Source organism: Shouchella shacheensis, from assembly GCF_001484965.1.
GTDB lineage: Bacteria > Bacillota > Bacilli > Bacillales > Bacillaceae_D > Shouchella > Shouchella shacheensis.
The window spans coordinates 1-57671 of sequence record NZ_LLYY01000018.1 but is presented as its reverse complement, the minus strand read 5'-3'; the positions used below and the strand labels follow the sequence as shown (position 1 = coordinate 57671).

Annotated in this window: 52 protein-coding genes; 1 reads left to right on the top strand and 51 read right to left on the bottom strand. The window is 48.1% G+C overall.

Features of this window, described 5'->3' with window-relative positions; genetic code table 11:
• Positions 1 to 41 precede the first annotated feature (41 nt).
• Positions 42 to 851, top strand: coding sequence for a protein-glutamine gamma-glutamyltransferase (locus AVZ68_RS14280; protein ID WP_059105239.1), 810 nt, complete (start codon positions 42 to 44; stop codon positions 849 to 851).
• A 61-nt stretch (positions 852 to 912) separates the two neighbouring features.
• On the opposite strand, the gene AVZ68_RS14275 is transcribed toward AVZ68_RS14280, so the two are convergent.
• The 51 genes from AVZ68_RS14275 to rpsB form a co-directional block, all read right to left on the bottom strand.
• A complete protein-coding gene (locus AVZ68_RS14275) occupies positions 913 to 1173 on the bottom strand; it encodes a stage V sporulation protein S (protein ID WP_059105238.1) in 261 nt (86 codons plus the stop codon).
• Between the two features lie 186 nt (positions 1174 to 1359).
• Positions 1360 to 2157, bottom strand: coding sequence for a TIGR00282 family metallophosphoesterase (locus AVZ68_RS14270; protein WP_059105237.1), 798 nt, complete (start codon positions 2155 to 2157; stop codon positions 1360 to 1362).
• A 233-nt stretch (positions 2158 to 2390) separates the two neighbouring features.
• The gene (gene rny, locus AVZ68_RS14265; protein WP_059105236.1) at positions 2391 to 3965 is read right to left on the bottom strand and encodes a ribonuclease Y; all 1575 of its coding nucleotides are present in this window, start codon (positions 3963 to 3965) and stop codon (positions 2391 to 2393) included.
• Between the two features lie 148 nt (positions 3966 to 4113).
• On the bottom strand, positions 4114 to 4782 hold the full coding sequence (locus AVZ68_RS14260; RefSeq protein ID WP_059105235.1) for an ATP-binding protein: 669 nt from the start codon (positions 4780 to 4782) through the stop codon (positions 4114 to 4116).
• Complete coding sequence (locus AVZ68_RS14255; RefSeq protein ID WP_059105234.1) at positions 4769 to 5026, bottom strand: hypothetical protein; 258 nt, start codon at positions 5024 to 5026, stop codon at positions 4769 to 4771. The genes AVZ68_RS14260 and AVZ68_RS14255 overlap by 14 nt, the downstream gene beginning before the upstream one ends.
• A gap of 16 nt (positions 5027 to 5042) precedes the next feature.
• Complete coding sequence (locus AVZ68_RS14250) at positions 5043 to 6455, bottom strand: AAA family ATPase (protein ID WP_059105233.1); 1413 nt, start codon at positions 6453 to 6455, stop codon at positions 5043 to 5045.
• Positions 6448 to 7440 (bottom strand): metallophosphoesterase family protein, encoded by a 993-nt coding sequence (locus AVZ68_RS14245; protein WP_059105232.1) that lies wholly within the window; start codon positions 7438 to 7440, stop codon positions 6448 to 6450. Before AVZ68_RS14245 ends, AVZ68_RS14250 begins: the two co-directional genes overlap by 8 nt.
• Positions 7441 to 7713: 273 nt before the next feature.
• Positions 7714 to 8769, bottom strand: coding sequence for a recombinase RecA (gene recA / locus AVZ68_RS14240; protein WP_059105231.1), 1056 nt, complete (start codon positions 8767 to 8769; stop codon positions 7714 to 7716).
• Between the two features lie 378 nt (positions 8770 to 9147).
• A complete protein-coding gene (locus AVZ68_RS14235) occupies positions 9148 to 10755 on the bottom strand; it encodes a DEAD/DEAH box helicase (protein ID WP_059105230.1) in 1608 nt (535 codons plus the stop codon).
• A 9-nt stretch (positions 10756 to 10764) separates the two neighbouring features.
• Positions 10765 to 12006: a competence/damage-inducible protein A gene (locus tag AVZ68_RS14230; RefSeq protein WP_059105229.1), complete on the bottom strand. Its 1242-nt coding sequence runs from the start codon at positions 12004 to 12006 to the stop codon at positions 10765 to 10767.
• 15 nt (positions 12007 to 12021) lie between these two features.
• A complete protein-coding gene (pgsA, locus tag AVZ68_RS14225) occupies positions 12022 to 12606 on the bottom strand; it encodes a CDP-diacylglycerol--glycerol-3-phosphate 3-phosphatidyltransferase (RefSeq protein ID WP_059105263.1) in 585 nt (194 codons plus the stop codon).
• Between the two features lie 288 nt (positions 12607 to 12894).
• Entirely contained in the window at positions 12895 to 13836 is a 942-nt protein-coding gene (locus tag AVZ68_RS14220) for a helix-turn-helix domain-containing protein (protein ID WP_059105228.1), read from the bottom strand.
• 20 nt (positions 13837 to 13856) lie between these two features.
• Positions 13857 to 14624, bottom strand: coding sequence for a DUF3388 domain-containing protein (locus tag AVZ68_RS14215; protein ID WP_059105227.1), 768 nt, complete (start codon positions 14622 to 14624; stop codon positions 13857 to 13859).
• A 178-nt stretch (positions 14625 to 14802) separates the two neighbouring features.
• Positions 14803 to 15051 carry a DUF3243 domain-containing protein gene (locus AVZ68_RS14210; RefSeq protein ID WP_059105226.1) on the bottom strand — a complete coding sequence of 83 codons (249 nt, stop codon included), beginning with the start codon at positions 15049 to 15051 and terminating at the stop codon, positions 14803 to 14805.
• A 73-nt stretch (positions 15052 to 15124) separates the two neighbouring features.
• Complete coding sequence (ymfI, locus tag AVZ68_RS14205) at positions 15125 to 15844, bottom strand: elongation factor P 5-aminopentanone reductase (RefSeq protein ID WP_059105225.1); 720 nt, start codon at positions 15842 to 15844, stop codon at positions 15125 to 15127.
• Positions 15845 to 17131, bottom strand: coding sequence for an EF-P 5-aminopentanol modification-associated protein YfmH (gene yfmH, locus AVZ68_RS14200; RefSeq protein ID WP_059105224.1), 1287 nt, complete (start codon positions 17129 to 17131; stop codon positions 15845 to 15847).
• Positions 17128 to 18411, bottom strand: coding sequence for an EF-P 5-aminopentanol modification-associated protein YfmF (yfmF, locus tag AVZ68_RS14195; protein ID WP_059105223.1), 1284 nt, complete (start codon positions 18409 to 18411; stop codon positions 17128 to 17130). Before yfmF ends, yfmH begins: the two co-directional genes overlap by 4 nt.
• 100 nt (positions 18412 to 18511) lie before the next feature.
• Positions 18512 to 19228, bottom strand: coding sequence for a GntR family transcriptional regulator (locus AVZ68_RS14190; RefSeq protein ID WP_157404674.1), 717 nt, complete (start codon positions 19226 to 19228; stop codon positions 18512 to 18514).
• Between the two features lie 127 nt (positions 19229 to 19355).
• A complete protein-coding gene (locus tag AVZ68_RS14185; RefSeq protein ID WP_059105221.1) occupies positions 19356 to 21704 on the bottom strand; it encodes an FtsK/SpoIIIE family DNA translocase in 2349 nt (782 codons plus the stop codon).
• A gap of 127 nt (positions 21705 to 21831) precedes the next feature.
• Positions 21832 to 22056 (bottom strand): YlzJ-like family protein, encoded by a 225-nt coding sequence (locus AVZ68_RS14180; RefSeq protein ID WP_059105220.1) that lies wholly within the window; start codon positions 22054 to 22056, stop codon positions 21832 to 21834.
• The gene (locus AVZ68_RS14175) at positions 22053 to 22832 is read right to left on the bottom strand and encodes a ClpP family protease (RefSeq protein ID WP_245628148.1); all 780 of its coding nucleotides are present in this window, start codon (positions 22830 to 22832) and stop codon (positions 22053 to 22055) included. Before AVZ68_RS14175 ends, AVZ68_RS14180 begins: the two co-directional genes overlap by 4 nt.
• A gap of 217 nt (positions 22833 to 23049) precedes the next feature.
• Entirely contained in the window at positions 23050 to 24717 is a 1668-nt protein-coding gene (locus AVZ68_RS14170; protein ID WP_059105219.1) for a ribonuclease J, read from the bottom strand.
• Positions 24718 to 25400: 683 nt separating this feature from the next.
• The gene (dapA, locus tag AVZ68_RS14165; RefSeq protein WP_059105218.1) at positions 25401 to 26315 is read right to left on the bottom strand and encodes a 4-hydroxy-tetrahydrodipicolinate synthase; all 915 of its coding nucleotides are present in this window, start codon (positions 26313 to 26315) and stop codon (positions 25401 to 25403) included.
• A 45-nt stretch (positions 26316 to 26360) separates the two neighbouring features.
• Positions 26361 to 27566: an aspartate kinase gene (dapG, locus tag AVZ68_RS14160; protein ID WP_059105261.1), complete on the bottom strand. Its 1206-nt coding sequence runs from the start codon at positions 27564 to 27566 to the stop codon at positions 26361 to 26363.
• Between the two features lie 10 nt (positions 27567 to 27576).
• Positions 27577 to 28626: an aspartate-semialdehyde dehydrogenase gene (gene asd / locus AVZ68_RS14155; RefSeq protein ID WP_180316711.1), complete on the bottom strand. Its 1050-nt coding sequence runs from the start codon at positions 28624 to 28626 to the stop codon at positions 27577 to 27579.
• Between the two features lie 96 nt (positions 28627 to 28722).
• Complete coding sequence (gene dpaB / locus AVZ68_RS14150; protein ID WP_059105217.1) at positions 28723 to 29316, bottom strand: dipicolinate synthase subunit B; 594 nt, start codon at positions 29314 to 29316, stop codon at positions 28723 to 28725.
• A 9-nt stretch (positions 29317 to 29325) separates the two neighbouring features.
• Positions 29326 to 30210: a dipicolinic acid synthetase subunit A gene (dpaA, locus tag AVZ68_RS14145; RefSeq protein ID WP_059105216.1), complete on the bottom strand. Its 885-nt coding sequence runs from the start codon at positions 30208 to 30210 to the stop codon at positions 29326 to 29328.
• Between the two features lie 194 nt (positions 30211 to 30404).
• Positions 30405 to 30650: a YlmC/YmxH family sporulation protein gene (locus tag AVZ68_RS14140; RefSeq protein WP_059105215.1), complete on the bottom strand. Its 246-nt coding sequence runs from the start codon at positions 30648 to 30650 to the stop codon at positions 30405 to 30407.
• Positions 30651 to 30975: 325 nt separating this feature from the next.
• Positions 30976 to 32217, bottom strand: a complete 1242-nt coding sequence (locus AVZ68_RS14130) for a M16 family metallopeptidase (protein ID WP_059105213.1) — start codon at positions 32215 to 32217, stop codon at positions 30976 to 30978.
• Positions 32210 to 33211 (bottom strand): polysaccharide deacetylase family protein, encoded by a 1002-nt coding sequence (locus tag AVZ68_RS14125; RefSeq protein WP_059105212.1) that lies wholly within the window; start codon positions 33209 to 33211, stop codon positions 32210 to 32212. The genes AVZ68_RS14130 and AVZ68_RS14125 overlap by 8 nt, the downstream gene beginning before the upstream one ends.
• Positions 33212 to 33509: 298 nt before the next feature.
• Positions 33510 to 35627 (bottom strand): polyribonucleotide nucleotidyltransferase, encoded by a 2118-nt coding sequence (pnp, locus tag AVZ68_RS14120; RefSeq protein ID WP_059105211.1) that lies wholly within the window; start codon positions 35625 to 35627, stop codon positions 33510 to 33512.
• A gap of 487 nt (positions 35628 to 36114) precedes the next feature.
• Positions 36115 to 36384, bottom strand: a complete 270-nt coding sequence (gene rpsO, locus AVZ68_RS14115; protein WP_059105210.1) for a 30S ribosomal protein S15 — start codon at positions 36382 to 36384, stop codon at positions 36115 to 36117.
• Between the two features lie 154 nt (positions 36385 to 36538).
• Positions 36539 to 37483, bottom strand: a complete 945-nt coding sequence (gene ribF, locus AVZ68_RS14110; protein ID WP_059105209.1) for a riboflavin biosynthesis protein RibF — start codon at positions 37481 to 37483, stop codon at positions 36539 to 36541.
• Positions 37480 to 38415: a tRNA pseudouridine(55) synthase TruB gene (gene truB / locus AVZ68_RS14105; protein WP_082676632.1), complete on the bottom strand. Its 936-nt coding sequence runs from the start codon at positions 38413 to 38415 to the stop codon at positions 37480 to 37482. The genes ribF and truB overlap by 4 nt, the downstream gene beginning before the upstream one ends.
• Positions 38416 to 38482: 67 nt before the next feature.
• Positions 38483 to 38839: a 30S ribosome-binding factor RbfA gene (gene rbfA, locus AVZ68_RS14100; protein WP_059105208.1), complete on the bottom strand. Its 357-nt coding sequence runs from the start codon at positions 38837 to 38839 to the stop codon at positions 38483 to 38485.
• Positions 38840 to 38864: 25 nt separating this feature from the next.
• The gene (locus AVZ68_RS14095; protein WP_059105207.1) at positions 38865 to 39146 is read right to left on the bottom strand and encodes a DUF503 domain-containing protein; all 282 of its coding nucleotides are present in this window, start codon (positions 39144 to 39146) and stop codon (positions 38865 to 38867) included.
• Positions 39143 to 41425, bottom strand: coding sequence for a translation initiation factor IF-2 (gene infB, locus AVZ68_RS14090; RefSeq protein WP_059105206.1), 2283 nt, complete (start codon positions 41423 to 41425; stop codon positions 39143 to 39145). The genes AVZ68_RS14095 and infB overlap by 4 nt, the downstream gene beginning before the upstream one ends.
• A gap of 16 nt (positions 41426 to 41441) precedes the next feature.
• On the bottom strand, positions 41442 to 41753 hold the full coding sequence (locus AVZ68_RS14085; RefSeq protein ID WP_059105205.1) for a YlxQ family RNA-binding protein: 312 nt from the start codon (positions 41751 to 41753) through the stop codon (positions 41442 to 41444).
• On the bottom strand, positions 41750 to 42025 hold the full coding sequence (gene rnpM, locus AVZ68_RS14080) for an RNase P modulator RnpM (RefSeq protein WP_302466625.1): 276 nt from the start codon (positions 42023 to 42025) through the stop codon (positions 41750 to 41752). Before rnpM ends, AVZ68_RS14085 begins: the two co-directional genes overlap by 4 nt.
• A 30-nt stretch (positions 42026 to 42055) precedes the next feature.
• Positions 42056 to 43186 (bottom strand): transcription termination factor NusA, encoded by a 1131-nt coding sequence (gene nusA, locus AVZ68_RS14075; RefSeq protein ID WP_059105203.1) that lies wholly within the window; start codon positions 43184 to 43186, stop codon positions 42056 to 42058.
• A gap of 37 nt (positions 43187 to 43223) precedes the next feature.
• Positions 43224 to 43694, bottom strand: coding sequence for a ribosome maturation factor RimP (rimP, locus tag AVZ68_RS14070; RefSeq protein ID WP_059105202.1), 471 nt, complete (start codon positions 43692 to 43694; stop codon positions 43224 to 43226).
• Between the two features lie 269 nt (positions 43695 to 43963).
• A complete protein-coding gene (locus tag AVZ68_RS14065; protein WP_059105201.1) occupies positions 43964 to 48262 on the bottom strand; it encodes a PolC-type DNA polymerase III in 4299 nt (1432 codons plus the stop codon).
• Positions 48263 to 48322: 60 nt separating this feature from the next.
• Positions 48323 to 50023 carry a proline--tRNA ligase gene (locus AVZ68_RS14060; protein ID WP_059105200.1) on the bottom strand — a complete coding sequence of 567 codons (1701 nt, stop codon included), beginning with the start codon at positions 50021 to 50023 and terminating at the stop codon, positions 48323 to 48325.
• A gap of 25 nt (positions 50024 to 50048) precedes the next feature.
• Positions 50049 to 51302, bottom strand: coding sequence for an RIP metalloprotease RseP (gene rseP, locus AVZ68_RS14055; RefSeq protein ID WP_059105199.1), 1254 nt, complete (start codon positions 51300 to 51302; stop codon positions 50049 to 50051).
• 95 nt (positions 51303 to 51397) lie between these two features.
• Positions 51398 to 52540 carry a 1-deoxy-D-xylulose-5-phosphate reductoisomerase gene (locus AVZ68_RS14050; protein ID WP_059105258.1) on the bottom strand — a complete coding sequence of 381 codons (1143 nt, stop codon included), beginning with the start codon at positions 52538 to 52540 and terminating at the stop codon, positions 51398 to 51400.
• A 68-nt stretch (positions 52541 to 52608) separates the two neighbouring features.
• On the bottom strand, positions 52609 to 53406 hold the full coding sequence (locus AVZ68_RS14045) for a phosphatidate cytidylyltransferase (RefSeq protein ID WP_059105198.1): 798 nt from the start codon (positions 53404 to 53406) through the stop codon (positions 52609 to 52611).
• Positions 53407 to 53421: 15 nt separating this feature from the next.
• A complete protein-coding gene (gene uppS, locus AVZ68_RS14040) occupies positions 53422 to 54198 on the bottom strand; it encodes an undecaprenyl pyrophosphate synthase (RefSeq protein ID WP_059105197.1) in 777 nt (258 codons plus the stop codon).
• 110 nt (positions 54199 to 54308) lie between these two features.
• On the bottom strand, positions 54309 to 54866 hold the full coding sequence (frr, locus tag AVZ68_RS14035) for a ribosome recycling factor (RefSeq protein WP_059105196.1): 558 nt from the start codon (positions 54864 to 54866) through the stop codon (positions 54309 to 54311).
• A gap of 18 nt (positions 54867 to 54884) precedes the next feature.
• The gene (pyrH, locus tag AVZ68_RS14030; protein WP_059105195.1) at positions 54885 to 55601 is read right to left on the bottom strand and encodes a UMP kinase; all 717 of its coding nucleotides are present in this window, start codon (positions 55599 to 55601) and stop codon (positions 54885 to 54887) included.
• 147 nt (positions 55602 to 55748) lie between these two features.
• Positions 55749 to 56633: a translation elongation factor Ts gene (gene tsf, locus AVZ68_RS14025; RefSeq protein ID WP_059105194.1), complete on the bottom strand. Its 885-nt coding sequence runs from the start codon at positions 56631 to 56633 to the stop codon at positions 55749 to 55751.
• Between the two features lie 101 nt (positions 56634 to 56734).
• Positions 56735 to 57460: a 30S ribosomal protein S2 gene (gene rpsB, locus AVZ68_RS14020; protein WP_059105193.1), complete on the bottom strand. Its 726-nt coding sequence runs from the start codon at positions 57458 to 57460 to the stop codon at positions 56735 to 56737.
• Between the last annotated feature and the right edge of the window lie 211 nt (positions 57461 to 57671).

Below are 57671 nucleotides of genomic sequence, written 5' to 3'. Positions count from 1 at the left end.
TACGTTTGAGCATAGGATAAAATGAAAGTAGGTGAGCAGAAATGATTGAAATTGACCAAAAACCGCTGAATGTCTCGCAAATCTCTGACGAACAGTTTTCCCCTGCAGAACTGAAGATTCTCTATGACATTGCCGGGTCCAATACGCTCTATTCCTATCAATCGTACGCGCAGTTAACCTATGAGCTATCCATTCGCCTCAACGTTACGCGCGCTTCTGTTGCTTTGCTTCGAAGCGGCGCTAGTTTCGAAACCTTTGCCAGATCCAGGTGCAACCCTCGTTTTTGGAGACGGGCACCAAACGGAGCGTTCTATATTAACCCCGGAGTCTCTCCATCAATGGCGATTAATGATATTTTTTCAAACGGCCGAGCTTACGGGTTTGAATGCGCAACGGCCATCATCATTGTCTTCTACAAAGCCGTTCTTGATTCCATTGATACAGCTTCCTTTAACCAACTTTTTCAGGGTCTCTACCTATATTCGTGGGAGCACGACTCTGATCTTCATTTAAAAACCTATGAGGGCCATGATTTTCTCATTGGAGACTGCGTTTATTTTAACAACCCTGATGTTGATGCCCGCCGCCACCCTGCCTGGATAGGGGAAAATGCGATCATCCTAGATGATGATATGTACTTTGGCCATGGCATTGGCATTGCCTCCAGTCAACAAATCATTCAAACACTCAACTTTAAAAGAAAGCCTTATTCGAACCGTTCCGCATACTTGGAAAATCAAATCACGCGTCTAGATTTCCGTTTTGTCCGCACCTTCTCCCGTCAAACGCCCGTCTCTTCTTTATCTCGAGCGATCCGTGTAGACACTGACAACCGTCTTTCCCTTTATTAACGGCATAGCAAAGACCCCCAAGCGTTGCTACTGACGCTTGGGGGTCTAATGGTATCGTTGATTACCTGGGTTCAATAATAAGCTTAATTGCCGTGCGCTCTTCGCCCTCTATTTGAATATCGGTAAACGCAGGAATACAGATAAGGTCAATGCCACTCGGTGCAACGAACCCCCGCGCAATCGCAACCGCTTTAATGGACTGGTTCAACGCCCCTGCTCCAATGGCTTGAATTTCTGCTGCGCCGCGCTCTCGTATCACTCCTGCTAATGCTCCTGCGACAGAATTTGGTGTAGACTTTGCTGAAACTTTTAATACTTCCATTCCTATACCTCCTCTGAAGTGAGTTAAGCCGTCTAAACCTTAGAATTAAAGCTGAAGAGCCCTTCTTGAGTTTAAAACACTCATTAAGAGAGCCTCACTACTTTTGGCTCATCCACTAGGCAAACGCCTTATCCCATTGTATTTCAAGTCGGTAACGGATATTCCTGCAATGTTGAGCGATGGAGCCTACGTTTCGAGGAATGGGGTTTCATCCGATATCTGAATGCGCTCCATTCTTGTGGCACGGCCGGTTTTACGATCGACATCAATGACGACTCCATTTAATTGTTCCCGTCCGTTCGCTACTTCAAACCTGACTGGAAGGCTTGTGAGAAATTTATGCAAAACAGCTTCTCGCTCCATCCCTAAGATCCCGTCATAGGGGCCGGTCATACCGACATCCGATAAATAGCCGGTTCCTTTTGGGAGAATACGTTCATCGGCGGTTTGCACATGTGTATGTGTCCCAACAACGGCGGTCACACGCCCGTCCAAATACCAGCCCATCGCCTGCTTCTCACTCGTTGTTTCGGCATGAAAGTCGACAAAAATATATGGTGTCCGTTTCTGCACAACTTCTAGGATTCGATCCATTTTGCGAAAGGGACAATCCACCTGCGACATAAAGGTGCGGCCGATAATATTTACCACTGCAATTTCTAACTCATTCACTTTCATAATATTGAAACCGTGTCCAGGAGTCCCTTCGGGGAAGTTCGCGGGACGAACCAACCACTTGGCTTCCTCAATAAACGTGAACACGTCTCGATTGTCCCAGGCATGGTTCCCAAGTGTCACCATTTGCGCCCCTGCATCTAAAAAGCCTTTATAAATTTTTTTCGTAATGCCTTTCCCATGAGCGGCATTCTCTCCGTTAATAATTGTAAGCGAAGGTTTGTACCGCTGCTTCAGCGACTTTAAGTGCGTCTCGATCATGTGACGACCTGGCGCACCCACCACATCTCCAATAAAAAGTAATCTCAAACGAAGTCCTCTTTCTATTATAAAATATGCATCCGTAGCTATAGGCTTCTGACCAACTCGCCTCCACCTTTCTTGATCTAGTTTCGACGGGTAAAAGCTCGAGATTTTTCAGCCCTAACAACGAAATCCAAGGTCGGGATTTCTTTTGTTAGGCCTTCCAAAATTCTCGCTTCTGACCAACCCGCCTCCACCTTTCTATTTACTCAAAACAAAATAAAGTGGCTTGCGCCACTTTATTTTGCATACTCGACCGCTCGTGTTTCTCGTATGACGGTGACTCGTATATGCCCTGGATAATCGAGTTCTGACTCGATTTTCTTTGTAATATCACGGGCTAGCTTATGCGCGAGTGTATCATCGACAACATCCGGCCGAACCATGATGCGAACCTCACGTCCTGCTTGAATGGCAAAGGTTTTCTCAACCCCATCAAACGATTCGGAGATTTCCTCAAGCTTTTCTAACCTGCGAATGTACGTTTCCAGTGTCTCGCGTCTCGCTCCCGGGCGGGCGGCCGACAGTGCATCCGCCGCAGCGACGAGCGTCGATATAATGGACGTTGCCTCTGTATCCCCGTGGTGAGAGGCAATCGCGTTCAATACAACCGAGTGTTCTTTGTATTTCGTCGCAAGCTCTACACCAATCTCAACGTGGCTTCCTTCTACTTCGTGGTCAATAGCTTTGCCGATGTCATGCAAGAGCCCTGCACGTTTGGCTAGCTTCACATCTTCACCGAGTTCCGCTGCCATAAGACCCGTAAGATGAGCGACTTCCATGGAATGCTTCAGCACGTTTTGCCCATAGCTTGTACGGAATTTCAAACGTCCGAGAATCTTGATTAAGTCTGGATGTAAGCCGTGAACACCGACCTCAAAGGTTGTCTGCTCTCCGTATTCGCGAATCGCTTCATCCACTTCACGGCGAGATTTATCCACCATTTCCTCAATTCGCGCTGGGTGAATGCGTCCGTCTTGAACGAGCTTTTCAAGAGCCGAACGAGCGATTTCCCGCCGGATCGGATCAAATCCCGAAAGAATGACAGCTTCTGGGGTATCATCAATAATGAGGTCAATTCCCGTCAGCGTCTCTAGGGCACGAATATTTCGTCCCTCTCGTCCAATGATTCGCCCTTTCATTTCATCATTTGGCAACGTCACAACCGAAACCGTTGTTTCTGCGACGTGATCCGCAGAACAACGCTGTATTGCAAGTGCTAAAATTTCTTTCGAGCGCTTATCCGCTTCTTCTTTTGCCTCGGCAACGCGTTCTTTCACATACAACGCGGACTCATGTGCCAGTTCCTGCTCAACCTCCGCTCGAATCACCGTTCCCGCTTCTTCGCGTGTTAAGCCAGAAATTCGCTCTAGCTCATGCTTTTGCTCAAGTAAAAGTTCATCCATTTTACTTTCCATCTCTTCAACTTGTCGTTGTTTTTTGGCGAGAGATTCCTCCCGTTGCTCTAACGACTCTTCTTTTTTGTCGAGAGTTTCGCTTTTTCGGTCGAGAACCTCTTCTTTTTGGACCAAACGATGCTCTTGTTTCTGAATCTCATTTCTTCGCTCTCGAACTTCACGTTCTGCCTCACTTCGAAGCTTGTGGACTTCGTCCTTGGCTTCCAAAACCGCTTCTTTCTTACTAGCTTCAGCATCACGTTTTGCGTCTTCAATAATTTGCACCGCGTCAGTTCTTGCGTTCTTCACTTTCGCTTCAGCGAGGAATTTTCGAACAAGATATCCAACAAATGCACTGATTGCAGAGACAACAAGTAAAATAGAGATGAAGATAATGGGATTTACAAGATAGTCCATCGTTTCACCTCCCTTGCTATCCAATTGTTGGGTTAAATCATAAATCGTTCAAACAGTTCATTTGTTCACTGGGAAAAACAAGTAGCGGTATAAAAACGTGTAAAATTACCGCTCTATCTATTTATTGTACGGGGAGGCCGGATTGATGTCAAGCGTCAGTAAGTTCGAAGAGTTCGCTTACACCTTCTCGAATGTCGACAGCAAACGCTTTGTCGCCCGATTCCGTTAAATGTGTATTATGTGTAATCATGAGAATTTGTCGACCGAACATTGTCGAAAGTGATTTAAGAAATTCATATAGGTAATAGGTATATTCGCCTGAGACATGCTTCCCCGGTTCATCAAGCAAAAGGGGGCCTTGAACACGAGGCTGAACGGTTTCCATTAAGGCAACGCGGAGCGCAAGTGTGACAATATCAACAACGCCTCCACCCCGTGCATCCTGAGGCTTTGTTTTTACGCGGGTTCCCTCATAATCAGAAACAACGTACATTTCTGCAACCGCCTTGCTCCCGTGCTCTTCAAGCTCAATCTGAAAGGAAATCAGCGGTCCGAACACATACTGAAGCGCATTAGTAACCAGTGTCTCCATTTGCTGCTTAGCCTGACGCCTTGCATACTCTGCTGATTGTTGCAAGAGCACTCTCGCTTTTTCATACGTGTCGCTTGTTTCTCTGTATGCTTCTAGCTCAGCATTGGCCGCGTCAAAACGTTCCTTAAGCAATCTGCGTTTTTCGTCAAGGCGTGTCCACTGGTCGCGGGCAGTACGAAGAGCAACTTCGAGCTCTGCCATCTCCTCGGCTCTACTGCTGCTCATGACCGTGAAGCTCCTTCGGAATGAGCGACCATGCCTCTTGCATCGAGCGCTCAATCTCGGACTCAAGCTGCTCAATTTCTGTATCAATCATCTCTGGTTTGACGCCCAGCTCTTCTAGTTCGCCAAGCAATCGCTTTTTTTGATTTTCCAGTTCTTCAAGCTTTGCCTCGGCTCGATAGCGTACATCCCGTGCTTTATCAAGGGACTGCTTCATTCTCTCAAGATCTTGCTCGACTTGTTTCATTTTTCTCCTCCTCGCCTTAGGCGTGAATGGCTTGCCCACATGTTGGACAGATGCTCATCTTCTTTAACTGCTCTTCCTGTTGATTTTTTAACGTCTCCTCTTGCTCCTCTTGCTTTTCAACAAAGGCCTTTCCTTCACGCAACCGCTTTTGCATCTCTTCTAGTTTCTGTCCCATGTCTTGAAGTGTACGCAGCCGTTCCTTAGAATGAATCGCGCTCTCCATATACGCCTTTGCCTTCTCAGCACGTGTACCTACCGTCACATCGGTTTCTATGCGCTTACGCTCACGCTTGATCGCTAAAAACCGCTCTTTTGCTTGCATAAGCTGCTGCTTTCGTTGTTGTTGTTCTTTAATCTTCGCCAACTGCTCACCTGAAAGAACGGTGACAAAGTTCGTTTGCGACAGTGCTTGTTCGACTTTTTTCTCCATCTCCGCTTGTCTGTTTGCCTCTTGTTGCAGCCTTGCTAAACGCTTCAGACGCTCTGAGATCCGACTCACATGATGAAAACCCTCTCCTGCTTCATGAATGGTTTTCGTCTTTTCCATCCAGCTCTGACAAGTGTGCAGGTCCTTTTCATAGCTTGCTAGCTGCTTTTTGGCGTGGTTTAGCTTTTGGTGATGAAGGAGGTCCTGACTTGTCTTCTCATAGAGTTCTTGCCAAATGGAAAGACCCTCGATTAGTTGGAGCTGGTTTTGCGTCTGTGCTCTCTCAGCTTCCAGCGCACGGTATCTTTGTGCTGCTCTCTTTAATCGATCGAGTTTCGCTTGCTTTTCTCTTGCTTTTTCTAAGGCAGACACTCCTCGGTCGATCTTTTTTTTCGCCTCATGCAGATGACGAAAAGGTTTTAATGCCTCTGAAACTTCATTTGCTTCTTGTTCTTTATGTTTCATTCGCTGGTGAACACTGAGCAAATCCCGTGACGTATCCCGAATCGCCATATCAAGATAGTGCGCGCCGCTCATCCTTCCAATCGTTTTCGCACGCAAGGAAGCTGTTTGCTCAAGGAGAAAAGGGCCATCAAGCTGTTGAGCTACTTGCAAATGCCATTCATTGTCTCCATCAATACGAAAGCCTCGCATACCATGAGCATCCAGGACTTCTTCCGGCACATGAATCCCGAAGCCTTCAAGAACCAGGTCCTCTTGGTCAAGCTTTTTCACGATATAGCGATTTTTCGAGCTTGTCCTTTCTCTAACAATCGCGACACCGCTGGCAAATGTCACGGTGACGCGAACAAAATCTGCTCCCACGCGGATAAAGTCCGTCCCTCGCGGCTGGTTAAACAGCACCCAGCGAACGCCGCGTAAGACCGCCGTCTTGCCACTATCCGATTGACCAATAAGGACATTCAAGCCGTCATCAAGCGTGAGTGTCGTATCAAAATGCGATTGAAAGTTCTCTAGCCTTACCGTCCGTATATTACTCACCTTCGCCCCCTTCCCAGCGCTCTTCCACCGCTGTCATTCTTCGTAAGGCTTCCTGCTTGACTTTCTCTTCCACATTCGAGAGCGTCGCCAGTTCTTGAATGATGTCACTCATTTGCAGTGTTTGAAAACTCGATTGTTCGCGAACCTGCTGGACAAACTCATGAAGCTTCTCTTCTTGATGTCCCGCTTTCTCAATATAAGTACGGTCAAGCACCTCACTGCCTTTTTTAGCAACGGTCAGTGTTTCTTCTCTTAAAGAGATCCCGTCTTTATGAGTGATCGTGCCTATAATCACTTTCGGAAGGCGTTCCATCTCGGTCCAGTGGTTATTGATGCGTGAGATTGCACCTGGATTGCAGATAAACTTGCCATCTCGCTCTTTAATGCCGAAGCCGCTGTGAAAGTGCCCGGTAAGAATCACATCAGCGGGGGTGGTCCAAATATGGTCCACGAGGGTATGAGGAATCCCTTCCGGTAACGCTTTTTCAACGAGCATACTGTGGGCAAGATGAATCAAGACATCGGCCTTTGTATCATTGAGCGGATAATAGTCGAGCTTCGGGTCACGCTGGTCCAAATCGTAGTGATACGGCTGGCCAGAAATTTGAACACGCACGCCTTCTCCCTCAATCACAACCGGTTCTCCCGGATGAATCAACTTCATGATGCCAAAAGCATCGAGAAGTCCTAGCATCGTCCTTGAGACGGTGTCCGGGTTATGCCCGAATGTATCGTGGTTGCCTGAAATTGTGTAAATTGGTGCGTCTACGTCGCGAAAAAGTTGCGCAAATTGGCCAACGACACTTGGTGACAAATCAGGGCGGTCAAAGACATCTCCGCCGTGGAGAAGCACATCCACTTCTTCACGTTTCGCAATCTGGAGCACTTCTGTAATTTTCCCCTTCAGCGTTTCAGGGAACGCATCCAAGCGGTTTTTTGGAGCCGTACCACGAATATGCGTGTCGGTAAAATACAGAAACTTCATTGCCCACCTCCTCCATTCATCCTTAGCGTTTTTTAATTCAGCATGATCTCGCCAGATTCTCTTCCCATCATGCGCTTTACCTAGGAGAGTTGTCCAGTATAAAAGTTGCTACGGTCTTCCTCTCCTTAGAAAGACTGTGCTGGATGGAGCGTGTGGCACTCCCTTTCAAGAACAGGGATCGAGGCGCTGGGATTTACTGCTTTGATAGCTCCCACTCCTTATTCGTTAAAGAAAAGGCCGCCCCAAACGGGACAGCCTGTGCTGTTTGCTCGCTTATTTCAAGTCGAGTGGGACATCTTCAAGCGTTTTATCATCTTCTTCCCCTTCGACTTTTCCTTCACCGTTTAACCCGTGGTGATCACGAACGAGACGCTCAATTTCAGCGGTCATTTCCGGGTTTTCTTTTAAGAATAGCTTCGAGTTCTCCCGTCCTTGCCCAAGCCGCTCTCCTTGAAACGAATACCAGGCTCCACTTTTTTCCACAATGTCCACATCCGCAGCAATGTCAAGAATTGACCCTTCGCGGGAAATTCCTTCCCCGTACATAATGTCCACTTCAGCGAGCTTGAATGGAGGCGCGACTTTGTTCTTCACGATCTTAATCTTGGTGCGATTGCCAACAATTTCATTTCCTTGCTTCAACGCCTCCGCTCGGCGAACTTCTAAACGAACGGACGAGTAGAACTTCAGGGCACGCCCCCCAGGTGTGGTTTCCGGATTTCCAAACATCACGCCGATTTTCTCACGGATTTGGTTGATGAAAATCGCAATCGTCTTCGATTTGTTTGTCGCCCCGGAAAGCTTACGAAGCGCCTGAGACATGAGACGAGCCTGCAAGCCAACGTGGCTGTCGCCCATTTCCCCTTCAATCTCAGCCTTTGGCACAAGAGCCGCGACACTATCAACAACAACGATATCCACCGCCCCGCTGCGGACAAGTGCTTCCGCAATTTCCAGAGCCTGCTCCCCTGTGTCCGGCTGTGAAAGAAGCAGCTCATCAATATCAACACCAAGCTTCTGCGCGTACACAGGATCAAGTGCGTGCTCTGCATCAATAAATGCGGCCTGCCCACCGTTTCGCTGTACTTCAGCGATGGCGTGCAGAGAGACCGTCGTCTTCCCGGACGATTCCGGCCCGTAGACTTCGATTACACGACCTCTTGGGTACCCACCAACACCAAGAGCAATGTCCACCGCAAGGGCTCCACTTGAAATCGTGGAGACACGATTTTCCGCTTGTTCCCCTAGCTTCATGATCGATCCTTTTCCAAACTGCTTCTCAATTTGACGTAGCGCTACATCTAGCGCCTGTTTTCGCTCATTGCTCATCAAATCTCTCCTTATCAATCGCTATTTTATCACCACGTGGATCTATTAGACGGTTGCATGTTTCATAGGTTTAGCGAACATGTATCTATCATAACGGATTTTTTGGGTTTTGCCAATAGGTTTCCCGAACATTTATTCGCTTGTTTTCAGAAAGGAAATTGGAAGGTACGAAAGGCGGAGGCGGGCCGAACAGAAAGGAAAAATTTTGGTCGCCCAAAGCGCTACGACTTGTGGCATAGACGACACTCGCACGTCTTGTGCGTTGGAAAGACCGCCCAGAAAATCCTACACTTGCATTTCGGTGTAGGACTTAAAATCTTAGGCTTTTACCCGCCGCAGCTGGAAATCCGGGAGGCCAGAAGCTCTCCCGGTTCAAAGTTATGAACGACGTGCTGGCGTGCGACGGTCGCGTTTCGGTCGAGGTTTTGCAGGTTCCAAATTAACACGTGCTCCGTTAATTCGTGAATAACGTAAGCCTTCGTACACAAATGGTGCCGCTTCCTCTGGCACATCAACAAATGAAAAGTTGTCGAATATATCAATACGTCCGATCGTTTTCACCGGAATACCGACTAAACGGCTGATTTCATCGCCAAGAATTTTCGGTGTTAAATTCACGTTGCGGCCAACATTGATAAAGAACCGCACCATGCCTTTCGCTCCGCCCGTTTCGCCAAAGCTGTACCCGGCTTCTTCGGTTTTCGACTCCGTTGAGAAATTCAGCTTGAGCAGTGCGGCGATCACTCGTTTGGAGTCTTGCTCCGCTAAGATATCATCAACAAGCGGTGTAAAAAGTTCCATGTCGTCGCCGCCATTCTCAATCGTATCAGCCACGAGCTTTTTCCAGGAGCTTCGCTGCTTCTCCACCACTTCTTCGATCGAAGGAACTTGTTGAGAGGGAATCGACATTTTGATTTCCTTTTCAATGGCACGTAAATGCTTCATTTCACGCGGCGTTACAAGCGTTAACGCAATTCCTTTGCGTCCTGCACGGCCCGTACGTCCAATTCTGTGCACATAACTTTCTGGATCTTGCGGAATATCATAGTTAATCACGTGGCTGACATTTTCTACATCAATCCCTCGTGCGGCGACATCTGTCGCAATCAAAAACCCAATTGCAGAATCACGAAATTTTTTCATGACCACATCACGCTGAGATTGAGTCAGATCCCCGTGTAGCCCGTCCGCTAAATACCCGCGCGCTTGCAAAGCTTCGGTTAGTTCGGCCACGCCTTTTTTCGTTCGACAAAACAGAATCCCAAGCTCGACCTCATCGCTATCAATAATGCGGCAAAGAGAATCCACTTTGTTGCGCTCAAGCACTTTGTAATACATTTGCTCAATCAACGGAGCGGTAACTTCGCCTTTATTAATCGTCACAGTGGCCGGGTTTTGCATGTATTTGCGAGAAAGCTTACGAATCGCTGGAGGCATCGTCGCTGAAAAAAGCAGTGTTTGTCTGGTCTCGTTCACTTTCTTTAAGATCGATTCAATGTCATCGACAAAGCCCATATCAAGCATTTCGTCTGCTTCATCGAGCACTACCGTGTGCACCTGATCGAGCTGAAGCGTCCCTCGACGCAAGTGATCAAGCATCCGTCCTGGCGTGCCAATTACCACTTGAGCGCCTTGTTTTAGTGCCTTGATTTGATAACCAATAGATTGCCCGCCGTAAATAGGAAGCGTTCGCACTCGCTTATGCGCAGAGAGCTTTTGCAACTCACCAGACACTTGAATCGCGAGCTCGCGAGTGGGCGTAATGATCAACGCTTGCACGCGGCGCTCCTCGGTTACTTTATCGACGATCGGGATGCCGAACGCAGCCGTTTTCCCCGTACCCGTCTGGGCCTGGCCAATCACATCGCCTCCTTCTAAAATCGCCGGAATTGCTTTTTCCTGAATCGGAGAAGGTTCTTCAAACCCCATATCCGCAACAGCGCGTTTTACTTGATCCGAAATCTTGAAGTCTACAAAATATGTCATCTGGTTCCATTACTCCTTTTTCAATTCATTAAGCAAATAAAAACATCCATACATTACGGCGCGCTTGCGTATGGCGTTACGCGTACCAGAAAGGGCGAGCTCATAAGTCGCTTTACGATCCGCAAACTGGATGCCAATATACACCGTGCCAGGCTTCCTCCCCTCCTGCTCATCGGGTCCGGCAACTCCTGTAAAGGAAATAGCGATATCGCTTTTCATTGTTTCCTTCACTCCACGGGCCATCGCAACCGCACACGCTGCGCTCACAACGCCGTTTGATTCAATCGTTTCCTCACTCACACCAAGCATCTCTCTTTTTACTCTTTCCTGGTAGGCAATGACGCTCCCGACTAAGAATTGTGAAGCCCCCGGCGCTGCAGCAAGTTCGCTTGAGAACAGGCCGCCTGTCAGACTCTCCGCGCTAGCAACGGTTAACCCAAGTGCCACCAAACGGTTCGTTAGCTCTGCCACGAGGGACGTTTCCCCGTAACCATACATATAATCACCGACACGTGCGTTAATCGCAGCCTCGGTTTCATCAAGCAGGCGCAGCGCTTCCTTTGGGTCCTCGTGTTTGACCGTCAAACGAAGCTTCACTTCTCCTCCCCCTGCAAGAGGTGCAATCGTCGGGTTTGTCTGAGCGTCAATTAGGTCTTCAAGATCTGTTTCTAATTGAGACTCCCCGATGCCAAAATAGCGAAGCACGCGAGAAGTAATCGCTGCGCGTCCCTCCTCGCCCCCGATAAGAAGCGGCTTAAGTTCAAGTTCAAACATGGGCTTCATTTCATTCGGCGGTCCCGGCAATAGCGCAATGCGCGCCCCATTCTTTAAAGCAGTAAGCATCCCAGGAGCCATTCCGTGGCGATTGGCAAGCACCATCGAATCTTCAATCACCAGCGCCTGCTTGCGATTATTCGGCGTCATCTTCCGATTATGACGAGCGAAAAAAGCTTCAATGTGACCCATCGCTTCCTCGTCGTAGACCAACTTTTTCCCACACAACGAAGCAACAGTCTCTTTGGTTAAGTCGTCTTTCGTTGGCCCTAATCCGCCCGTCAGGATAACAAGGTCGCTACGGGCACTCGCTGCCTCGATCGCCTCGTTTAAGCGGCCTTCATTATCGCCTACCACGGTATGAACATAAACGTCGACACCAATTTCGGCTAGCTGCTTGGAAATAAACTGCCCGTTCGTGTTGGCAATTTGACCGAGCAAAAGCTCTGAGCCCACGGCGATGATTTCTGCGTTCAACGAGAAGTCCTCCCTTTATTTTGATTTCATCAATACATGCTTGTTCTTTGTAAAATAATCGATGCCAGACCAAATCGTTAGGACCACCGCCACCCATAGCGCAATGCTGGCAAATGGTAGGCCAATCGCTTGAAAAGGAAAATTATGTAGCAGGCAGGCAATAATCGCCACCATTTGACTAACCGTTTTCCATTTTCCAAGTTGGCTTGCTGCAATCACATCGCCGTCCCCTGCAGCGACGAGACGAATCCCAGTGACCGCAAACTCACGGCTAAGAATGATAATCACGATCCAGGCAGGAACAAGCTCTGGACTAATTTGCACAAGTCCTACCAACGCCGCGGTGACAAGCAATTTATCAGCAAGTGGATCTAAGAATTTGCCAAAACTTGTAACCAACTGCAGTTTTCGGGCATAGTAGCCGTCAAGCCAATCGGTTGCAGCCGCAACGATAAAAATAATCGCCGCAACGAAAACGGAAACAGGTAAATCAACGCCACCTAAATTCAAGTTCCCCATCGGCACGTCCACAAGCAGGAAAAACATAAACACGGGGATAAGTGCTATACGTGCAAGTGTTATTTTGTTAGGTACATTCACCGTTATTGACCCCTTCTTTCCTTCCAAAGCGTCTGTGTTGTCTATGCTCTCCATACACATTGTAACACAACCACTTCACAGGTGAAAAAACGAAGCGCTCACGTAGGAAGTTTCTTTATAGAAAAGCGGAGGCGGGTTGAACAGAAGCTTGGATTTCGGAAGGCCTGCTACGCGCAAGCCCGGTATTAAATTTCCGGGTAGGACTGAAAAATTCCGAGCTTCTATCCGCCAGCACTAGACACTGAAAGAACCGTTCCACTTACACCAGGAACGGTTTTTCAACGATTGCTATTCTTCCTCTTCTTCAAGCTGCACGACAATAAACTGACGATTGCCATCATACTCTGGCAAATCAACTTCTTCGCCGTTCAACACAAGCGAAACACTTTCTAAATATCCGATATTAAAGATGGCCTCATTTAAACCGTCAAGGGCAGGCTCATACGTCTCACCGTTGGACGGAGTGGAAGAGTCAAAATCGCCTCCAGTAGCTTCCTCTCGCACCCCTATATAGGACTCTGAACCGGAAACGGAAAACTCTGCCTCAATTTCATCCACGCCGGTGAGAATGTAGGTCGTCGTGTCTCCTTCTGTCCCCTCAAGTGTCACTTCCGGCCCAGCAGGCTCTTCCTCTTCTTCTTCCTCCTCAGTGCCTTCCTCCTCTTCGCTGCCTTCGTCCTCACTGTTTCCTTCTTCATTGACATCCGCATTTTCTTCTGGTTCCCCGTTTTCATCGCCCTCGATGTCAGAGTCGCCTGCAGAATTATAATCGTTTTCTGGCTGTTCCTCTGGAGCGGTTCCAGCGTCTGTATCGCCATTATCCCCACGCACATTCAACGCCCATATCAAGGCCACAACGGCAATAACTGCCGCAATGATGACAAGCGGGACCACAAGAGAGGTTCTTGCTTTTTTTCGCTGCTGATTCCCGGGGCCCGTCGAAATCGGTTTTGTTCGCTCCGATCGGGAAGGGAGATCGACGATTTCCTTTTGCGGATTCGGAAGCTCGCTTTTGTATGTCTCCATCAACTCATCCGCATTAATGCCAACTGCCTCCGCGTAAGTTTTCACAAAGGCGCGAGCATAGAACAAACCCGGAAGCGCATCAAAGCGTCCTTCTTCAATCGCCAGCAAGTAACGCTTTTGAATCTTCGTCGTGCGCTGCAAGTCATCAAGGGAAATTTGCTTCTCTTCACGCACTTCTTTTAAATGATTTCCTAATTCTGACACGGTACCACCTACCTACAACTTTAGCTAATATCAAACGAGGAGAAGCCCGGCTCTACAACGTCATACGTAATTTCCTCACCATCGTCATTGCGCAGTTCAATAATGCAGTCGAAATCTTCAATTTCATACTCGGTTTCGCGCACAAAGATGTCTGGATGCTCCACGACTTTAACAGCAGGGACACGCATGATATCATGCACAAGCGTACGGTGCTTTTCCGTGGCACGCATCGTCGAGACGATCCCGTCGATGATAAAAATATTGTCGCCATCCATTTCATCGTCTGCCAGCTGACTGCGAACCGTTTGTCTGAGAAGCGTAGACGAGATAAAGGACCAGCGTTTGTTGGCACAGACGCTCGCCGCAACTACCGACTCTGTCTTTCCAACTCTTGGCATCCCGCGAATCCCAATGAGGTAATGCTCGTCTCTTTTCATCATTTCCGCCATAAAATCAACAAGCAAACCCAGTTCTCTGCGAATGAACCGGAACGTCTTTCGCTCTGTCGCGTTTCGCTCGATGTAACGTCCATGACGGATCGCCAGTCGGTCACGGACCCGCGGTTCTCTGAATTTAGTGACGGTGACATTCCCGATTGTATGTAAAATCGCTTTAAATCGTTTCACGTTATCATCATGCTCACTACGAAGCAACATCCCACGCCTTGTATCATCAATGCCGTTTATCGTTACAATATTAATGGACAGCATCCCAAGAAGCGAAGAAATGTCCCCAAGAATCCCCGGCCGGTTCTCATGAAGCTGATACTCAAAATACCACTCTTTCACCGTGCCACGCCCTTTCTCCAAATAAAAATGACAAAATCAGCTAATCTATATGGTTTTATGATAATGGATTTCATCCTTAAATGAAAGGATTTTTATGTGCGAAGAAGAATAAAATTATCTAAGATTTCATTTACTCATGCAAAAAACGCCGCAAAGGTCTTTGCGGCGTTCGTTGCACTTACTTGTGATCGACAAGCTTAACCATCATCGTAGCAATGGCATGCTGCTCTTTTTCATCAGCCACGCGCCACAATTCAGCCAACACTCTTTCTTGCTCGTTCTTAGGCTCGACTTGTTCAGCTAAGTATTCCCCAACTTGATAAGCCACGTCGGATACAAGACCATCGTTCATGCCTTCGTTCTTCGCTTGATCAAGACGATCTCCTAAAAATTCTTTCCAATGATCCCAATTGTCGAGTACTGACATCTGAATCCCTCCTCGTAGTTTAAAAAAGATTCAGGCTTAGTATGTGCCGCACTCTTCCTTTTATGCATCTTTTTTAGCAGTGCCAAGCCCCGTTGACGGACAGTACTTGACCATTGACGTAGGACGCTTGCGCACTGGCGAGAAAGTAAACCGCTTCGGCCACTTCGCCTGGCACGCCAAGACGACCTGCCGGAATGTCGTCGGCCATCTCCTGTATCTCAGCGGTGTCGTATGTCTCCATCATCGCACCAGCAATCGCACCAGGGGCTACAGCATTGGCACGGATGCCACTCGGCGCGCACTCCTTCGCCACACTTTTCATAAACGCATTGACGCCGCCCTTTGCCGAGGCATAGATGCTCTCACACGAGGCGCCCGCCAGCCCCCATATCGAGGAGACGAACACGATCGAACCCGCTTTTTTGTAAATCATCTCTGGCAGCAAGGAACGAGTGATGCGAATGGGGTTGAGAAGATGGATCGTCATCAGCCGTTGTAGCTGTTCATCGGAGACGTCCTGAAGCAAATGCACCGCTTGAACACCCGCGTTGTGAATGATCACATCCACCGGTGTTGTTAAGCCCTCCAGCAACTTATCCGCCCCGGCAAACGTTGTTAAGTCCGCCTGGATGAGCGTCACCTGACTACCCGCTTCCTCACACGAGACCCCCAGACTCCTCGCCTTTGCTTCATTTTTCCCATAATGCAGAGAAAGCTTGGTCGCTGCCCCTGCCAATTTTTCAACAATCGCCACGCCGATGCTGCCTGAAGCTCCTGTAACTAGGACATGCACTTAGCTTTTGTCCTTTACAAGGCAGATGGTTTTGTGATCATCAGTGAAATGAGTCCCTAACACATCCTCTAAATCCCCCGCCTTCAGCGTTTCAAGCACAGGCACAACATCAAACAAATTCATGCCGTTAAAGCGGTAGCGTGTGAATTCGTTGGCGATGAATTCAGGAGAATTAAGTGACCGCAGGAAACTACCGATTTTCTTCTTCACGACCCGCTCCGTGTCTTTCTCAGACAGCTTCTGGCTCTTAAACGTTTCAATGGTCTTGCCTATGGCCTTTGCCAATTCATCTGGGTGATTGCAGTCGCCACCGATTACGCTAAAACCAAATCCTTCTTCTGCGGAGTAATCAAAGGAAAACGAGTCATCAATATAACCGGCTTCGTAAAGCTCTTCATAGGCTTTTGAGCTCTGTCCGAACATCAACTCCAAAAGAACGTTCACAGACAGCTCATGCCTAAGAAGCTCATCCCCCTGCCGTGTGGGGTCTTTTTCCTTAAAGCCAACAAAGCATTTCGGTGTTTGTACGGGCATTTGAAGGACTTTACGCTTCGTGGCAACACCACTTCCCTCTGCTTCCACGCGACGATCAATCGTTTCCGGCTCTGCAAATGTTTTGGCCGCTTGATTGTCACGCACGAGCTTCATCACCGCTTCTTGATCAACCGCTCCAACGATAAAGAGAAGCATGTTGTTTGGATGGTAGAACGTTTCATAACACGTGTATAGGTCTTCTTTTGTAATTTCGGTAATGGATGGGATCGTGCCCGCAATATCGACTTTTACCGGGTGCTCGTTATACATATTGTCAATCGTCCCAAAGTAGGCGCGCCAGTCAGGGTTATCATCGTACATTGTGATCTCTTGACTGATGATTCCTTTTTCTTTTTCTACTGTCTCATCCGTAAAATACGGGTGCTGCACAAAATCAAGCAGCGTTTCTACATTTTGATCAACATTGGTGGTCGCAGAAAACAAGTAGGCGGTCCGGGTGAAGCTTGTAAACGCATTGGCCGACGCTCCTTGCTTGCCAAATGTATGAAACACATCACCCTCTTCACTTTCAAACATCTTGTGTTCAAGAAAATGAGCCACGCCATCAGGAATTTGGACAGCCTCACTTTCTTTCAACGGTACAAAATGATTATCGACCGAGCCGAATTTTGTTGTAAACGTGGCGAATGTCTTATGGAATCCTTTCTTCGGTAAAATATAAACGTCAAGCCCGTTATCCATCTGCTCGTAATAAAGCGTCTCTTCCAGCTGCTCAAAGTGTAATGGTTTCATGCCTCTTCCCCTTCCCCTGTTAAGAAATAAATCGTGTCAAGCTCCCAATTGTTTGCTGCACGGATCACATCGTCTTTTGTGACCGCCTGTATGCTTTCTATTCGATCTCCGATGCTGTGTAGACGGTCCGCGACAATTTCGTGGTAGGAAAGCTCGGCAAACCCGCGGGGTGTGTCCACGGATTCTAGCAGTTGATTGGTCAGCATCGCTTTGGTTTGCTCAAGCTGCTCCTCGGTAAAGTCTCCCGTCTGCACCGCTTTAACCTGCTCTTTAATAATTTCTACAGCGCGGTCGTATTTTTCAAATTCGATGCCTGACATGACCATCATAATGCCCTTATGGCTTTCGAGGCGTGACGCTGCATAATAGGCAAGGCTCTCTTTTTCCCGTACGTTCATAAACAGTTTTGAAGAAGGGAACCCGCCAAAAATCCCGTTGGCGACTTGCAGCGCTTCATAATCCGCATCATTAAACGCTGTATGGGTGCGAAAGCCCATATGCAGCTTGCCCTGCTTTACCTCCTGCACATCTTGAACGAAACGCACCTCGTTCACTGACGGACTTTTTGCCACTGCCGGTTCGTCATGACGGGGCTTACGCGACTCGGTAAAAAGTTCTTCGATATAAGCTTGCGCCTGCTCTTCTTCAAACGAACCGATAATGTACAAGTCAAAACGATCATGCTCGAGCATGTCTTTGTAGGTTCGGTATAGCGTGCCCCCGTTCATCGTGTCAAGGTCCTCTTTCTTCCCATACGCTGGAAGGCGATACGCTTCCTCTTTGAACATTTCTTCGGTAATGCGTACATTCGCATAGCGCATTTTATCATCATAGACGGACTGAATTCGCTGACCGTGCGAGCGCTTCTCCTGATCGACAATGGCTCTCACAAATGCCTCTCCTTCAAGCTTTGGAGACGTGACGACGTTATGTAGAAGTGCTAACCCCTCTTTAAACAATGGCGTTCGATCCTTTAAAAACCGTTCGGCAGGAACATCGACGCGGAACGTAAGGACGTGCTGTTCTCCTTTTTTTTGTACATCCGCCGTCAGCAGCGCTCCATACATGTCATCAAGCTTCTGACGCAGCGCCTTTCGGTTCGGATAGGCTTTTGTCCCTCCTTGCAAAATATGCGGAAGCAGCGCTCGCTCTGTTACCGTCTCTTCGCTCAGTGGCGCCTTTGCCATCAGCAAGCACGTAATGGTCTTAAACTTATCGGTCTTCCACATATGCACATTCACACCGTTTAGCTCCATTGTCTTCGCTTTCATTTCAGCCATTTGCCCACATCCTTCGTCATGATTTGTTTATTGTACCATTTTGAGGCAGTCCTCATGCTTACTTCGCTAAAAAACCGCCCTTTTTTGGACGGCATTTTTGCTACATATCTCTTCGTCTAACAACGTGAAACTTAAATTTATCTGCACGAAAATAGTTCAGTGAGTAAAGAACGGGTTCATCGTTAACATCGTAGTGCGTTTGTTTTAAAAGCAGCAAGGAGGTTTCTGCATTGCACTCTAACAACTCTGAAATATGCTCATGGTAGCCGATTGGTTCGATATACGTGATCGCATAGTCGATCCATTTGCCCGCTTCCTGTAAAAAGCGAAAAATCGATTTGGTTTCATGAATAGAATGATTGCCAAGGAGTTCTTTTGGGATAATATCCATACAGTAGACAACGGGCATGCCATCCGCCGTGCGCACACGCTCGATGTTCATGACAGCGTCCATGTACGGCCGGTTAAATCGGGACCGATCCTCTTCGCTCGCCTCATGCAAAGAGGAAGAAAGAAAAATCGTCCCTGGTTTCATATGAGCGTTCGCGATCATGTCCGTCACGCTATGCAGTTCCTCAATGCCCGCAGAAAAGAGCGGCTTTGAGTGAACAAACGTTCCGACACCGTGACGCCGGACTACCAGTCCGTCTTCTTCAAGCAAACGGAGTGCCTCCCTCAATGTCGCTCTGCTTACACCAAGCTGCTTGGACAGCTCAAATTCTGATGGCAGCTTCTGACCTTCCTCAAACGACTCAATATCCGCTTTGAGTTTGTCGATGACTTGCAAATAGAGCGGTCGATGATCAGCCTTTATCACAGTCTCCATCCCTTCTTAGTCTCTTTCATTCTTTTTCTCTCTTTTTGTGGGACGCCGGGTAAACCCGTCCTTTCCCGAGTTACTCTCACGCTAGCAGGCAAACAGGAAGGGCGCTCGCATCTCGGACCTAGGAGGAAGATGCTTCTTCTTCAACGTTCTTCGTCACTAACACCTCGCGGGGCTTACTTCCTTCATAAGGTCCGACAATCCCTCTTACTTCCATTTCGTCAATCAATCGTGCTGCTCGGGTGTAGCCCACTCGAAAACGACGTTGGATCATCGAGACCGAAGCAGTTCCCATATCAACAACGAGATCCACCGCCTCCTGATAAAGCTCATCAGCCGCCTTTTCATGCGAGGTTTGCTCAGCCGTAGGCGTCATCTCTTCGGCGTATTGAGCCTTTTGCTGAGAGACGACGAACTGAACCACTCGTTCGACCTCATTGTCAGACAGAAAGGCTCCTTGCACACGCGTTGGCTTTGTAGCCCCCATCGGCAAGTAGAGCATGTCCCCGCGGCCGAGAAGTTTCTCTGCTCCTCCAGAATCAAGAATGGTTCTGGAATCCGTCTGCGAAGACACCCCGAACGCAATCCGCGACGGAATATTGGCCTTAATGACCCCCGTGATCACGTCTACGGACGGACGCTGAGTTGCAATAATCATATGAATCCCCGCGGCACGCGCCATTTGGGCGAGACGAGCAATCGAATCTTCAACGTCTCCAGAAGCGACCATCATCAAGTCCGCAAGCTCATCCACGATAACAACAATGTAAGGCAGGGTCGGTTGCTTTTCTTCTTCCTCCTCGTTTCGGCGCTTAATCAACTCATTGTACCCTTCGATGTTACGCGTACCCGTGTGCGAAAATAAATCGTAGCGCCGTTCCATTTCAGCAACTACTTTTTTCAACGCCTGAGAAGCCTTTTTAGGTTCTGTAACAACGGGGGTCAACAAGTGAGGCACACCATTGTAGACATTCAGTTCAACCATTTTTGGGTCAATCATCATCAGCTTAACTTCATGAGGCTTCGCTTTCATTAAGATGCTTGTTATAATTCCGTTGATACAGACACTTTTCCCACTTCCCGTTGCTCCGGCTACGAGGAGGTGGGGCATTTTATTAAGCGGTGCAAGCACTGGTTCACCGGAAATATCGCGGCCGAGACTAACCGCAAGCACTTCTTCTCCCCTTGTTGTTGATGCTTCCAAGACCTCTCTCAGTGACACAATGGCTACTTCTTGATTCGGCACTTCAATGCCCACAGCGGATTTCCCGGGGATCGGCGCCTCAATTCGAATGTCCTTGGCCGCAAGTGCAAGCGCTAAGTCATCAGCCAAATTAACAATTTTGCTTACCTTGACGCCAACGTTCGGATTCACCTCATACTTCGTTACTGCTGGCCCTAAATGAACTTTCGTTACGCGAACTTTCACACCAAAACTTTCAAGCGTTTTTTCAAGCTTTCTCGCGTTGGAAGTCAGCTGCTGCTTTTCCTGCTTTTGATCAGGCTTGTCCGGAGACATCAATAACTCCATGTTCGGCAGTGTATAGGACTCGACCGTTTCTTGTGCAGTCACTAAACCTTCTGAAAGCGCGTCACTAGACGAAGTGTTCAATGCTTGTTGCTCATTCCCGTCTTCTTGTTTTTCCACTGTCTTAGGAGGAACCGGCTCCTCCTTAGTTGGGGCTGAGATATTCTGTGTAAAATCGACAATTTCTGGCTCAAGATGCTTGTCCTCAGCCTCAGCAGGGGGTTTTTCTAGCTCTGGCGTATCTTGCTTTTCCTCTTTTTTACGTTTTCGCTCTTCTCTCGCTTCTCGTTCTTCCTTCATTTTCTCACGTGCCGAGGAGCGCCAACTCTTGAACTCAACCCCAAGACCAGCGAGCGTATCGGCGAGGAGCAAGTATGTTTGTCTGAAAAGCTTTCCAAGCAAATCAGAAAGCGAACGCCCGGTGATGAGAATTCCCCCGATAATCATGAGAACAAAGCAGAAAAAATATGTACCGACCGTGGCAAACAAAAAATGGCTCACTGCATAGCCAAGTGCTCCGACCATACCGCCGCCAAGATCGCCCGTTTCGCTCCCGGTCATTTCTGACCAGAAGAGCGTCCACGTATTTCTAAGCACGGACTGATCGCTGAACCCTTCCTCTCCACCTATCTCTTGAAATAAATTGGCATGTGCCATAATAGCAATGGACAAAACGAATGTATAAACGCCAGACATCCGTCTCGACCAAAGCGGAGGCTGTTTTCGCTTAAGCATGATGTAAACGGCTGCTACAAACAAGCCAAAAGCAAGAAAAACAAACCATTCCCCAAGAAAAAAACGGAATAGCCGGACAAAGGTTTCCCCGACACTTCCGAGCCTTGCGAGTGTGACAACAGCAATAACGAGTAAACCCAGCCCGATGAGTTCAAAAGTGAGCTGCGCTTTCCATTGACCCTTTCTTCTTTTCTTACGTTTTGCCATTCTTTCACCCTCTAGATAAAAACATGCGATCTTTTAATAAGGACCTGAAGCAAGCAGCGACATGGCTGATTGATTCAGGCAGTTACTTAAAAGTATATCACAGATCAAGGGCATCAAAAACCTGATTTTACAAAAGTGTTGGCTTTGCTTGTATAATGGTCCCTGGCGCATAGGAAGGATTCAAGAATTGGTTTGGATCGCTGCTGATAAGACGAACAACACGAAAGTCTCCTCCATTCACTTGTTCGACCACAAGCTGACCCCCTTCACAATCCATCACTTTTTGCGATTCAAATACGTTTTCTTCTTCAGGGAAAATTTGCTCGGTCGGCATCAAGGTGTAAAGAATCATTGGATGACCTCTCCTTGAGTCTGATTCTTACTCTCCTCTATGAGCTGGTTAAGCTTCATAATCGCTTGGCCGACCCCGCCAACCTCATTAATCAATCCATATTCTACAGCGTCTGTGCCAATCACATTCGTCCCAATATCCCTCGTTAAATTGCCTTTAGAGAGCATCAGATCTTTGAACTTCTCCTCCGTAATCTCTGAGTGAGCAGTGACAAAGTTAACCACTCGGTCTTGCATCTTATCGAGGTACTCAAATGTTTGTGGGACACCAATCACAAGTCCTGTTAAGCGGACGGGATGAATCGTCATCGTTGCCGTCTCAGCGATAAATGAATAGTCAGCTGCCGTCGCAATCGGGACCCCGATCGAATGCCCGCCACCAAGGACGAGCGTGACCGTTGGCTTTGAAATAGAGGCGATCATCTCAGAAATCGCAAGCCCAGCCTCCACGTCCCCACCCACCGTATTTAGGATGATTAACAGACCTTCGATTTTTTGATTCTGCTCAACCGCAACAAGCTGCGGGATTAAATGCTCATACTTCGTCGTTTTATTTTGTGGTGGTAGCTGCATATGACCTTCAATCTGGCCGACCACCGTCATACAATGAATATTAGATGCCGCCATGTCGGGCACGGACGTCTCCCCTAATTGCTGAATTTTTTCAACTAGAGAATTCTTGGGATCATCTGCAGGCTTCGGTTCTTGCTGTGGTGCTTGTGGCGTTTGCGGTGCTTGTGGGTCTTGATTCATATTGTTATTCATATCGTTACTCATCTCAACACACTCCTCCATTTTTCTATTCGTAGTATGAACAAGAGAAGGGTCTGTCATTCTGAAGAGTTCCCCACAAAACCGAAACCCACTTTCCGCCGGGGTCATTACCGAAAAGCGCAGGCGGGTCGCTCAGGAGCGACCCGATAATAGAAATCTCGAAGCTACTAACCGAAGAGTTAGAGAAAAAGCAGAACCCTCTCGGAGCTCTGCTTTCTCTTTAGACTTCCATAATGATTGGTAAGATCATCGGACGACGCTTTGTTTTTTCAAACAAGAAACGACTTAAGCCTTCACGAATATTGCTTTTTAGCGATGACCATTCGTTGACGTTTTCATTCATGCATTTGTAGAGAATCGAGGAAACAAGCTCGTTGGATTTCTCGAGCAACTCTTCTGATTCACGTACGTACACAAATCCGCGAGAGATGATGTTCGGACCAGAAACGATCGTCCCTGCCTTCTTATTCAGCGTAACGACAACAACAAGAATGCCGTCCTTGGAAAGCAGACGCCTGTCTCGAAGAACAATATTTCCGACATCACCAACCCCAAGTCCATCAATCAAAACATGACCGGAAGGCACTTTGCTTCCCCGTCGTGCCTGCCCTTTTGTAAATTCAACAACCTCGCCTTTTTCAACGATGTAGATGCGTTCTTTCTTTATGCCGACGTCAAGCGCGAGCTTTCGATGCGCATGCTGCATACGAATCTCCCCATGTATGGGTACGAAAAATTTCGGACGCATAAGATTCAGCATTAGCTTTAATTCTTCCTGAGAACCGTGACCAGAAGCGTGAACCGATGACTTTCCGTATACGACATCCGCACCGATACGGTGAAGTTGGTCAATCACCGCTGAAACGCTTTTTTCATTCCCAGGGATAGCAGACGCGGCAATGATGACCGTATCATTATTCGTTAACGTGATATGACGGTGCGCCCCGCGTGCCATCCGGGTAAGCGCAGACATTGGCTCTCCCTGACTTCCAGTCGTTAAAATCACCACTTGTTCCGGCCGGTATCGATTCACTTCATCCATATCAATAAGCAAGTCCTTTGGCATTTTCAAGTGCCCAAGTTTTGAAGCAATAGTGATAACACGCACCATGCTCTTGCCAACAACGGCAAGTTTGCGATTCGACGTCGCTGCGGCCTGAATCACTTGCTGGATACGGTGAACATTTGATGCAAACGATGTCACAATCAGGCGCCCCGCGGTGCGAGCGAATACATCCTTTATTCCTTGTCCAACTTCCGACTCAGATTTCGTTACCCCAGGACGCTCCGCATTGGTTGAATCCGAAAGCAGACAGAGAACCCCGCGCTGGCCAGTTGCTGCCATTTTACCGATGTCCGCATGTTTGCCATCCACAGGGGTTTGGTCAAACTTAAAATCTCCGGTATGAACAACCGCACCCTGGGAGGTCTCGACACAGATACCTACGCTGTCAGGAATGCTGTGGCTTGTCCGAAAAAACGAGACAGAGGTGGAGCCAATGGTCACCCTCGAATTTGAATCAATTGTTTTTAGGGTCGAGTGTCGATGAATGCCTGCTTCTTTTAGCTTTTCTTCCACTAATCCCAGCGTCAGCTTTGTTCCGTACACGGGGACATTGACCTTTTTTAAAACATAGGAAAGTCCTCCGATATGGTCCTCGTGCCCATGAGTTAAAATAATCCCTCTTACCCGCTCTTCATTTTCAACCAGATAAGACACATCTGGGATGACAATATCCACGCCAAGCATGTCATCGTCAGGAAACATTAGTCCCGCATCTACCACGATGATATCTTCGTCTACTTCAATGCCGTACATGTTTTTGCCGATCTCGCCAACGCCGCCGAGAGCAAACACGCGCACTTTTTCATTTTGCTGTTTAGCCAATGGTTCATCCTCCTAATAGAATATCAATCAACAGTCCAAGTCAAGCGACTGGCTGGATCACAAACGTTCATTTTTTATTTGTTAGGTCTTCTCGTCCGTCTTGTTTTTGATGGTCCCCATAAGCTTCTAAAAAAACACAAACAAACAGCACTGCATAACCTTAAAAAAACGAATGTACACATAGCTACGTACGGCATGTAGCAGGTAAAATTGGCACGTTTTTTAAAGCTTATCCAGAGGTTTGCCTGTCTTTCATTTGCTTCCCGTCCATGTCCATCGCACTTAAAAGAATGGCGGCTCTTAGACCACCCTAACCCGAACGCCTCACTTGTGTCTTAGTATACCTTAATTTTCTAACCGAAAACAAGAGCAACTTTCATCTAGGTGTCCGGAAACAGAAAAACGCAGGCGGGTTGCTCAGAAGCGAAAAATATGGGAGGCTTGGACTAGAAATCCCGATTTTGGATTTCGCTCCAGGACTGAAAAATCTCAAGCTTCTACCCGCCGGAGCTAAACAAATCCGAAAAGCGTAGGCGGGTTGTTCTGAAGCGAGAATTTTGGAAGGCCTGACATAAGAAATCCTGAACTTGGATTTCGGTGTCAGGACTGAAAAATCTCGAGCTTCTACCCGCCGGAGCTAAACAAAAACCAGTTCGCGTTTACACAAACTGGTTTTTCTAAAGCTATTGATTGGCCACTTCCTTCTCCAGCGCTCCAAGCACAGCATCCACACGCTCCTTCTCGAGCTCTGTTGCCGGTAAGAGCGGCAGCTGCACCTCTCCGACGTCAATCCCTCTTCTTTGCAGCGCATACTTTACACAAGTTGGGTTCGGAGCTGTAAAAAGTGTTTTCATTACTGGCAACAGCTGACGATGCCACTTTGCCGCTTTGCGTTGATCGCCTTTTTTATATTCACGGATCATCTCCTGAATCTCATTACCGATGACATGAGAAGCTACTGAAACGACCCCGTCGCCACCAATGGAAAGAATCGGAAGCGCCATGGAATCGTCCCCGCTATAGACTGCAAAATCGTCTCCCGTTCCTTCAATAATCGCCGCGATTTGATCGAGATTCTCGCTAGCCTCTTTAACAGCTGCGATATTCTCGATTTTTGAAAGCGCAATGGTTGTTGGGGCAAGCATGTTGACCGCTGTTCGGCCAGGCACGTTGTAGAGCATCACAGGAAGGCGTGTGGCGTTCGCAATCGCTTTAAAATGAGCGTAAAGCCCTTCTTGTGAAGGTCGATTGTAATACGGAGTCACAAGCATGATTCCATCCACACCCGTTTGCCCCGCTGCTTTTGTTAACGCAATCGACTCCTTCGTGCTGTTTGACCCCGTTCCAGCCACAATGGCAACTCGGTTTTCGGCATGCTTCACTGCAAACGTAAACAGCTCCAGTTTTTCTTCCTTGGTTAGCACTGGTGATTCACCGGTGGTCCCTGCCACTACGACTACATCTGTTCCTGTTGAAATCAGATGATCCAACACGTTAGCTGTGTGTGAATAATCGACTTCCCCTTCTTCGGTAAAGGGTGTCACCATTGCCGTCCAGAGTGGACCAAATTTCTCACCGTTTTCCCAACCTATTTTCATGGTGTTTCTTCCCTTCCAAGTTCCTGCTCTCCTGACTTACACACCTCATTCACCTAATTGAAACATCTTGTGCAACGCGTTCACTGCCTTCGCCATGTCTTCATTTTTAACGAGCACCCAAATGGTGGTGTGTGAATCAGCCGATTGCAAGATTTGAATGTTTTCCCCACTAAGTGCGCTCACGATTCGTGAGGCAACGCCTGGCACGCCAGTCATACCCGCGCCAACGGCTGACACTTTTGCGCAGCCCCTCACAAGTTCTGGCTGATAACCAAGCTCCGTTAACACACTCAAGGCCTCATCAGCGGCTTCATCTGTCACTGTATAGGTCACCCCGCTAGGACTGATGTTAATGAAGTCGACGCTAATGTTTGCTCTAGCCATCGACTTAAACACGTTTTCCTGCAGATCCAATTGGCCTTCTTTAGCAGCAACTTTAATCTGCGTCACGTTAGAGACTTGAGCAATTCCGGTAATCAAATGTTCATTGACATCGACCGTGTGCGGTGAACTCATCGACGCGACAAGCGTCCCTTCCTTATCCGAATACGTGGAGCGAACGCGGAGTGGTAATTTTGCCTGCATCGCAATTTCAACGGCGCGGGGGTGAATGACCTTTGCCCCTTGATAGGCCATGTTGCAAATTTCATTGTAGGTCATCGCCTGAAGGGCGCGCGCATCTTCAACAATGCGAGGATCAGCGGTCATCACCCCTTCCACATCGGTGAAAATATCTACCCATTCCGCGTTGATGGCAGCGCCAAGAGCCGTCGCTGACGTATCGCTCCCTCCGCGTCCAAGCGTCGTCGTATCCCCGGACTTAGACTGGCCTTGAAACCCAGTGACAACGACCACATCGTAGTGCTCCAATGTTTTAAGCAGATGATCACACTGCATCTCCATAATCTTTGCATTTGTGAATTCTTCATTCGTCCGAAAGCCCGCTTTTGCCCCGTTCATAGCTGTAGCGTCTACCCCATGCGTATTCAACAGCTCAGAGAAGACAACCGAAGAAATGGCTTCCCCGCAAGAGACAAGCATATCCTGCTCCCTTTTGGAAACATGAGCTTTGTTCACAAGCCCGAGTAGCGTATCCGTCGCGTAGGGATCGCCAGTGCGCCCCATCGCTGAAACGACAGCAACGACTTTGTAGCCATCTTTTACCGCTTTTTGCACATGACGCACCGCTTGGTTCCGTGTCTCTTCTGTTTTGACGGAGGTGCCTCCAAATTTTTGAACGATGATTTTCATCTCGTCATTCTCACTCGGATAAAAGGCGAAGCTTGACAAGACTTTCAGCAATTTGCACTGAATTCCAAGCCGCCCCTTTTAATAAATTATCGGATACAACCCAGAAATGATAGCCATTCGCTCGGTCAAGGTCACGACGTACACGACCGACAAAGACATCATTTTTCCCGACAGCCGTTGTAACCATGGGGTATACTTGCTCGCTCGGCACGTCTTGAAGGGTCACTCCGTTTGCATCCTGTAGCAAGCTCCAAATCTCTTCAACGCTCGCTCCACTCTTTTCTGTTTCGATGTAGACTGATTCAGAGTGACCAGTCTCCACTGGCAAGCGCACGCACGTTGCTGCCACTTCAAGGCCGGGCATATGCATGATCTTCTTCGTTTCATTCACCATTTTCATTTCCTCAAATGTGTAGCCATTGTCCTGAAATTTATCAATTTGAGGAATCGCATTAAAAGCAATCTGGAAATGTTTCTTGTCGCCCCCAACAGGGAGGACGTTCGCTTTTGGTTCTTTTCCTGCAAGGATGTCGCTTGTTTGCGTCTCCATTTCTTCAACCGCCTCAAGCCCAGCACCAGAAACCGCCTGGTAGGTTGATACGATGACTTTCTTGAGCCCAAGCTTTTGGCGAAGCGGCTCCAGCGCGACGACCATTTGAATCGTAGAACAGTTCGGATTGGCAATTATGCCTTGGTGTTCTTTAAGGTCTTCTTCGTTTACTTCGGGCACCACAAGCGGCACCCCGTCCTCCATCCGAAAAGCGCTTGTATTGTCAATACAGATGGCCCCTCGTTTGACCGCTTCTGGCGCGAGCGCCTTGGAAACAGACCCCCCTGCTGAAAAGAGTGCGATTTGCACACCTTCAAAGGATTCTGGGGTTGCTTCCTCCACTGTATAGATCCTTCCTTTAAATGTTATTTCTTTGCCTGCGGAGCGTTTTGAAGACAAGAGCTTCAGACTCGCAATGGGAAACTCTCTTTTTGCAAGCGTTTTGAGCATTTGCTGCCCAACCGCTCCTGTCGCCCCTACGACGGCGATGTGAAATCCAGTTTGTTCCATGATTAATCGTCCTCCCTCAGTCAATAAAGCGTCTCTACATTCTTGTACTCTATTAAACTTTACGGGATTTCGGGTCTTTGTGCAACTGTCCTCTGCCTATTTTTCTGCATTTTGTGCTAGAACGGGCTGTAATTGCTCCCTATTTAGTGCTGCGCTGGCGGCAGGGAGAAGCAAATCCATATGAGACACGAGGGAGTTCGGTTTTTTTTCAGTATCGTCTTGACTGTAAGGGATGAAATAGATATTTTTGGTCGCCATCAGCCGCATAATATTGACGCCGTTCAAGCCAAGACCATCGTTTGTAGAGATGCCAAGCAGGATCGGGTTTTGATTTCTCAGTGTCGCTTTCGCCCCCATCAACACCGGAGAATCGGTCATCGCGTTGGCAAATTTGCTAATGGAGTTTCCCGTCATTGGAGAGATGATCATAAGGTCGAGTGGCGTGCGTGGACCAAATGGCTCTGCTTTTACCATAGAGTTAACAATGGGTTCAGAGGTGATCCCTTGTAGCTTCGTTAGCCAATCGGCACTGTCTCCAAATTTCGTGTCTGTGTTTTCGACCGTATACGTGACAAATGGCGTCACCTTTGCCCCAGCATCGACAAGTTTCTCGATTTGTGGATAAACCGCCTCATACGTACAGTGAGATCCTGTTAACCCAAACCCAATATGCTTTCCTTCTAACATCAAAAAGCCTCCTTATGGTTGTGCTTGCTCAAGGAGTAAATCGGCAAGCACGTTTGCAAGTATTTTTCCAGCTGTTTTAGGTGCGACCATTCCCGGTAAGCCAGGCACAAGCATTGCCTTCAAGCCGCGCTTTTCCGAGTAAGCAAAATCCACACCGCCGGGCTTTGAGGCAAGGTCGAGGATAAAAGCGTGCTGCTGCATTTCCGCAAGAACGCTCGACGTGAGCACCTTGGCCGGAATCGTGTTGATACAAAGATCAACATCTGTTAATTCTTTCTTCGTATCGTCTGTATGGAAAGGCGTCAGTCCCATTTCCGTAATCCGGGCCAGCAAATGAGAGTCCCGTGCTCCTACTTTCACCTTAGCTCCAAGCGCTTGAAACGTTCTCGCCACTGTCATACCGACGCGCCCCAGTCCGAGTACGGCAATCTTCGCCTGGTGAATGGTGATATCTGTATGCTGAATAGCCAGCATCACCGCACCTTCCGCTGTCGGGATTGAATTATAGATCGCTACATCGTCCCTCTCCATCAACAGGACGGTGTCGCAATTGGCCTGTTCCGCCATACGTTTGAGACGGTCATTGGCAATCCCTGTATAGATCGTGCAATGATCCGGTGTTGCCTTTAAATGATTGGCTTCCAGCGCGAGCGTCTTATTGGAAAAAACGCTGTTAATTGTTCCTTCTGTACTCATACCACCTATAGGAAGCAAGATGGCATCAACACTCTCCCACATGACCTCATCAAGGTCCTGCTTGCTTGCGCCTATAAATCCGTCATCCAGCTGTGTAAACCCAACTAGAGAGATTTTGGCATCGAGTGTCGAAAGCTTACGTATGATTTCGAGCTGACGCGCATCTCCGCCAATCATGACAACATGAATTCCCGTGAGCATGTTCCCCCTCCTTACAACGTGCGTTTGTTAAGATAGGTTCGTAGCGCCTAGTACTTTTGCTTCTACAGCATATGTTAGGTTGGAAGAAACAGTGCGATGGAATTCGGAGGATGAATAGGGGGGTTGAAAAAGAAGGGCCTGTCCACCTTAGAAAAAGTGAGGTATCTGATTCTCTTCAAAATAAAAAAGCCTGCTCACTGCAGGCCTCTGTCGGTTTCAATAATAATCATATCCTGTCCGACTTTCTTAATTTGCTGCCAGTATACGGTGACGTTCTGGTCTTTCTTGTTGAACTGAAACCAGCGAGTAGTGGGAACGACAAAGGCGTGAATTTCCCCAGTTTGTTCGTTGATCACAAGATCCGTTTGACCGAGAACGCCGAGTCGCTCTCCTTTCTCAAAATCAATGATCTCCTTGTTTGAAATTTCACTTAGACGCATTTCGCTCACCTCAGGGAAAGTGTATGCGCAAACTTGGCCAATCAGACCTGGCAAAAGGAAAAGCGGAGGCGCCCTGCACACGAGCGACAAGTTCTGGAGCGACGGCAAATCAAGTCTGAACTTGACTTGAACTGGCGGCGTGAAGAAACCTCGAGCGAGTGGGCGCCGGAGCTAGACAATCCGAAAAGCGGAGGCGGGTTGGGCAGAAGCGAAAATTTTGGAGACCCGACATAAGAAATCTTGACTTTGGATTTCATAGTTGGGGCGTAAAATCTCGAGCTTCTACCCGCCGCAACTGAAAAAAAAGCCGTCCAAAAAGACGACTCTAAGCAAATACATTTGTTGGTATCGTTTCACTTGAGGAGATCAAGGATACCGCTGGCTTTTCCTCTAAGAGCCTCCGGGCAAGATCATTCACTTGCTCAATCGATACATTATTAATATCTTTCACGAGCTCATCTAAGGTCCGGTGTTCCTGCAGCAGCATTTCGTTTTTGCCGTTGCGACTCATCCGACTATTTGTGCTCTCTAAACCAAGCATCAAATTCCCTTTCAGTTGCTCTTTGCCGTTTTCCAGCTCTTTTTGCGTCATTCCTTGCTTCGCGAATGAAGACGTCACAGCTTCAATCGCCGTCATGAGCTCTTCCAGCTGAGAAAGCTGTGTTCCCGCATAAAGGGTTAACATGCCAGCATGTTCGTACGCAGAGTGATAGGAGAACACCGAGTAGCACAACCCTCTCTCCTCGCGAATCGTTTGAAAGAGACGGCTACTCATACTGCCACCAAGCGAATTGTTTAAGAGAATCAAAGCGAACATGTCGTCAGAAGCGATTTCAAGGCCAGGGTAGCCAAGACATAAATGCGCCTGCTCTGATTCCTTCTGTCGATATTTAACGGTCGGTTGAAAAGTGGAGCACGGCACGTCAAACTGCTGTGACCGGGGAGGGACCTGCGCAAATGTCTCTTTCAAAGCCTCCAATAGCGCCTCATTAAAATGTCCAGCTACGGAGACCACGACACGATCTCCTGTGTAAAAGCGAGCCATATAGTCGCGCAAATCCTTTTCCGTAAACGACTCCAGCGCATGGGGATCCCCCAATATCGGGTAGGCAAGAGAGCTAGATCCATAGCTCGCCTCGCTTAGCAAGTCATGAACGATGTCGTCTGGAGTGTCTTCTACCATTTTGATTTCTTCAAACACCACATTCTTTTCTCTATATAATTCAAGTTCTTCAAACTCGGAATGAAAGAACATATCTTGCAAAACGTCGAGCGCAAATTCTGCGTGTTCATCTAAAACCTTGGCATAATAGCACGTATATTCCTTTGCTGTAAACGCATTGACCTGGCCGCCAATGCGGTCAAACGCTTCAGCGATTTCTTGAGCGGAACGTGTTTTTGTGCCTTTAAACAGCATATGTTCAATAAGATGAGAAATCCCATTTTCTTTCTTCTCTTCGTTACGAGAACCCGTCTTCACCCATATACCTATTGAAACAGAGCGCACATCGGTATTGGCCTCTGCCATAATACGCACCCCGTTTTCGAGCGTTAGTCTATTAATCACGATCTGTACCCCCATTGTTGTCATCTACGACCCTACTCGTCATGCGTGTCTCATCCATCAACTCAGAAACCGTCCCGAGCTGAAATCCTTGCTTCTGGACGCCGGTAATCATTTGCTCCAGCCCCCTTGAAGCAGATTCCGTGGGGTGCATCAATATCATGGCTCCCGCGTGGACATGATTTAACACACGCTCCACCATAACAGAAGGCTCCGGCTTTTTCCAATCAATTGTATCAACTGACCATAGAATCGTGCCCATCCCAAGTACGTCCGCTTGTTCAACAACCGCATCATTAAACGCACCGCTCGGAGGCGCAAACCACTTAGGAGTAACATCGAGAGTAGCCCGAATGACATCATTCGTTTGAATCAATTCCTCATCAATCTCTTCTCTGCTTAGGTTCTCCATGTTTGGATGAGAGTAAGCGTGGTTGCCAATTTCATGGCCCTCCTCTTTAATCATTCGCGCTAACTGCGGGGTGTTCTTTACCCATGAGCCATCAAGGAAGAACGTGGCTCTCACTTCATGAGCTTGAAGCACTTTAAGCATTTCCGGCAAATACTCATCGCCCCAAGCGACGTTGATCAGAAGAGAAACCATTGGTTTCTGCTCGTTTCCTTTGTAAATCGGAGAAGGGGACAAATCTTCCAGATGAACATTCGGTCTTGCCTCCTCGAAAACAAGCTTTGTTTGGTCAAAGGAACCGAGCTCCCTCATCTTATCATACGACTTCTCTACGTTGATTTCCAAGCCGCTATACCCGGGAATCGCCTTCCAAACTGGATCTACTCGTGCATCAACAGCTGGAACATCAACAGCCTTTGCATGCTCTTCTATTTCTTTAAGCAAAGAGTCATCGGTTCTGCTCACCGCCTTGCTTTCATCGTGCTTCAACATTTCTATGTACTGAAGAGAGAATGGATTTTGGATGGCACCGAAGGCTAGCACAACTACCAGACAGCAGAGAAACACATGAATCCAGCTTCTTTTCAAACCGTTCCCTCCTCACATCATAAGGTATCTACCACCACCCTATGCAGAGAAAGGACAAACTAGACATACGAACAGAGCTTTTCTTGCCTCAGTAGTGGAAAAACCAAGCAAACTTAGCTAAGCGTGATCCCCCACTCTTGAACCAGAGAAACGCGCAGTCGGCTCATACAAAAGCGACGATTTTGGAAGGCCTGACAAAAGAAACCCGACCTTACATTTCGTTGTCAGAACTGAAAAATCTCGACGCTTCTATCCGTCGGAGCTAGACAAAAAAAAGACTGGTTCATCCCAGCCTTCCTTACTGTTGAGCGGATTCTTCTTTCGCCTCGCGTTCTTCTTTCAAAATCACTTTGCGAGAAAGGTTCACCCGTCCTTGATTATCAATTTCTGTGACACGTACTTTCATCTCGTCACCAATTTTAAACAAATCGTCCACTTTGTTGATGCGTTCTTCGGCAATTTGGGAAATATGAACAAGCCCGTCCTTGCCTTTGAATAGTTCTACAAACGCCCCGAATTTCTCGATTCGCTTCACTTTACCGACGTAGGTTTCACCCACTTCTACCTCACGAACGAGGTCTTCAATGATTTTCCTCGCTGTGCGATTCATGCTGGCGTCGAGCGATGAAATGTAGACCGTCCCGTCTTGCTCAATATCGATTTTAACGCCCGTGTCTTCAATAATCTTGTTGATCACTTTTCCGCTCGGTCCAATGACATCGCGAATTTTGTCTGGGTTAATGGACATTGTCAGGATCTTTGGTGCATAATCCGAAAGCTCAGAACGTGGTTGTCCAATCGCTTCCATCATATTTTCCAAGATGATCATACGCCCACGTTTCGCTTGCTCAAGTGCCTCTTTAAGCACTTCGCGGTTGATACCAGAGATTTTGATATCCATTTGCAAGGCAGTAACCCCTTGTTTCGTACCCGCTACTTTAAAGTCCATATCGCCAAGCGCATCTTCCATGCCTTGAATGTCAGTGAGAACCGCCATATGTTCGTCCTGCTTCACCAGCCCCATCGCAATTCCGGCTACCGGCGCTTTGATTGGCACACCTGCATCCATCATCGCTAGCGTGCTCGCACAGATGCTCGCCTGTGAAGTGGAACCATTCGATTCAAGGACTTCCGATACGAGACGGATGGTATACGGAAACTCAGTTTCACTTGGGATCACTTTCTCAAGCGCTCTTTCACCAAGCGCACCGTGCCCAATTTCGCGGCGACCAGGCGCACGAATCGGCCCTGTTTCACCCACACTGAATTGCGGGAAGTTGTAATGATGCATAAAGCGCTTCGATTCTTCAATGCCAAGCCCGTCCAGAATCTGAACGTCTCCAAGGGCACCAAGAGTACAAATGCTAAGTGCCTGCGTTTGGCCGCGCGTAAAGAGCCCGGAACCATGCGTACGCGGGAGCATGTCCACTTGCGAAGAGAGCGAACGAATTTCATCTACACCTCGTCCATCTGGACGCACTTTCTCAACCGTAATTAAGCGACGAACCTCTTCTTTTACAAACATTTTTAAAATGTCTTGAACCTCACTAATATCGACCGATTCATCCTCTTCATACACGGCCACTTGCTCAGCTGTTACGGCATCAATCGCTTCTTGACGTGCATGCTTTTCAACAATGCGTACAGCCTCTTTGATGCTTGCTTCAGCGGAATCACGCAGACGTGTTTCCAGATCAGCATCGGTTGTTTTAAGTGTCACTTCACGCTTTTCTTTGCCACACGCAGCAACAACCTTCTCTTGAAATTCAATCAGGCGCTGAATTTCCTCATGACCGAACATAATGCCTTCAAGCATGGTTTCTTCAGGGACTTCATTTGCACCTGCTTCTACCATGTTGATCGCTTCCTTCGTCCCCGCCACCACAAGGTCGATATCGCTTTCTGCTAGTTCGGTAGGCGTCGGGTTGATCACAAAAGACCCGTCAATCCGACCAACCGTTACCCCAGCAATGGGGCCGGCAAAAGGGATATCCGAGACGCTTAACGCAAGAGAAGACCCAATCATTGCTGCCATTTCAGAGGAAGCGTTTTGATCAGAACTCATAACAATGCTAATGACTTGAACATCATTACGGAACCCGTCCGGAAAGAGTGGGCGAATAGGACGATCGATCAGACGACTTGTTAAAATTGCCGTCTCGCTTGGACGTCCTTCTCGTTTAATAAACCCGCCTGGAATTTTCCCAGCGGCATAAAGCCTCTCTTCATAGTTTACAGTTAACGGAAAAAAAGGAAGGTCCTTCGGTTCTTTTGAAGCGGTCGCTGTCGACAATACCGCAGTATCCCCGTAACGTACGAGAACCGCTCCATTTGCTTGTTTTGCCAACTGACCGACCTCAACCGTTAACTCACGGCCCGCCCAATCAATGGAAAACACATGTTGTTCTTGACTCATTCGTGTGTACTCCTCTCGTACATCTAAAATTCCTCTTCCTTATTATGACCGAATCAGAACAAGTTTAAAAGAGTTAATACCCAGAAAAGCGGAGGCGGGTTGCTCAGAAGCGAGAATTTTGGAGGTCTAACAAAAGAAATCCCGATTTTCGATTTCGTTGTTAGAGTGAAAAATCTCGAGCTTCTACCCGCCGCAGCTGGAACAAGAAAAGCGGAGGCGCCCTGCTCACGAGCGACAAGTTCTGGAGCGACGGCAGATCAAGTCCGATCCTGACTTGAACTGGCGGCGTGAAGAAACCTCGAGCGAGTGGGCGGCGCAGCTAGATCAAGAAAAGCGGAGGCGGGTTGTCCAATAGAAGGACTGCCCATGCAACCCCGTCCTTCTCCCCGCCTTAACCGGTTCAATGATGGCACTAATCCGTCCCCGCTTTATGCTTATCTTTCATCACATGCAGAAAAAAGCGGGAGAAACTCCCGCTTTCAGACGTTTATCGGCGTAAGCCGAGCTTATCAACTAGGTCACGGTAACGCGCTACATCTTTTTTACGCAAAAACGTTAGCAAGTTACGTCGCTGTCCAACCATTTTCAAAAGGCCACGACGTGAGTGGTGATCCTTCTTATGCGTACGCAAATGATTGTTCAACGTGTTGATTTGCTCTGTAAGGATAGCCACTTGAACTTCTGGAGAACCAGTGTCCGTGTCATGCGTTTTAAACTCAGTAATGAGCTCATTTTTACGCTCTTGTGTTAATGCCATCCGAGCCACCTCCTTTTCCTATAAATCCAGTTTCCTAGCAAGCGTCGGTGAGGCGCTATGCCAAGAGACGGATGAACAACAGAAACCATGCGATCTGTTACCCTGTACACTATACAGGTCTTTACAAGAGAATGCAAGTACGAAAGAGTTCCCTTCACGAGCGTTTTAGAAAAAATGCCTTGGCTTGCCTTTGATCTTCTCCAAGCTGTGCCTTAATCTCTTCAATGCCATTAAACTTCTGTTCAGAGCGGATGCGCTGAAGGAACGTCACCTTCACCTGCTGATCATAGATCTGCTGATCAAAATCAAAGATATTCACTTCAATCGAAGGCTCAGGAGCCGTTTCCACAAAGGTGGGCTTGAAGCCGACATTGGCCATGCCCTGATAGAGAACGCCCCCGTATTCCAGCGTCGCTACGTAGACGCCGACGCGGGGGATCATGTACCGATCATCCAACTGAACATTCGCTGTTGGAAATCCAATCTGACGGCCACGCTTGTCGCCATGCGCCACCGTCCCACGTATCGAATATGGTGTTCCTAGCAACTCCTCAATTTTCCCTACGTCCCCTTCAGTCAGAAGGTGGCGAATGCGTGTGGATGAAATCTTGTCATCCGCTTTGGTCACTTTTTCCACTGTTGTCTGCATGAAGCGACCTTTCGCATATTCGGACAAACGTTCCATATCGCCTTCCCCTTTGACACCGTATGTAAAATCAAAGCCTGCAACGACGTGGAGAACCGAAAGGCCAACAATAAATTGGTCGACGAACTGCTGTGGCGTTAAGTGAGAAAAGCCTCTGGTAAAATGAATTTCATAAAGTACGTCCACGTCAAGCTCCCGAATCCGCGCTTCTTTTTCCTGCATCGGCGTTAAGTAACGCATGGGCTCCTTGGGGTTTGCGAGAACTTCTTTTGGATGGGGATGAAACGTCATGACGGCCGATTGAAGGCCACATTCCGAGGCGATGTTCTTCGCTGTCTCAATCACTGTACGATGACCTTTATGCACTCCATCAAAATAGCCAAGAGCCATGACGCTTTCAGGTGCGTTTTCTACTTGTTTGACTGTATCGACATCTAGATGAATAATCTTCACGATCGTCCCTCCTGGCTTGCTGCCTGACAAAAAAGCTTTTCTGGTTTGATAAGTCCCGACTTTGTTGGGTGCTCATGATACATCGCCAAGCACTCTCCTTTTTCATTATAGAACAGAAACCGCTTTTCGCTAAAGCCTGACCCACTCTCAAGGACTGCACCGTTACGAATTCTCACTTCCAGCGCTGGATCTACAGTGTGTGCAGGCAAATCCCCAAGCGCCTTTTCTAAAGGCTGAAGAAACTGAACCCTTGTATGAGCCTCCTCCAACTCCTCCAATTCCTCAAAGGTAACGGTTTCTTTCTCTGTAAAAGGTCCAGATGCAACACGGGTTAGCTGGGACATGTGAGCTGGATAGCCGAGGGCTGCCCCTAAATCAACGGCGAGCGTACGGATGTAGGTACCCTTGCTGCAACTGACCCTAAAGGAAAACGAATACGTCCCATCAACGGGTGCCTGGTTAGAGCCCAGGAGTTCCAGCTGATAAATCGTAATCTCTCGCTCCGGACGTTCCACGTCAATACCGGCTCGTGCGTACTCATACAATCGTTTGCCGTTCACTTTAACGGCTGAATAATGAGGTGGAATCTGGGTCTGTGGACCGAGAAAACGTTGAAAGAGCGCTGTAAGCTCTTCTTCTGAAGGCGGCTGCTCTACTCGTTGACGCCGCACCACCTCTCCCCCTTCGTCTTCCGTGGTGGTGGAGAAGCCGAGTGTCACTTCTCCGACATAGGTTTTAGCAAAACCGCTCATATACTCTGCGACCTTTGTCGCTCGACCGAGACAAATTGGCAGCACGCCGTCAACCCCGGGATCAAGCGTCCCTGTATGACCTACTTTTTTTGTCTGAAATAGGCGCCTGATACGGCTCACACAATCATGAGAGGTCATCCCTCTCGGCTTATGTAAAGGCAAAATTCCCGTCGGTTCCACTTATGTTGCTCTCCTCTCTCCGTTACACGGATAAGAAGGATAGCAGCACAGGCCGCTATCCTACTCATCAATCGTTTGACTCATCTTTTTTAACTTCACGTAAAAGAGTTTCAATTCGATCTCCGTATTGAATGGATTCATCAAACTCAAAGAAAAGCTCTGGTGTTTTGCGAAGGCGAACGCGCTTGCCGATCTCCGAGCGAATAAAGCCTTTGGCTTTTTCCAAGCCCTTGAGTGTCTCGCGTTGTTCACCTTCGTCGCCAAGCACCGTGATAAACGCCGTCGCTTGCTGCAAATCGCCGGTGACGTCTACGCCTGTAACGGTGACAAAGCGCACACGCGGGTCTTTAATATCACGAATCAGAATATCGCTTAGCTCTTTCTTCATTTGTTCACCAACACGAACAGCACGATTATTGGCCATTCGAAATCACCTCTGCTCTGGAAAATTAGAGCCACTCCCAGTCTGTGATCGTACGCTCCGCCCCATCGGTCACATCAATGAGGGCGAGCGCACGGGCAAGTTCCTTTTCACACTGCTGCCTGTTGTTTGATATAGAGGCAAGCGCGAGTCCAGAACGCTGCCAGACTTCTTGGTGGTTCACTTCCGCGACGCTTATGTTGTACCGTTGCTTGAGTCTCGTGGTGATGCTTTTAACGACCGAGCGCTTCTCTTTCAGTGACTGGGCATCATAAATCACAAGCTCACAATACACAACGCCGACGGTCACGTACGCTCTACTTCTTCCATCACGTACGCTTCAATCATGTCGCCTTCCTTAATGTCATTAAATTTCTCAAGCGTAATTCCACACTCATAGCCTGCTGCCACTTCTTTGGCATCGTCTTTAAAACGTTTAAGGGCATTGAGCGATCCCTCATAAATCACGATACCGTCGCGAATCAAGCGAACCGTAGAGTTACGCGTGATTTTCCCATCCGTAACGTATGATCCAGCAATCGTACCGACTTTTGATACTTTGAACGTCGTCCGTACTTCCACTTGACCAATGACTTTTTCTTGGTACTCGGGATCAAGTGCACCTTTCATGGCTTGCTCAATCTCATCAATCGCGTTATAAATCACGCGGTGCAAGCGAATGTCCACATTTTCGGCTTCCGCTGTGCGCTTCGCGTTAACATCAGGGCGAACGTTAAAACCGATCACAATCGCGTTGGATGCCGCTGCGAGGATGATGTCAGATTCCTTAATGGCCCCTGCTCCTGTGTGAATGATGTTCACTTTCACGCCTTCTACGTCGATCTTTTCTAAAGAACCACGCATAGCTTCCACTGAACCTTGAACGTCCGCTTTAATGATGACGTTAATGTCTTTAATATCCCCTTGGGAGATCTGATTAAACAAGTCATCAAGACTTACTTTCGAAGAAGCCGTTAAATTCTCTTCACGGTAGCGAGCCATGAGGCCTTCTCCAACTTGGCGGGCTTTCTTCTCATCCTTGAAAGCTTGAAAGCGATCGCCCGCTTGCGGCACATCATTCAGTCCAGTAATTTCCACAGGCGCCGAAGGTCCAGCGCTCTTCACGCGTCTTCCAATATCGTTCACCAAGGCACGCACGCGACCAAAGGTGCTTCCGACGACTACTGCTTCGCCGACATGGAGGGTCCCACTTTGTACGAGCAGCGTCGCAACCGGACCACGCCCTTTGTCGAGCTGTGCTTCAACAACCGTACCTGTCGCTAGCTTATCAGGATTGGCTTTTAGTTCTTCCACCTCGGCCACGAGTAGAATCATCTCGATCAGCTCGTCAATGCCCTCTGCGTTAAGCGCAGAAACGTTAACGAAGATCGTGTCGCCACCCCATGCCTCCGGAACCAGTTCAAATTCCGTTAGCTCCTGCATGACGCGGTCAGGATTCGCCCCTTCCTTGTCCATTTTGTTGACAGCAACAATGATTGGCACTTCCGCTGCTTTCGCATGACTAATCGCTTCTTTTGTTTGTGGCATCACGCCGTCATCGGCTGCAACGACAAGAATCGTAATATCGGTTACTTGTGCCCCTCGTGCACGCATCGTTGTAAATGCCGCGTGACCTGGTGTATCAAGAAACGTGATTTTCTTGTTATCTTGCTCAATTTGGTAGGCCCCGATATGCTGGGTGATTCCGCCGGCTTCCCCTGCCGTCACTTTCGTGTGGCGAATGGAGTCAAGAAGCGTTGTTTTTCCGTGGTCGACGTGACCCATAATTGTCACGACAGGCGGCCGCTCCTGCAAGTCTTCTTCTTTGTCAGGCTGATCGTATAGTTCAATGTCAAGTTCATCGACAAGAACTTCTTCTTCAACTTCGACGCCATAGTCTGTACAAAGAAGCTCAATGGTGTCCTTATCCAGTTCCTGGTTGATCGTTGCCATTACACCAAGACCCATCAGCTTTTTAATCAACTCGGATGCTTCACGGTGCAATTTTGCTGCAAGTTCACTAACGGTTAAAGACCCTGAGATCGTAATCTTTTCTGGAAGGGGCATTTGTTGATGATTGGGCTTGTTTTGACCGCCACCCCGTCTCTTACCTCCGCGACCTTGATTGCGGCGATTGTTCGGACGACCTTGCTGCCCGCCTTTGCCACCGCCACGGTTAAAATTGTTCTGCTTTTGTCCTCCGCGACTACCGCCCTGGCCTTGGTTGCGGTTGCCACCCCCTTGGCCCTGGCTGCGATTTCCTCCACCCTGGTTGTTTCCCTGCCGTTGATTGCCGCCTTGGTTACCTTGAGACTTGCTCCCACCTTGGCTTCGTTTTCCGCCTCCGCCTTGAGCTTGATTTCGATTAGCAACACTTGGGCCGGTCTGTTTCTGGCCTCCACGGTCATTTGGAGCACCTTGTTTGTTTGGCTTCGATTGACCTTGAGCATTGGCTTTTTTCAAGGTTTCTTCCTCTACCGCTGACATATGGTTGGATACTTCCACACCCATCGTCTTTAGCTTTTCAATGAGCTGCTTGCTTTGAACATTGTTTGCCTTTGCGTATTCATGAATTCGCACTTTTGACATATACGTTCCTCCAATTTTATTGGCTTAACAACGTGGCCAGTTTTTTAGCAAACCCCTCACTCCTTACCCCGATGACCACACGCTCAGCTTTGCCAATGGCCCTACCAAGCGTACGCCGATCGCTAGTAACATAGACAGGGATTTGATAATACCCACATTTATCCAATACTTTTTTCTTCGTTCCGGCACTCGCGTCCGCAGAAAGTAACACAAGCGCTAGCGCCCGCTCCCTTACCTCTTTTAACACAAGCTCTTCTCCCGTTGTCAGCTGATTTGCGCGCTGACACAGTCCGAGCAAAGACAACCACGCTGGGTCTTCTCGGCTCATTTTGCGCGCCCCTTCGGACGAGCAGCTATAAGGGCATCATACACATCGCTTGAAATGGATACTTGCAAGTGACGCGAAAGGCTATCTTTCTTCTTCGCGAGCATAAAGACATCCTCGCTATTCGTCAAATAGGCACCTCGACCGTTTTTCTTCCCTGTCGGATCAAGAACAACCTCACCTTCGGGGGTACGCACAATGCGCACGAGCTCCCCTTTCGGCTTCATTTCATTTGTAACAATACATTTCCTAAGAGGAACCTTACGTTGCTTCACTTTTCCCATCCCCCTTACCTTCAAGTAAGATTACAACCGTTCGCTGTCATCCTCAAATCCCTCACTATCTTCTATCAGCCCTTCTTCGAGCTCTTCTTCCGCTTCCGTCTCATCTAAAAGCCCAAGCTCTTCCGCTTCGGATTCGCTTTTAATGTCAATTTTCCAGTTGGTCAGCTTGGCAGCGAGACGAGCGTTCTGTCCTCGCTTCCCAATCGCAAGGGACAGCTGATAGTCTGGTACAATCACCTGCGTCATTTTTTCTTCCTCGAAGACATTGACCTTGACAACTTTAGCCGGACTAAGGGCGTTGGCGACATAGACCACAGGATCTTCGGACCACTCGACAATATCAATCTTCTCTCCTTTTAACTCATCGACGATCGTCTGTACACGTTGTCCTCGTGGACCAACACAAGCACCGACAGAATCCACTTCCGGATTCTCTGAGTGAACAGAAATCTTTGAGCGATCGCCAGCTTCCCGGGACACCGATTTGATTTCCACCGTGCCGTCATAGATTTCAGGGACTTCTAGTTCGAACAGCCGCTTCAAAAGCCCTGGATGCGTTCTTGATATCAATATTTGCGGGCCTTTGGTTGTTTTTTCAACTTTCGTAATGAATGCCTTGATGCGGTCGTTATGTTTATACGACTCATTCGGCATTTGCTCTGAAAGGGGGAGAAGTGCTTCCACTTTGCCGAGGTCGACGTAAATAAAGCGGTGATCTTGACGCTGAACAATGCCGTTCATAATGTCTTCTTCACGGTCGATAAAGTCGGAATAAATAATGCCGCGCTCAGCCTCACGCACCCGCTGAGTGACAACTTGTTTGGCTGTCTGAGCTGCAATGCGACCAAAGTCTTTTGGCGTGACTTCGATTTCCACGACGTCATCCACTTCGTAGTTTGGGTTCCCTTCACGTGCTTCGTGTTCGGAGATCTCAAGCCGCTTGTCAAACACTTCCTCAACTACGACCTTTCGAGCAAAAACACGAATGCTGCCGTTATCTCGATTGACGTCAACACGGACATTTTGCGCCTGGCTAAAGTTTCGCTTATAGCCTGAGATGAGTGCCGCCTCAATGGCTTCAATAATCACTTCTTTTTTAATGCCTTTATCGATTTCAAGCGTCGACAAGGCATTCATAAATTCACTATTCATGGGTTGACAATCCCCCTTTTAAACTTAGGCTAGCGAGCTACACGAGTATGGAAAGCCGCGCATTTGCAACTTTTGTGTAGGGAACGGTGTAGGTAACGGTTCTCGTTTTTACTTTTCCTTCAATCGTTAATGTGTGATTCTCGAACGCTCTTAAAATCCCTTCAAATGCTTTTTCGCCGTCCACAGGTTCATAGGTGGTTACGTAGACGCCTTTGCCTACAGCCTTCTCAATGTCTGCTTCTTTTTTTAACGGACGTTCGGCACCCGGAGAGGATACTTCAAGAAAGTATGCTTCTGAGACAGGGTCGGCCGCGTCGAGCACTTCACTCAGCCGTTCACTTAAGGCCTCGCAGTCATCAAGGTCCACGCCAGCCTCAGAGTCAATAAAAACGCGCAGGAACCAGTTCGGTCCTTCTTTTTTAAATTCTACATCTACGAGTTCAAGGTTAAGCTCGCTAGCAATCGGCGCGGCCAATGCTTCCACTTTGCTTGAAATGCTCTTACTCAAGCCTGTCCCTCCTTTGTCATTTTAAAGAAACGTATGCACCGGGTCTCATAGTAGCCAGCGCATACGTTTGTGCGTGCATATGCATGTTTGTCTCGCCTAGCGCGAACAAAGAGAGTGGGTTGCCCCACTCTCCATTACAAGATCGTATGCTAACTATTACCATTGGCTAGTTTACCATAGCGGATTTCATATTGCAACTCAAGCCTAGACATAGTCGATGGGCCGGTAAGCCAACCTCGTCCTTTTTTTGAACGGCGGACATCGCTTTGTTAGAAGAGAGAAAGCTGGTTCGAATCAGGCAAATCATGCAAACAGCCGTGATCATTTAAGTTCTCGACAACGGTTTTCGTCAACTTCGCCCGTTGCTGCATGTCTTCTTTCGATAAGAAATGCCCGTCTTCACGTGCGCGGACGATGTTCAGCGCGGCATTCGTACCAACACCGTTCAAGGAATTAAACGGAGGGAGCAGGGAGTCCCCATCGACAATAAACTCGGTGGCTGCTGAGTTATACAAGTCCACCTTTTGGAAGGAGAAGCCGCGTTCACACATCTCCAGAGAAAGCTCGAGCACAGTGAGGACGGCTTTTTCTTTAGGCGCTGCGTCCAACCCTTTTTGGTTAATCTCCTCGATTTTGGCTCGAATCGGACTGGAGCCTTTAATCATCGTATCCATCTCAAAATCATCGGCGCGAACGGTAAAGTACGTCGCGTAATAAAGGATTGGGTGGTGCACTTTAAAATAGGCAATCCGCACCGCCATTAAGACATAGGCCGCAGCGTGCGCTTTCGGAAACATGTACTTAATCTTTGTACAGGAATCGATGTACCAGTCAGGAACGCCGTTCTTTTTCATCTCCTCCACCCACTCGGGCTGAAGGCCCCTGCCTTTTCGCACAAATTCCATGATTTTAAACGCAAGCGATGACTCAAGGCCGTTGTAAATCAAATACACCATGATGTCATCACGACAGCCGATGACATCCTTAAGCTCACATGTCCCGTTGTAAATGAGTTCATTGGCATTTCCAAGCCAGACATCGGTGCCGTGAGAAAGACCTGAAATTTGCAGAAGCTCGGAGAACGTGCTCGGCTTCGTTTCTTCAAGCATTTGCCGCACAAACCGAGTCCCAAATTCGGGAATACCGAGTGTCCCCGTTTTACACATAATTTGCTCCTCCGTCACCCCAAGCACTTCCGGAGAAGCAAAAATCTTCATCACTTCTGGATCGTCGGTCGGGATCGTCTTCGGATCAATGCCGGAAAGATCCTGAAGCATCCGAATCGCCGTCGGATCATCGTGCCCCAGAATATCAAGCTTCAAGAGGTTATCATGGATCGAATGGAAGTCAAAATGTGTCGTCTTCCACTCGGCTTTCTTATCATCCGCCGGAAATTGAATCGGGGAAAAGTCGTGAATGTCCATGTAATCTGGCACAACGATAATGCCGCCCGGATGCTGGCCAGTCGTTCGCTTCACCCCTGTACAACCTGAGACTAAGCGGTCAATCTCGGCTCCACGCATCAGGAGGTCGTGATCGCTTTGATAGCCTTTGACGAACCCGTACGCGGTTTTGTCTGCAACCGTACCAATGGTCCCAGCGCGGTAAACGTAGTCTTCGCCAAAGAGATCCTTCGTATAAGCATGCGCACGAGGCTGATATTCTCCCGAGAAATTCAAATCAATATCCGGAACCTTATCCCCTTTAAAGCCAAGAAACGTTTCAAACGGAATGTCCTGTCCTTCTTTTGTGTAAGCCGTTCCGCACTCTGGACAGTCCTTATCCGGCAAGTCATACCCAGAGGCCACAGAGCCATCATTGAAGAAATGTGAATGTTTACAGCTTGGACAGACATAATGAGGGGGCAAAGGGTTCACTTCGGTAATCTCTGTCATCGTTGCCACAAAGGAGGAACCTACCGACCCACGGGAACCAACAAGATAGCCATCATCGAGGGATTTCTTCACCAGCTTTTGCGAGATTAAGTAAATGACCGCAAAGCCGTGACCAATGATGCTTTTGAGCTCTTTTTCAAGCCTTGCTTCCACAAGCTCTGGCAGCTCGTGCCCATAGATCGAGCGAGCCATCCCGTAGCTCATTTCACGGATCTCTTCATCTGCGCCTTCAATTTTCGGCGCGTAAAGGTCATCGGGGACTGGAAGAACCTCTCCCACTCGCTTTGCGATTCCCTGTGTAGCTTCCACAACGACCTGCTTCGCTACTTCTTCCCCGAGAAAAGAGAACTCCTCAAGCATTTCTGGCGTCGTGCGGAAATGTACAGGAGGAAGAGTTTGCCTGTTCAGTGGATTCGCCCCGCCTTGAGAGGCGATCAAGATCTTACGGTAAATGGCGTCTTCTTCATGCAAATAATGAACATTCCCTGTGGCTACAACGGGAATGTCCTGCTCGTCGCCAAGCGTCACTATCTTCCCGATAATCTCCTGCAGTGCCTCTTCATTTTTGATTAGCTCACGCTCGATCAAATGTCGATAGTTTCCGAGCGGCTGAATTTCTATGAAATCGTAAAACCGTGCCACCTTTTCCACCTCATCGGCGGACTTCTGCATCATCCCCTCAAAGACTTCTCCTTTATCACAGGCAGAGCCGATCAGTAAGCCTTCGCGATACTTGTTCAGCTGTGAACGCGGGATCCTCGGCGTCCGAAAATAATACTCCACATGAGACATCGACACGAGTCGGTATAGGTTTTTCAACCCTTCCTGTGAAGTGACGAGAATCGTGCAGTGGGACGGGCGCTGTCGATGGAAATTCCCCTGCCCCATATGGTCATTGAGCTCATCATGGAAGAGGATTTCTTTTCCCGTCACGTCTTTGACCATCTTCCAGAGCAAATACGCGGTCGCTTCCGTATCATAGATCGCTCGATGGTGACTGACAAGTTCAATGTCAAACTTCTTACAGAGTGTGTTCAGGCGGTGGTTTTTGAGTTCTGGATAGAGAAAGCGCCCAAGTTCAAGCGTATCGATCACTGGATTGGTCACTTCACCGAACCCTAATTTTTTGTACCCCACGTTCAAAAAGCCGATATCAAAGCTGGCGTTGTGGGCCACGATCGTCGCACCTCCGGCAAATTCGCGGAATTGACGCAACACTTCACCGGCCTCTGGGGCTCCTTTTACCATATCGTCTGTGATGCCAGTTAAATCAATGATCGTCGCACTTAGCGGCTCATGAGGATTGGCAAACGACTCGAATTTATCGACGATTTCACCGTTTTTGATCTTAACAGCTGCAAGCTCAATGATCGTGTTATAGACAGCCGATAGGCCCGTGGTCTCAACGTCAAACACGACATATTCTTCTTCAAACAGCGAGCGGTGATCATCATTATAGGCGATCGGAACGCCGTCATCGACAATATTGGCTTCCATGCCATAAATCACGTTGACCCCGTGCTTCTTCCCTGCTGCATACGCCTCAGGAAAAGCTTGAACAACTCCGTGATCGGTGATCGCAATCGCTTCATGTCCCCACTTAGCAGCTTGCTCTACATATGCACCAACGGAGGCCATGCCGTCCATTTGACTCATGTTAGAGTGAGTGTGGAGCTCGATTCGCTTCTCGCCTTCCTCCGCTTCATCAAGTCGTTCCACCGCCGTCACTTGATTAAAGTCATTGGCAATCATCACGAGGTCACGAACAAAGGTATCGTTTTGAATCCCCCCGCGTGCCTTGACCCACATCCCCTTTTTTACAGCTTGCATCACAGGGACATCTTCTTTGTCGCGGGAAAACATTTTCACAAGAATCGAATCAGTATAATCGGTGATCTTAAAGGTCAACAACGTTCGACCACTACGAAGCTCACGAATGTCTGTGTCAAACACATAGCCCTGTACGGTAACGCGACGTTCTTCATCAACAATCGCTTCAAGCGGCATTGGATCATCTTTAATCGGGTAGCCAAGCGTAAGACTCGCCTGCTGTACTTGTTTCTCTGTTTCCTCTTCCATCCGTTTCTTCTCAAGCATCGCCTCTACGACTTTAGAATGATCCTCTTCCGCGCGCTTACGTACGAATTCCTCATACGCTTCTTTTGATTCCTCAACGTGAACGTCAAACGGGATCACAGGCAAACCGACCATTGTCACGATGTGGTGAAACGGCTCTTTTAATTTGCGCGCGAGCGCCCCCGCTTCCGCCTCGTTTCTTGCTTTAATTCGGAGCCTTCCTTCAACGAGTTCTGGTGTCTGCGCACGAACCATATTCGCAAGTGCTGGAGTCACTTCCATTAAACGTGACGTGAGTAGCGGCCAGTAGCTCTGCCAATCCGCAAGTCCCGGTTCACATTTGCGATAACGGAATGTACACGTTGCTTGAGCCACCTCTTTAAACACGTCTGTGAGCCGCGCTTGAAACAGCTCACAAAGCTCGGCCGGAAGCAGCGTCTCTAGCTCGATATAAAAATGCCAAGACTTTTCACGTTGCGAGATTGCTAGTTTTTCAATTTGGCCATCCTGAAAATGATGACGCACGTTCTCTGGGATATGTAGCTGATCAAGAAGAAGCTGTAATCGCTCCACGCGCGTTTGATCACGGGTACTCACCTGTTACCTCCCCCTTAAGCAGAAAAGGCTGACCGCAAAAGAGTCAGCCGATCTATGATTTTACTTCGTTAACTGCGCTTCGATAAAGGCAATCAGGTCATCAACGTGAACATCGTGCTGTTCCCCTGTGGTGCGAAGCTTCACTTCCACCATCGATTCCCCTGCTCGCTTGCCAACCGAGACGCGAATCGGCAATCCGATTAAATCCGCATCTTTAAATTTCACGCCTGCCCGCTCTGCGCGGTCGTCGTAAAAGACTTCCACACGATTCTTTTTCAATGTTTCGTACAAGTGCTCGGAAAGCTGCATTTGTTCCTCATTCTTTACGTTTAAGCATAGCAAATGCACATGGTACGGGGCAACGGGAGCCGGCCACTGAATCCCGTTTTCATCGTGAAACTGCTCAATCACAGCCGAAACTGTGCGAGAAACACCGATGCCGTAGCAGCCCATATAAAAAGGTTTGGCCTTGCCATTTTGATCAAGGAACTGTGCACCAAGTGCTTCTGAATAACCTGTGCCCACTTTAAAGACTTGTCCAACCTCGATTCCTTCGGCGAACTGAATCGTCCCCTGACCGTCTGGTGACGCATCGCCCGCTTGAATGAAGCGCAGATCCTTGTATTCTGTGACTGAGTAATCGCGACCAGGGCCTACACCAATATAGTGATAGTTTGTCTCATTCGCTCCGCAGGCAATGCGGTTCATTCCTTGAATGGCATAGTCTGCATAGATCTTGACATCTTTCACGCCTACAGGTCCAAGTGACCCCGGCGTTGCACCAAAAGCCTCAAGGATCTCTTCCTCCGATGCCATCACAAGCTCTTTCGCTCCAAGCTCATGCCCGGCTTTCACTTCATTCAGCTCGTCATCACCGCGAAGAAGAAGCATGGTGAGCTCGTCATCCAGCTTTACAACGAGCGCCTTCAGGATTTCGTTATTCTGCATGCCAAGAGCTTCTGCGGCATCAGCTACTGTTTTCGCATTTGGTGTCGGCTTCTTCTCTAGTTGCGCATGATCCTGAGCAGAAACGGGCTCTGGTGCCTTAGTTGCGGCCATTTCAATATTGGCGGCATAATCTGAGCCGTCCGAATAGGCAATCGTATCTTCGCCAACACTTGCAAGCGCCATAAACTCATGCGTATCCTTCCCGCCAATCGCTCCGGAGTCGGCAATCACCGGACGAAACTCAAGGCCGACACGTTTGAATATGCGCGTATACGCCGCGTGCATTTCCCAGTACGTCTCATCGAGGCTTTCCTCGGTGTCGTGGAAGGAATAGGCGTCTTTCATAATAAATTCCCGTCCGCGAAGCAAACCAAAGCGCGGACGCCGTTCATCGCGGTACTTCGTTTGAATTTGATAGACGTTTAGCGGCAACTTTTTATAAGAGGCAATGCCGTCTTGAATAAGTGTGGTGATCACTTCTTCATGAGTCGGCCCAAGCGCAAAATCGCGCCCGTGGCGATCCTTTAAACGGATGAGCTCATCCCCCATTGATTCCCAGCGGCCAGACTTCTGCCACAGTTCAGCAGGGTGAAGAGTCGGAAGTGTGAGCTCCTGAGCTCCTATTGCATCTAGCTCCTCCCGAATGATCGCCTCTACTTTGGCAATGACCCTTTTGGCGAGTGGCAAATACGCATACACACCAGCAGCAACCTGGCGCATCATGCCAGCCCGCAGCATCAGCTGATGGCTAATCGCGTCCGCATCCGCGGGCACGTCGCGCATCGTTGGCGCTAAATAATTCGACTGTCTCATAGGCAAGCGTTCCTTTCTTCTGTTCTTAAGAGAATAATCGGCTAATATCGTTCCAGGTGACCACAATCATCAAGAGCATTAAGAAGGCAAAGCCTACGAACTGAATTGCCCCTTCTTTTTCAGGCGATACCGGCTTCCCAGCGATCCCTTCATAAGCAAGGAAGCACAGACGCCCTCCGTCCATTGCCGGGATGGGGAGAAGATTGATGATGCCCAGGTTGACAGAGAGGAGAGCAGCGAACATCACCACAGAGTAGAGCCCCATAGAAACGGCTTGACCCGTAACATCATAGATTCCAACCGGTCCAGCTACATAGTCCAGGGAAAAGTCACCTGTAATGATGAGAGAGAGCGTATCGAAAATAGCAGTGGCAAACTGCACCATGCTAGCTCCTGCTTCTGTGATTGCTCCTGTTAAGGAAAACTCGAATTCCGTAGTTACCCCGAGAACACCTTCGTATTCACCAGGTGCAATTTCCCGTTGATCCAATAAAACGGACGTCTGCATGCTTTCACCATCACGAATGTAATCAATGGTTACTTCCTGATTTGGGTGGGCTTGAATTTGTTCTGTCATTTCGTTCCAGGAAGCAACTTCTACGCCCTGTACTGCTGTCACCGTATCCTGATCTTGAAGCCCAGCAGTATCAGCAGGCGTATCAAGGTCCACAATTAATTCCGTTGACTCACGCACTCCTGTATACAAGAACAGTCCAAACAACACGACAAACGCCAACACAAAATTCATCAACGGTCCGGCAAAGATCGCCATCGCCCGCTTCGGTACAGATTTTGCCCCGAACTGACGGTGCCACGGCGCGTTTTGCTGGGCGACCTCATCTTGGACAATCAATGCCCTCTCATGAACGTTGTAGCGCACAAGCTCGCCGCTTTCCTCGTCATGGGTTTCGATAAAGAGCTCATGAACAAGGTCAATACGTTCTACTTGCACGACATGGGCTTCTGGGTGCTTGGATTTGTTGTTGACGATAATTTCTGTGACGAACTCCTTCTCGTCAAACACAAGCCCGATTTCATACCCAGGTCTGATATTCGTTTGCTCTGGGTCTTCTCCTGCCATGCGAACATACCCACCGATCGGCAATAAGCGAATCGTGTACACTGTTTCATTCCGCATGAACGAAAAGAGCTTCGGCCCCATGCCGATTGCAAATTCATAACAAAGAATGCCAGCCTTCTTCGCAAAGTAGAGATGGCCCCATTCGTGTACAAATACGAGTACACTGAATATGGCAATAAAAGCAAGTAACGTATTCAAAACGACTCCGCCTTTCGTTTATAGAGGTTGTTCAAAAAAATCTGAGCATAAGAGGAGCATTTTTTCAGCGAATGACCATTTCGAGGTACATTCGCTTATAGAGCAAGCGTTGCTTTCCGCCTCGTTTCTGCGTCCACCGCTTGAATGGTTTCTAAGGATGGTTGGCCAATACGCTCATGCCCCGTTAGAGCCTGTTCAATCACACGTTCAATTCCGAGGAAATCCAGCTTCCCTTTTAGAAACGCGGCAACGGCCACTTCATTCGCCGCATTTAATACCGTAGGCATGGTCCCGCCAGCTTTTCCAGCCTCATAGGCGAATTCCATGCAGCGATAGCGTTCCAAATCGAGCTTTGAAAAATGCAGCTTCCCCAGCTCCCATAGATGGAGACGTTCTTCCTCAGGGCGCTCTAAGCGAGCTGGATACGACAGCGCGTATTGAATCGGCACGCGCATATCAGGTGTACCTAGCTGTGCAATCACGCTTCTGTCTACGTATTCAACCATGGAGTGAATGATGCTTTCATCGTGAATCAGTACATCAATTTTGTCATAACTGAGGCCAAAAAGCCAGTGCGCTTCAATGACTTCCAGCCCCTTATTCATCATCGTGGCAGAATCAATCGTCACTTTTGCTCCCATTGACCAGTTTGGATGACGCAGGGCTTGTTCCACCGTCACTCCTTCTAGCTCTGCACGTCCCTTGTCCCTGAAACTCCCACCCGAAGCTGTGACAATAAGGCGATCAATCGCTTCCACTGGTTCTCCGTTTAAGGCCTGGAAGATCGCCGAATGTTCACTATCTACAGGAATTAGAGCCACTCCTTGCTTCTTTGCTGCCTCCGTTACAAGATGACCTGCCGTGACAAGGGTTTCTTTATTGGCAATGGCGATGGGCTTGCCCGCCTCAATCGCCGCGAGCGTCGGTTCAAGACCAATGCTTCCTGTAATGCCAGTGACCACCACATCGGTAGCGGCATACGCCGCCACCTCCACTAAGCCTTCAAGGCCTTCTGTGACTTCTAGGTTCGGGAATTCGCTTCGCAAGGCTTGAGCGTCCTGCGTATCTTGAACAGAAACCAGGTTAGGCGAGAATTCTTTGATTTGTTCTCGAACAAGCTCCAAGTTCTTGCCAGCTGTCATTGCAGCAAGAGAAAACCGTTCTGGATGAAGACGTATTATATCAAGGGTTTGTGTACCGATCGACCCCGTGGCCCCAAGTAAACCAACTTGTTTCACCATACTCACCTGCCATTTTTTTATTACCATTATTTTTATTTCGTCCCTGCAGTTCTTATGAACCATCCTTAAATAAGCTGCAGCAAGTGCAGAATTGGCATTACATAAATAAGGCTATCAAAGCGGTCCAAAACCCCGCCATGCCCTGGAAGTACGTTGCCTGAATCCTTAACGGCATAATGCCTTTTGAGCGCTGACTCTACAAGATCGCCTAGTTGTCCAAAAACAGAGGTCACCAGTATGACCAAAAGAGCGGTTATGTAATTCGGAAAAACGGGATAGCTCACGTAGAAAATGGTTCCGATCACCACAGCGGCCCCTACGCCGCCAAGCGACCCTTCAATCGTCTTATTCGGGCTAATATCCGGCCATAGCTTGCGTTTTCCCATCGCTTTGCCAATAAAATAAGCGCCCGAATCCGTCGTCCAAATAAGGGCAATCACAAAGAACACCAGCCACATGCCCACCTCCGGCACATCTCGCGTCATAATCAAATAGTGAAAGCCAAAGCCGACGTAGACACTAGAGACGACAACAAAACCTACTTCATCAAACGTAAACTGGTTCTTCGTTAATACGGTTAACATTAACAGGACAAGAATAAGAAAGATGAATGTCTCTACTTTTGTATACTGAATGGGGGCAAAAGCCTCAAACCAATTAGTCGGCACAAGCAAAAGCCACATCGAAACCAGCCCAACGATTCCTCTCAACGAAAGAGCCCTTATTTTTTTCATTTTTAATAGTTCAATCATCGCCATCGTTGCCGCCACAACCACAAACGCTGAAAAATACCAGCCACCTAATAGAACCATAGCAATAAATACGATTCCAAAACCAAGGCCCGTTATTATACGCTGCTTCATTTGGTGCTCCTTTCGCTAAATCCCCCCGTACCTGCGGCCCCGCTGTTGGTAAACGGACACCGCTTCATGAAAATGAGCGGCCTCAAAATCAGGCCAAAGCACATCTGTAAACCAAAATTCGCTGTAGGCTAGCTGCCAAAGCATAAAATTGCTTAAACGTATTTCACCACTGGTACGAATAAGCAAATCAGGGTCTCTCATCGCCCCGCTCATCAGATAGGTACCAATGAGGTCCTCGTCAACTTCCTCCACGCTCAATTCCCCTTGCTTCACTTTCCTGGCAATCGCGCGCATTGCTTCCGCCATCTCATAACGACTGCCGTAATTTAAAGCGAAATTCAAGACGAGTCCCGTATTGTGCTTCGTTTTCTCAACGGCTTCTTCGACCGCTCGCAGTGTGTAAGATGGAAGACCTTCTGGCTGTCCCATCAAGCGTACTTGCACATTTTCAGAAATAAGGGTCGGCAGTTCGCTTTTTAAATAGCGTTCTGGAAGTCTTAAGAGAAAATCAACTTCCGTCTTTGGTCGTTTCCAATTTTCCGTTGAGAATGCGTAAAGTGTGAGAAACTCCACACCGAGCGCATTGGCTGTGCGTACGATTTTGTTGACAACTTTCATCCCTTCACGGTGTCCAGCCACACGGGGAAGTCCTCGTTCTTTGGCCCAGCGACCGTTGCCGTCCATAATGATGGCGACATGCTTCGGTATATTGTCTAAATCAAGTTCTGTACCAGGCGCTGCATCCTCAGTGGCCGTGAAGTTTGACTTCCATTTTGAAAATTTCTCAAGCATTCGTACGCCCTCCATCTCGCTAACTCTTGCTCCCATTTCGTAAATGCAAACCTTAAAAAACCCCCTAAAAAGAGGGTCTCCTACTATGCTTCATCATACACGGAAATCGTTTAGACTTCCATGATTTCTTGTTCTTTCTCTTTTGCTTTTTCATCAATCTTAGCAATATAGGAATCGGTTAGCTTTTGGATGTCATCGGTGGCCCCGCGAAGATCGTCTTCTGTCAGTTCACCATCTTTTTGTTGTTTTTTGAGCTCGTCGTTGGCATCACGGCGAATGTTTCGAATCGCCACTTTGGATTCTTCCGCTGTTTTGCTAACAACCTTACTTAGCTCCTTGCGACGTTCTTCCGTTAAGGCAGGAATAGCGATCCGAATCACCTGACCATCATTGGATGGTGTAAGGCCAAGGTCCGATTTTAAAATCGCTTTTTCAACTTCTTGAATTGCTGACTTGTCGTAAGGCTGAATAACGAGAAGACGAGCTTCAGGTACAGAAACAGAGGCGAGCTGATTGAGGGGTGTTTGAGCACCGTAATAGTCCACCATGACACGATCAAGGATCGCAGGGTTTGCTCGTCCTGCTCGCAATTTTGCAAGTTCACGGCTAAGAGAGTCAAGCGCTTTTTCCATTCTTGTCTTTGCTTCTTGGTTCACTGGTTTTGTCATCGCAAATGTCTCCTTTTCTTATTTTCCTTTTACAACCGTTCCGATTTCTTCACCGAGAACGGCTCTTTTGATGTTGCCATCTTCCATAATAGAGAATACGATAAGTGGAATGTTGTTGTCCATACAAAGGGAAGAAGCGGTAGAATCCATTACTTGAAGGCCGTCTTTTAATACGTCCATGTATGTAATGGTTTCATATTTCTTTGCATTTGGGTCAACGCGCGGATCCGCATTATAGACGCCATCGACATTGTTCTTCGCCATTAAAATCACTTCAGCTTCGATTTCAGCTGCCCTAAGAGCCGACGTTGTATCTGTGGAGAAATACGGGTTCCCTGTCCCGGCAGCAAAAATGACCACGCGTTTTTTTTCAAGGTGGCGAATGGCTTTCCGACGAATATATGGCTCAGCCACCTGTCTCATTTCAATAGAGGTTTGCACACGCGTTTCGACCCCGATGTTCTCAAACCCATCTTGAAGCGCTAGTCCGTTCATCACCGTCGCCAACATCCCCATGTAGTCAGCTGTCGCACGATCCATGCCTTGAGCACTTCCTGCCATTCCTCGCCAGATATTCCCCGCACCTACCACAATCGCAACTTCTACGTCTAAATCCACAAGTTCCTTGACTTGCGCAGCAATCGATTGAATGACTTTCGGGTCAATTCCATAGCCTTGCTCACCAGCAAGCGCTTCTCCACTTAATTTAAGAACCACACGATTGTACTTATTCATGTTAACCTCCGTTTTAAACGCATAAGGGGTGGTTGCAGGCTGCTGCTCGTATATGATCCTCTCCCGTCGCCCCACTGGTACGTTGACTATGCTACGTATTTCTGAAAAAAAGGGACACAAGCGCCCCGTGTCCCTTCTATAAGCTATTTATTTCTTCACTTGTGACATTACTTCTTCCGCGAAGTTATCTTCACGTTTCTCAATGCCTTCGCCGACTTCATAACGTACAAACGTTTGGACCGTTGCGTTTTTGCTCTTCACATAGTTGCCGACTTTTTGATCGCCATCTTTAACGAAAGGCTGGTCAAACAAGCACACTTGCTCGAAGAACTTACTTAAGCGACCTTCGACCATTTTTTCAACAATGTTTTCAGGCTTGCCTTCGTTTAACGCTTGTTGTTTCAGCACGTCACGCTCACGTTCAACAACGTCAGCTGTCACTTCATCACGAGAGACGTATGTCGGATTAATCGCTGCCACATGCATCGCGATGTCTTTGGCAAGTTGCTCATCGGTCGAACCAGCAATTACCGTAAGTACACCAATACGTCCACCCATATGAAGGTAGGAACCAAACGCGTCGCCGTCGCCTTTCTCAACAACGGTGAAACGACGAAGAGAAAGTTTCTCACCAATCGTAGCGATTGCCGAATTAATATGAGACTGCATCGTCTCGCTTCCGCCCTTAAAATTCTGCTTAAGCGCTTCTTCCACATTCGCTGGAGAATGCGCAAGTACGTGCTCCGCTAGTTCTTTAACAAGTGTTTGGAAGTTCTCGTTTTTCGCAACGAAGTCCGTCTCAGAGTTAACTTCTACAATGACAGCTTTGTTTCCGTCTACCACAACTGCTGAAAGTCCTTCGGCTGCCACGCGATCTGCTTTCTTCTCTGCTTTCGCGATTCCTTTTTCACGAAGGAAATCCACCGCTTTCTCCATATCGCCGTCGACTTCTGTCAACGCCTTCTTACAATCCATCATGCCTGCGCCTGTTTTTTCTCGCAGTTCTTTTACCATGCTTGCCGTAATTGCCATCATTTTGCCTCCTTTAGTCTTGTCCGTTCGATTTATTTCAGGCTCAAAAAAAGGAAGCAAAGGGCTTTTCTCCCCTTGCCACCCTTTTTGGAGTCCGTCATTTACGCTGTAGTTGTTTCTTCAACGTCAACTTCTTCTTCATCGTCCCCAGACGTCGCTTCAATGACTGCATCAGCCATTTTCCCAGTTAGAAGTTTAACTGCGCGAATCGCATCGTCATTCCCAGGAATCACGTAGTCAATTTCATCTGGATCACAGTTTGTATCCACAATCGCAACAATTGGGATGTTCAGCTTATGAGCTTCTGCAATCGCAATACGCTCTTTGCGAGGGTCAATGACAAACAGTGCGTCCGGAACGCCATTCATGCCTTTAATACCGCCAAGAAATTTCTCAAGGCGATCCATTTCTTTTTTAAGCAAGATAACTTCTTTCTTAGGAAGCACTTCAAATGTGCCGTCTTCTTGCATTTTTTCGAGGTTTTTCAAACGCGTGATCCGCTTTTGAATCGTCTCAAAGTTTGTCAGTGTTCCACCAAGCCAGCGCTGGTTGATGTAGAACATGCCACAACGAGTAGCTTCGTCGCGCACAGAGTCTTGCGCTTGTTTTTTTGTACCAACGAAAAGAACTTTTCCTCCGTCAGCTGCAAGGTCGCGAACAAAATTGTACGCAGTCTCGACTTTCTTGACCGTTTTTTGCAGGTCAATGATATAAATTCCGTTACGTTCTGTGAAGATGTAGCGATCCATTTTCGGGTTCCAACGACGAGTCTGGTGACCGAAGTGTACACCCGCTTCTAGCAATTGTTTCATGGAGATAACTGCCACATCCAACACCTCCTTTTGGTTTTGGGTCCTCCGCGCTCTTCATTTTTTGACAACACTAGGCAAATGCCTAGCACCTTCGCCAAAATCCAAGGCGTGTGTATTTAACACCGTGGATTAATATACCATACTGCACGTTTTGTTGCAAGCCAATCTACCATATTACAGCTCTGAGGAGTAAACGTTAAGAAAAAATGTACGAAAGGTTATGTCG

Excerpts from the sequence above, each read along its gene's own strand:
- AVZ68_RS14280 (WP_059105239.1), top strand. The coding sequence starts at position 42 with ATGATTGAAATTGACCAAAAACCGCTGAATGTCTCGCAAATCTCTGAC.
- AVZ68_RS14275 (WP_059105238.1), bottom strand. The coding sequence starts at position 1,173 with ATGGAAGTATTAAAAGTTTCAGCAAAGTCTACACCAAATTCTGTCGCA.
- rny (WP_059105236.1), bottom strand. The coding sequence starts at position 3,965 with ATGGACTATCTTGTAAATCCCATTATCTTCATCTCTATTTTACTTGTT.
- AVZ68_RS14260 (WP_059105235.1), bottom strand. The coding sequence starts at position 4,782 with ATGAGCAGCAGTAGAGCCGAGGAGATGGCAGAGCTCGAAGTTGCTCTT.
- AVZ68_RS14255 (WP_059105234.1), bottom strand. The coding sequence starts at position 5,026 with ATGAAACAAGTCGAGCAAGATCTTGAGAGAATGAAGCAGTCCCTTGAT.
- AVZ68_RS14245 (WP_059105232.1), bottom strand. The coding sequence starts at position 7,440 with ATGAAGTTTCTGTATTTTACCGACACGCATATTCGTGGTACGGCTCCA.
- recA (WP_059105231.1), bottom strand. The coding sequence starts at position 8,769 with ATGAGCAATGAGCGAAAACAGGCGCTAGATGTAGCGCTACGTCAAATT.
- AVZ68_RS14235 (WP_059105230.1), bottom strand. The coding sequence starts at position 10,755 with ATGACATATTTTGTAGACTTCAAGATTTCGGATCAAGTAAAACGCGCT.
- AVZ68_RS14210 (WP_059105226.1), bottom strand. The coding sequence starts at position 15,051 with ATGTCAGTACTCGACAATTGGGATCATTGGAAAGAATTTTTAGGAGAT.
- yfmH (WP_059105224.1), bottom strand. The coding sequence starts at position 17,131 with ATGAAACCATTACACTTTGAGCAGCTGGAAGAGACGCTTTATTACGAG.
- yfmF (WP_059105223.1), bottom strand. The coding sequence starts at position 18,411 with ATGGCTGAAATGAAAGCGAAGACAATGGAGCTAAACGGTGTGAATGTG.
- AVZ68_RS14185 (WP_059105221.1), bottom strand. The coding sequence starts at position 21,704 with ATGGCAAAACGTAAGAAAAGAAGAAAGGGTCAATGGAAAGCGCAGCTC.
- AVZ68_RS14180 (WP_059105220.1), bottom strand. The coding sequence starts at position 22,056 with ATGATTCTTTACACCTTGATGCCGACCGAGCAAATTTTCCCTGAAGAA.
- AVZ68_RS14175 (WP_245628148.1), bottom strand. The coding sequence starts at position 22,832 with ATGAGTAACGATATGAATAACAATATGAATCAAGACCCACAAGCACCG.
- dapA (WP_059105218.1), bottom strand. The coding sequence starts at position 26,315 with ATGAAAATAGGTTGGGAAAACGGTGAGAAATTTGGTCCACTCTGGACG.
- dapG (WP_059105261.1), bottom strand. The coding sequence starts at position 27,566 with ATGAAAATCATCGTTCAAAAATTTGGAGGCACCTCCGTCAAAACAGAA.
- asd (WP_180316711.1), bottom strand. The coding sequence starts at position 28,626 with ATGGAACAAACTGGATTTCACATCGCCGTCGTAGGGGCGACAGGAGCG.
- dpaA (WP_059105216.1), bottom strand. The coding sequence starts at position 30,210 with ATGCTCACGGGAATTCATGTTGTCATGATTGGCGGAGATGCGCGTCAG.
- AVZ68_RS14140 (WP_059105215.1), bottom strand. The coding sequence starts at position 30,650 with ATGCGTCTAAGTGAAATTTCAAACAAGGAGATCATTGATTTTGAGAAA.
- pnp (WP_059105211.1), bottom strand. The coding sequence starts at position 35,627 with ATGAGTCAAGAACAACATGTGTTTTCCATTGATTGGGCGGGCCGTGAG.
- rpsO (WP_059105210.1), bottom strand. The coding sequence starts at position 36,384 with ATGGCATTAACACAAGAGCGTAAAAATGAGCTCATTACTGAGTTTAAA.
- rbfA (WP_059105208.1), bottom strand. The coding sequence starts at position 38,839 with ATGGCCAATAATCGTGCTGTTCGTGTTGGTGAACAAATGAAGAAAGAG.
- infB (WP_059105206.1), bottom strand. The coding sequence starts at position 41,425 with ATGTCAAAAGTGCGAATTCATGAATACGCAAAGGCAAACAATGTTCAA.
- AVZ68_RS14085 (WP_059105205.1), bottom strand. The coding sequence starts at position 41,753 with ATGAGCCGAGAAGACCCAGCGTGGTTGTCTTTGCTCGGACTGTGTCAG.
- nusA (WP_059105203.1), bottom strand. The coding sequence starts at position 43,186 with ATGAATAGTGAATTTATGAATGCCTTGTCGACGCTTGAAATCGATAAA.
- AVZ68_RS14060 (WP_059105200.1), bottom strand. The coding sequence starts at position 50,023 with ATGAGACAGTCGAATTATTTAGCGCCAACGATGCGCGACGTGCCCGCG.
- AVZ68_RS14045 (WP_059105198.1), bottom strand. The coding sequence starts at position 53,406 with ATGAAGCAGCGTATAATAACGGGCCTTGGTTTTGGAATCGTATTTATT.
- uppS (WP_059105197.1), bottom strand. The coding sequence starts at position 54,198 with ATGCTTGAGAAATTTTCAAAATGGAAGTCAAACTTCACGGCCACTGAG.
- frr (WP_059105196.1), bottom strand. The coding sequence starts at position 54,866 with ATGACAAAACCAGTGAACCAAGAAGCAAAGACAAGAATGGAAAAAGCG.
- pyrH (WP_059105195.1), bottom strand. The coding sequence starts at position 55,601 with ATGAATAAGTACAATCGTGTGGTTCTTAAATTAAGTGGAGAAGCGCTT.
- tsf (WP_059105194.1), bottom strand. The coding sequence starts at position 56,633 with ATGGCAATTACGGCAAGCATGGTAAAAGAACTGCGAGAAAAAACAGGC.